At 36.7% G+C, this 57,671-nt stretch carries 48 protein-coding genes and 1 pseudogene (2 of these 49 cut by a window edge); 22 read left to right on the top strand and 27 right to left on the bottom strand.

Annotated features, from left to right (window positions below; genetic code table 11):
- The 5 genes from ACQY2P_RS04160 to ACQY2P_RS04140 form a co-directional block, all read left to right on the top strand.
- Positions 1 to 19,372 carry the 3' portion of a fibronectin type III domain-containing protein gene (locus tag ACQY2P_RS04160; protein WP_428327133.1) on the top strand. Its footprint begins 10,787 nt before the window's first position, so only the last 19,372 of its 30,159 coding nucleotides appear in the window; its start codon lies beyond the left edge, outside the window; it ends in the stop codon at positions 19,370 to 19,372.
- Positions 19,373 to 19,566: 194 nt separating this feature from the next.
- Complete coding sequence (ilvB, locus tag ACQY2P_RS04155) at positions 19,567 to 21,267, top strand: biosynthetic-type acetolactate synthase large subunit (RefSeq protein WP_428327132.1); 1,701 nt, start codon at positions 19,567 to 19,569, stop codon at positions 21,265 to 21,267.
- 8 nt (positions 21,268 to 21,275) lie between these two features.
- Positions 21,276 to 21,761 carry an acetolactate synthase small subunit gene (gene ilvN / locus ACQY2P_RS04150; RefSeq protein WP_428327131.1) on the top strand — a complete coding sequence of 162 codons (486 nt, stop codon included), beginning with the start codon at positions 21,276 to 21,278 and terminating at the stop codon, positions 21,759 to 21,761.
- A complete protein-coding gene (locus ACQY2P_RS04145) occupies positions 21,758 to 23,272 on the top strand; it encodes a 2-isopropylmalate synthase (RefSeq protein WP_428327268.1) in 1,515 nt (504 codons plus the stop codon). Before ilvN ends, ACQY2P_RS04145 begins: the two co-directional genes overlap by 4 nt.
- 26 nt (positions 23,273 to 23,298) lie before the next feature.
- The gene (locus ACQY2P_RS04140) at positions 23,299 to 24,312 is read left to right on the top strand and encodes an isocitrate/isopropylmalate dehydrogenase family protein (RefSeq protein ID WP_428327130.1); all 1,014 of its coding nucleotides are present in this window, start codon (positions 23,299 to 23,301) and stop codon (positions 24,310 to 24,312) included.
- Here ACQY2P_RS04140 and ACQY2P_RS04135 read toward each other — a convergent pair.
- Positions 24,309 to 24,584: pseudogene (locus ACQY2P_RS04135) on the bottom strand (hypothetical protein). The gene ACQY2P_RS04140 and the pseudogene ACQY2P_RS04135 sit on opposite strands and share 4 nt — an antisense overlap.
- Positions 24,585 to 24,744: 160 nt before the next feature.
- Here ACQY2P_RS04135 and ACQY2P_RS04130 point away from each other — a divergent pair.
- Complete coding sequence (locus tag ACQY2P_RS04130; protein WP_428323931.1) at positions 24,745 to 24,876, top strand: hypothetical protein; 132 nt, start codon at positions 24,745 to 24,747, stop codon at positions 24,874 to 24,876.
- A gap of 1 nt (position 24,877) precedes the next feature.
- Here ACQY2P_RS04130 and ACQY2P_RS04125 read toward each other — a convergent pair whose 3' ends face one another.
- From ACQY2P_RS04125 to ACQY2P_RS04115, 3 genes are read right to left on the bottom strand one after another with little or no spacing between them, the layout of a single operon-like run.
- Positions 24,878 to 25,123, bottom strand: coding sequence for a hypothetical protein (locus ACQY2P_RS04125; RefSeq protein ID WP_012215450.1), 246 nt, complete (start codon positions 25,121 to 25,123; stop codon positions 24,878 to 24,880).
- Positions 25,124 to 25,161: 38 nt separating this feature from the next.
- Positions 25,162 to 26,448: an aspartate--tRNA(Asn) ligase gene (gene aspS / locus ACQY2P_RS04120; protein WP_428327129.1), complete on the bottom strand. Its 1,287-nt coding sequence runs from the start codon at positions 26,446 to 26,448 to the stop codon at positions 25,162 to 25,164.
- Positions 26,448 to 26,966: a transcription elongation factor NusA gene (locus ACQY2P_RS04115; protein WP_428327128.1), complete on the bottom strand. Its 519-nt coding sequence runs from the start codon at positions 26,964 to 26,966 to the stop codon at positions 26,448 to 26,450. The genes aspS and ACQY2P_RS04115 overlap by 1 nt, the downstream gene beginning before the upstream one ends.
- A gap of 82 nt (positions 26,967 to 27,048) precedes the next feature.
- Here ACQY2P_RS04115 and ACQY2P_RS04110 point away from each other — a divergent pair, with 82 nt between their 5' ends.
- Together ACQY2P_RS04110 and ACQY2P_RS04105 are read left to right on the top strand one after the other, a co-directional pair.
- A complete protein-coding gene (locus ACQY2P_RS04110) occupies positions 27,049 to 27,984 on the top strand; it encodes an ABC transporter ATP-binding protein (protein ID WP_428327127.1) in 936 nt (311 codons plus the stop codon).
- 69 nt (positions 27,985 to 28,053) lie between these two features.
- Entirely contained in the window at positions 28,054 to 28,608 is a 555-nt protein-coding gene (locus tag ACQY2P_RS04105) for a hypothetical protein (protein ID WP_428327126.1), read from the top strand.
- A gap of 3 nt (positions 28,609 to 28,611) precedes the next feature.
- On the opposite strand, the gene ACQY2P_RS04100 is transcribed toward ACQY2P_RS04105, so the two are convergent.
- The 4 genes from ACQY2P_RS04100 to ACQY2P_RS04085 form a co-directional block, all read right to left on the bottom strand.
- On the bottom strand, positions 28,612 to 29,814 hold the full coding sequence (locus tag ACQY2P_RS04100) for a hypothetical protein (RefSeq protein ID WP_428327125.1): 1,203 nt from the start codon (positions 29,812 to 29,814) through the stop codon (positions 28,612 to 28,614).
- A gap of 130 nt (positions 29,815 to 29,944) precedes the next feature.
- Complete coding sequence (locus ACQY2P_RS04095; RefSeq protein WP_428327124.1) at positions 29,945 to 30,784, bottom strand: hypothetical protein; 840 nt, start codon at positions 30,782 to 30,784, stop codon at positions 29,945 to 29,947.
- Positions 30,785 to 30,885: 101 nt separating this feature from the next.
- Positions 30,886 to 31,179, bottom strand: a complete 294-nt coding sequence (locus ACQY2P_RS04090; protein WP_428327123.1) for a hypothetical protein — start codon at positions 31,177 to 31,179, stop codon at positions 30,886 to 30,888.
- A gap of 130 nt (positions 31,180 to 31,309) precedes the next feature.
- Entirely contained in the window at positions 31,310 to 31,684 is a 375-nt protein-coding gene (locus ACQY2P_RS04085; protein WP_428327122.1) for a DUF6659 family protein, read from the bottom strand.
- Positions 31,685 to 31,774: 90 nt separating this feature from the next.
- On the opposite strand from ACQY2P_RS04085, the gene ACQY2P_RS04080 reads away from it, so the two are divergent.
- A complete protein-coding gene (locus tag ACQY2P_RS04080; protein WP_428327121.1) occupies positions 31,775 to 32,407 on the top strand; it encodes a VTT domain-containing protein in 633 nt (210 codons plus the stop codon).
- Here the strand turns inward: ACQY2P_RS04080 and ACQY2P_RS04075 are convergent.
- Genes ACQY2P_RS04075 through ACQY2P_RS04060 form a run of 4 tightly spaced genes read right to left on the bottom strand, consistent with a single transcriptional unit; the run spans position 32,404 to position 35,135 of the window.
- Positions 32,404 to 32,961: a DNA-3-methyladenine glycosylase gene (locus tag ACQY2P_RS04075; RefSeq protein WP_428327120.1), complete on the bottom strand. Its 558-nt coding sequence runs from the start codon at positions 32,959 to 32,961 to the stop codon at positions 32,404 to 32,406. The genes ACQY2P_RS04080 and ACQY2P_RS04075 overlap by 4 nt on opposite strands.
- Entirely contained in the window at positions 32,945 to 33,535 is a 591-nt protein-coding gene (locus ACQY2P_RS04070; RefSeq protein WP_428327119.1) for a uracil-DNA glycosylase, read from the bottom strand. The genes ACQY2P_RS04075 and ACQY2P_RS04070 overlap by 17 nt, the downstream gene beginning before the upstream one ends.
- Positions 33,536 to 34,957: a TldD/PmbA family protein gene (locus ACQY2P_RS04065; protein WP_428327118.1), complete on the bottom strand. Its 1,422-nt coding sequence runs from the start codon at positions 34,955 to 34,957 to the stop codon at positions 33,536 to 33,538.
- 40 nt (positions 34,958 to 34,997) lie between these two features.
- A complete protein-coding gene (locus tag ACQY2P_RS04060; RefSeq protein ID WP_428327117.1) occupies positions 34,998 to 35,135 on the bottom strand; it encodes a hypothetical protein in 138 nt (45 codons plus the stop codon).
- Positions 35,136 to 35,346: 211 nt separating this feature from the next.
- Between ACQY2P_RS04060 and ACQY2P_RS04055 the strand changes: the two genes are divergently transcribed.
- On the top strand, positions 35,347 to 37,164 hold the full coding sequence (locus ACQY2P_RS04055; RefSeq protein ID WP_428327116.1) for a PINc/VapC family ATPase: 1,818 nt from the start codon (positions 35,347 to 35,349) through the stop codon (positions 37,162 to 37,164).
- On the opposite strand, the gene ACQY2P_RS04050 is transcribed toward ACQY2P_RS04055, so the two are convergent.
- Positions 37,151 to 37,615: a metal-dependent transcriptional regulator gene (locus tag ACQY2P_RS04050; protein ID WP_428327115.1), complete on the bottom strand. Its 465-nt coding sequence runs from the start codon at positions 37,613 to 37,615 to the stop codon at positions 37,151 to 37,153. The genes ACQY2P_RS04055 and ACQY2P_RS04050 overlap by 14 nt on opposite strands.
- 136 nt (positions 37,616 to 37,751) lie before the next feature.
- On the opposite strand from ACQY2P_RS04050, the gene ACQY2P_RS04045 reads away from it, so the two are divergent.
- Positions 37,752 to 38,108 (top strand): hypothetical protein, encoded by a 357-nt coding sequence (locus ACQY2P_RS04045; protein ID WP_428327114.1) that lies wholly within the window; start codon positions 37,752 to 37,754, stop codon positions 38,106 to 38,108.
- 9 nt (positions 38,109 to 38,117) lie between these two features.
- Here ACQY2P_RS04045 and ACQY2P_RS04040 read toward each other — a convergent pair whose 3' ends face one another.
- Positions 38,118 to 38,861 carry a hypothetical protein gene (locus tag ACQY2P_RS04040; protein WP_428327113.1) on the bottom strand — a complete coding sequence of 248 codons (744 nt, stop codon included), beginning with the start codon at positions 38,859 to 38,861 and terminating at the stop codon, positions 38,118 to 38,120.
- Between the two features lie 82 nt (positions 38,862 to 38,943).
- On the opposite strand from ACQY2P_RS04040, the gene ACQY2P_RS04035 reads away from it, so the two are divergent.
- The 4 genes from ACQY2P_RS04035 (at position 38,944) to ACQY2P_RS04020 (ending at position 43,884) form a co-directional block, all read left to right on the top strand.
- On the top strand, positions 38,944 to 39,435 hold the full coding sequence (locus ACQY2P_RS04035) for a DUF192 domain-containing protein (protein ID WP_428327112.1): 492 nt from the start codon (positions 38,944 to 38,946) through the stop codon (positions 39,433 to 39,435).
- 40 nt (positions 39,436 to 39,475) lie between these two features.
- Positions 39,476 to 40,108, top strand: a complete 633-nt coding sequence (locus ACQY2P_RS04030; protein ID WP_428327111.1) for a hypothetical protein — start codon at positions 39,476 to 39,478, stop codon at positions 40,106 to 40,108.
- Positions 40,109 to 40,143: 35 nt separating this feature from the next.
- Positions 40,144 to 40,917, top strand: a complete 774-nt coding sequence (locus ACQY2P_RS04025; protein ID WP_428327110.1) for a sulfite exporter TauE/SafE family protein — start codon at positions 40,144 to 40,146, stop codon at positions 40,915 to 40,917.
- A gap of 213 nt (positions 40,918 to 41,130) precedes the next feature.
- Complete coding sequence (locus tag ACQY2P_RS04020) at positions 41,131 to 43,884, top strand: fibronectin type III domain-containing protein (protein WP_428327109.1); 2,754 nt, start codon at positions 41,131 to 41,133, stop codon at positions 43,882 to 43,884.
- A 3-nt stretch (positions 43,885 to 43,887) separates the two neighbouring features.
- Here ACQY2P_RS04020 and ACQY2P_RS04015 read toward each other — a convergent pair whose 3' ends face one another.
- The 4 genes from ACQY2P_RS04015 to ACQY2P_RS04000 form a co-directional block, all read right to left on the bottom strand.
- The gene (locus tag ACQY2P_RS04015; protein ID WP_428327108.1) at positions 43,888 to 45,480 is read right to left on the bottom strand and encodes a PAS domain S-box protein; all 1,593 of its coding nucleotides are present in this window, start codon (positions 45,478 to 45,480) and stop codon (positions 43,888 to 43,890) included.
- Between the two features lie 4 nt (positions 45,481 to 45,484).
- Positions 45,485 to 45,862, bottom strand: a complete 378-nt coding sequence (locus ACQY2P_RS04010; RefSeq protein ID WP_428327107.1) for a response regulator — start codon at positions 45,860 to 45,862, stop codon at positions 45,485 to 45,487.
- 77 nt (positions 45,863 to 45,939) lie between these two features.
- On the bottom strand, positions 45,940 to 46,389 hold the full coding sequence (locus tag ACQY2P_RS04005; protein ID WP_428327106.1) for a hypothetical protein: 450 nt from the start codon (positions 46,387 to 46,389) through the stop codon (positions 45,940 to 45,942).
- 2 nt (positions 46,390 to 46,391) lie between these two features.
- Positions 46,392 to 48,158, bottom strand: a complete 1,767-nt coding sequence (locus ACQY2P_RS04000) for an SDR family NAD(P)-dependent oxidoreductase (RefSeq protein WP_428327105.1) — start codon at positions 48,156 to 48,158, stop codon at positions 46,392 to 46,394.
- Positions 48,159 to 48,253: 95 nt separating this feature from the next.
- Here ACQY2P_RS04000 and ACQY2P_RS03995 point away from each other — a divergent pair, with 95 nt between their 5' ends.
- A complete protein-coding gene (locus ACQY2P_RS03995) occupies positions 48,254 to 48,490 on the top strand; it encodes a hypothetical protein (protein ID WP_428327104.1) in 237 nt (78 codons plus the stop codon).
- Between the two features lie 2 nt (positions 48,491 to 48,492).
- Entirely contained in the window at positions 48,493 to 48,870 is a 378-nt protein-coding gene (locus ACQY2P_RS03990; RefSeq protein ID WP_428327103.1) for a hypothetical protein, read from the top strand.
- Here ACQY2P_RS03990 and endA read toward each other — a convergent pair.
- The 5 genes from endA to fbp all read right to left on the bottom strand — a co-directional run bounded on the left by endA (position 48,867) and on the right by fbp (position 53,629).
- Positions 48,867 to 49,403, bottom strand: a complete 537-nt coding sequence (endA, locus tag ACQY2P_RS03985) for a tRNA-intron lyase (RefSeq protein ID WP_428327102.1) — start codon at positions 49,401 to 49,403, stop codon at positions 48,867 to 48,869. The genes ACQY2P_RS03990 and endA overlap by 4 nt on opposite strands.
- A 90-nt stretch (positions 49,404 to 49,493) precedes the next feature.
- A complete protein-coding gene (locus ACQY2P_RS03980) occupies positions 49,494 to 50,147 on the bottom strand; it encodes a DUF47 domain-containing protein (RefSeq protein ID WP_141978176.1) in 654 nt (217 codons plus the stop codon).
- A 66-nt stretch (positions 50,148 to 50,213) separates the two neighbouring features.
- Positions 50,214 to 51,980: an ATP-dependent DNA ligase gene (locus ACQY2P_RS03975; RefSeq protein WP_428327101.1), complete on the bottom strand. Its 1,767-nt coding sequence runs from the start codon at positions 51,978 to 51,980 to the stop codon at positions 50,214 to 50,216.
- A gap of 36 nt (positions 51,981 to 52,016) precedes the next feature.
- On the bottom strand, positions 52,017 to 52,424 hold the full coding sequence (locus ACQY2P_RS03970) for a hypothetical protein (protein ID WP_428327100.1): 408 nt from the start codon (positions 52,422 to 52,424) through the stop codon (positions 52,017 to 52,019).
- Between the two features lie 68 nt (positions 52,425 to 52,492).
- Positions 52,493 to 53,629 carry a fructose-1,6-bisphosphate aldolase/phosphatase gene (gene fbp, locus ACQY2P_RS03965; protein ID WP_428327099.1) on the bottom strand — a complete coding sequence of 379 codons (1,137 nt, stop codon included), beginning with the start codon at positions 53,627 to 53,629 and terminating at the stop codon, positions 52,493 to 52,495.
- Positions 53,630 to 53,759: 130 nt separating this feature from the next.
- Between fbp and tuf the strand changes: the two genes are divergently transcribed.
- The 3 genes from tuf to ACQY2P_RS03950 are packed head-to-tail and all read left to right on the top strand — an operon-like array spanning position 53,760 to position 55,604.
- Positions 53,760 to 55,058 (top strand): translation elongation factor EF-1 subunit alpha, encoded by a 1,299-nt coding sequence (tuf, locus tag ACQY2P_RS03960; RefSeq protein ID WP_428327098.1) that lies wholly within the window; start codon positions 53,760 to 53,762, stop codon positions 55,056 to 55,058.
- Between the two features lie 11 nt (positions 55,059 to 55,069).
- The gene (gene rpsJ, locus ACQY2P_RS03955; protein ID WP_008299200.1) at positions 55,070 to 55,378 is read left to right on the top strand and encodes a 30S ribosomal protein S10; all 309 of its coding nucleotides are present in this window, start codon (positions 55,070 to 55,072) and stop codon (positions 55,376 to 55,378) included.
- A gap of 22 nt (positions 55,379 to 55,400) precedes the next feature.
- Positions 55,401 to 55,604 carry an RNA polymerase Rbp10 gene (locus ACQY2P_RS03950; RefSeq protein ID WP_012215415.1) on the top strand — a complete coding sequence of 68 codons (204 nt, stop codon included), beginning with the start codon at positions 55,401 to 55,403 and terminating at the stop codon, positions 55,602 to 55,604.
- Here the strand turns inward: ACQY2P_RS03950 and ACQY2P_RS03945 are convergent, their stop codons facing one another.
- The 3 genes from ACQY2P_RS03945 to ACQY2P_RS03935 form a co-directional block, all read right to left on the bottom strand.
- Positions 55,605 to 55,802 (bottom strand): C2H2-type zinc finger protein, encoded by a 198-nt coding sequence (locus tag ACQY2P_RS03945; protein WP_428327097.1) that lies wholly within the window; start codon positions 55,800 to 55,802, stop codon positions 55,605 to 55,607.
- A 3-nt stretch (positions 55,803 to 55,805) separates the two neighbouring features.
- A complete protein-coding gene (locus ACQY2P_RS03940; RefSeq protein ID WP_428327096.1) occupies positions 55,806 to 56,216 on the bottom strand; it encodes a hypothetical protein in 411 nt (136 codons plus the stop codon).
- Positions 56,217 to 56,280: 64 nt separating this feature from the next.
- Positions 56,281 to 56,403 carry a hypothetical protein gene (locus ACQY2P_RS03935; RefSeq protein WP_255430769.1) on the bottom strand — a complete coding sequence of 41 codons (123 nt, stop codon included), beginning with the start codon at positions 56,401 to 56,403 and terminating at the stop codon, positions 56,281 to 56,283.
- Positions 56,404 to 56,477: 74 nt separating this feature from the next.
- On the opposite strand from ACQY2P_RS03935, the gene ACQY2P_RS03930 reads away from it, so the two are divergent.
- On the top strand, positions 56,478 to 56,987 hold the full coding sequence (locus ACQY2P_RS03930; protein WP_428327095.1) for a TIGR00725 family protein: 510 nt from the start codon (positions 56,478 to 56,480) through the stop codon (positions 56,985 to 56,987).
- A 31-nt stretch (positions 56,988 to 57,018) separates the two neighbouring features.
- Entirely contained in the window at positions 57,019 to 57,270 is a 252-nt protein-coding gene (locus tag ACQY2P_RS03925) for a hypothetical protein (protein ID WP_428327094.1), read from the top strand.
- 1 nt (position 57,271) lies between these two features.
- Here ACQY2P_RS03925 and ACQY2P_RS03920 read toward each other — a convergent pair whose 3' ends face one another.
- Positions 57,272 to 57,671 carry the final stretch of a 3-hydroxyacyl-CoA dehydrogenase NAD-binding domain-containing protein gene (locus ACQY2P_RS03920; RefSeq protein WP_428327093.1) on the bottom strand. 740 nt of this gene lie beyond the right edge of the window, so only the last 400 of its 1,140 coding nucleotides appear in the window; the start codon falls outside the window, past its right edge; its stop codon occupies positions 57,272 to 57,274.

The following is a 57,671-nucleotide window of genomic DNA, read 5'->3' as shown; positions in this document are numbered from 1 at the left end:
TGGTGCTATTGACTTTTACACCGTAACAGTTCTTGATGCACAAGGAAACGAAGTTCAAGAAATTGAAGTTGACGGTTCAACAACTGATGCACTAATCTCTAATTTGACAAACGGTGTACAATACACCTTTGAAGTAACTGCAACTAACATTAATGAACTAGAAAGCAATGCTGCAACTGCAACTGCTACTCCATTAGGAGCACCATTACAAGTAACTGGCCTTGAAGCAACACCTGGTGACAGACAAGTATCATTATCCTGGAATGAGGCAGATGATAACGGCAGTGGAGAGATTGATTATTACACTATAACATATGTTGATGATGAAGGTGCAACTCAAACAGTAGAGGTTGATGCCCCAGCAGACAGCACAACAATTTCTAATTTAACGAGTGGTACAGAATACGAATTTACAATAACTGCAACTAACATTAATGAACTAACCAGTCCTTCATCTGCTCCTGCAACTGCAACACCATTTGGTCCACCAAACGCAGTAACTGGCCTTGAAGCAACACCTGGTGACAAACAAGTAGACCTATCATGGACCGAACCAGTTCCTAATGCTGGTGGTGCAATTGATTATTACACAATTATTGTTACTGATCCAAACGGAAATGTAGTACAAACAATTGAAGTTGATGCTCCAGCAACTTCTGCAAACATTGACGGATTAAACAACGGTGTAGAGTACACCTTTGAAATAACTGCAACTAATGTTAACAATGTAATTGGTGCTGCTGCAACAATAACTGCTATTCCTGCAACCGTTCCACTACCTCCAGTTCTTGACACTGCAACACGTGGTGATCAATCTGTTGCACTTGAATGGACCCCACAATTTGATCAAGGTAACGCAATTACTCAATACACTGTAGAATATTCTAGCAACAACTTCCAAACTACTGGAACTGTAATAATCGGTGATGATGAAGCACTAGCAACAACTACAACTGTTACTGAATTAACAAACGGACTAACATACCAATTCAGAGTTATTGCACACAATGACTTTGGACCTAGTGATCCATCTAACATAAAATCTGCAAAACCCGCAACATTCCCTAATGCTCCAACATTAGACACTGCAACACGTGGTGATCAATCTGTTGCACTTGATTGGACTCCTGCATTTGATGGCGGTGAACCAATTACATCTTATCGTGTAGAATGGTCTTCTGATCAAAACTTTGCAACCATCTTGGGTGACATAACAATTTCTGGTAACCCACCTGCTGAATCTTACACAGTTACTGGTTTGACAAACGGTGATACTTACTACTTTAGAGTAATCTCAACCAACGTAATTGATGACAGTATTCCATCTAACGTATTATTCCAAACCCCAGCTACTACTCCAAGTGAGCCACTAAATCCTGCTGCTGAACCTGGACCTAACCAAGTTACAGTATCTTGGGAAGCACCTGCTAATGACGGTGGAGCTGCAATTGAATATTACATAGTTCGTTACAGCGTTGATGGTGAAACCTGGACTGAAGTCCAAACTGCAGATGAGACCGTATTCTCTATTGTAATTGATGAATTAGTTAACGGCACTCCATATCTATTTGAAATATTTGCACACAACGATGTTGGAGATGGTGACATCTCTGATAGAGTAACTGCAACACCTGCAACATCCCCATCTGCCCCACAGAATCTAGTTGCAACGCCTCAAACTGGTCAAGTTCTCCTAGTATGGGAGAAGCCATCAAGTGACGGAGGTGCCGCAATAGAGTCTTACACAGTAAAGTGGACACCTGGTGAGGCATTTGATCCAAACAACTTTGAATCTGTAACAATTACTAGCGTTGATGGTGTAGCTCCACCTGTAACTACTACAACTATTACTGATTTGACAAATGGTCAAACATACACATTTGTTGTAACTGCTACAAACTCTGCAGATGAAGGTCCTGCATCAAACCCTGCAACTACAACACCTGCAACTCCACCTGATGCACCAGTACTTGTCTCTGCAACAAGTGATGATGATCAAGCAAGTACAATTGTGTGGAACCAACCATTTGACGGCGGTTCTTCAATTATTGATTATCTCGTAGAGTACACTGCAACTGGTTCATTTGACCCACCAAATGTTCAATCTGTTACTATTTCTGCTCCACAAAACGATGATCCTGTAAGTACTACTATTGATGACTTGGAAAATGGTATAGAATACTCATTTAGAGTAACTGCAAGAAACATTGTTGCCTCTGGTGATGCATCAAATGTTCTAACTGGAATACCTTCAACTAATCCAGAACCTCCAAGAGATCTTGAAGTAACTAATAGCGGTAGTCAATTTGTCTCACTTTCATGGTTGGCCCCAACAGATGATGGTGGAGATGACCTTGTAAGATACACTGTAGAATATTCTGATGATAACTTTGCAACTATTTCTACACAGGAAATTACCCCTGTTGATGGAGTATTGGCAACCACTACAACAATATCTGAATTAGACAATGGTACTGAATACAAGTTTAGAGTAATTGCTCATAACGAAGATGATGGTGACAATGATGATACTGATGATTCAAGTATTCCATCAAACACAGTAACTGCAACACCATCTACCGTACCTGATGCCCCAACACTACTTCAAGTAACTGACAGTGGAAATGGATTTGTCTCACTTTCATGGACTGAACCTGGCTTTAACGGTGGCTCTCCATTAGAAACCTATGTTGTTGAATATACTGATGACACAAACGGAGAATTTGGTGAAAATCCATCATCTGTAATTATTGGTGATGATGAAACACTAGATACTCAAGCAGAGATTACTGGACTTGACAATGGCGTTGTATACACATTCCGTGTAAAGGCAACTAATGTTAATGGTTCAAGTGGTCCATCAAATGAGGTAACTGAGACTCCAGCTACAACACCTAGTGCACCAACATCACTTCAAGTAACTGGACGTGGTGATGAAAGCGTTTCACTTTCATGGACTCCTGCATTTAACGGCGGTGCTGACTTGACACAATACACTGTTGAATACACATCTACTGGAATCTTTGATGCAGAAGACACCGAATCTGAAGTTTTCGATACTGACCCATTGCCAACCACTGCAACAATTGATGGTCTAACTAATGGTGTTACTTACACATTCAGAGTATTTGCAACAAACAGTGAAGGAGACAGCCCAGTATCTAATACTGATGAAGGCAAACCAGCTACTGTTCCAACAAAACCATTACAACTTAACGCACAATTTGGCAATCAACAAGTTTCACTAGACTGGCAATTACCAGCAGATGATGGTGGCGAGGATATCATTGATTATATCATTGAATTCCGTTCTGTACCTCCATCTGATCCACCTGAGCAAGGATGGCAAGTATTTGATGAAGGTGTTGGCGGTGTTAACACTAACCTATCTGTAGTTGTAACTGGTCTTTCAAACGGACAACTATACCAATTTAGAGTATCTGCTGAAAACGCAGTAGATGTTGGTCCTCCATCCAATGTAGCAACTGCTAGACCTGCAACTACATCTGATGCACCAACTGACCTAGAGGCAGAAGCAATATCTGACACTGAAATTGATCTTGAATGGACTGCACCAGAACTTACAGGTGGTGCTGAAATTATTGGATACCAAATTGAAAGACAAGCAGAAGGCGAATCTGACTTTACAATAATTGTAGCAGACACTGGTTCTACTGACACTACATACCCTGACACTGGTTTGGATAGAGGAACATCATACACATACAGAGTCTCTGCCATTACAGAGGCAGGCGTTGGTGATGCATCATCTACTGCTGAAGCCACAACATTTGATGTACCTGGTAAGACAGAAATTACTAACTTAACTCCTGGAAATGCTCAAGTCGAAGTAGAATGGTCTGAGCCAACAACTGGTGGCACTCCAATTACTGGTTATAGAATTGAATATACTACCAATGAAACTGATGCAAACAATGGCATTTTCACATCATCTGTTGATGTTGCTGCATCCCCCCTATCTGCAACAATTAGCAACTTGAACAATGGTGATACTTACTACTTTAGAGTAACAGCTACTAACAGTGTAGACTTTGGTGAGCCATCTGATGTTGACTCTGCAATCCCAGCTAGAGCACCTGATGCACCAACTGATCTAACTGCAATACTTGGAGATGAACAAGTTACAATTGGATTTACTCCTCCAGTAGAGGATGGTGGCTCTGATATTATTGATTACTATATTGAATACAGTCTTGATAATGGACAAAACTGGTTTGAGTTTGATGATCAAGCAATCTCAACTACTCCTGAGATTACCGTTACTGGCCTTAACAATGGACAAGAATATCTATTCCGTGCAGTTGCAGTAAACGGAGTTGGTCCTGGTGATGAATCAGTTCCAATTGCAGAAACTCCTGCTGCACTATCTAACAATCCAACTGATCTAGTTGCAACTCGTGGTAATGCACAAGTATCATTGACATGGGCAGCACCAGCTGTTACTGGTGGTGTACCAGTTACATCATACATTGTTGAATACACTGATGATGAAAATGGAAACTTTGGTGCAAACCCACCATCACAAACTGTAACAAGTGAAACATTACCTGTACCAACTGAGACCATAATTGATGGACTTGAAAATGGTATAACATACACATTCCGCGTAAAAGCTGTAAACACTGCAGGAACCAGTGGCCCATCAAATACCGATGAAGCTAAACCAGCTACTGTTCCAGACGCACCAACATTTAATGAACCACAACCTTCTGCTGGCACTGTAGGATTGTCATGGACTCCAGGTAATACTGGTGGCGAACCAATACTACAATACAGAATTGACTATACCTCTGGTGATACATTTGTAGACGGTGAATTCCTCTCAGAATTTGTTAGCCATCCAACAACTTCAGTTGATATTGAAGACTTGGAAAATGGTGTAGAATACCAGTTTAGAATATCTGCAAGTAACATTATTGACTTTGGTGAAACATCTGATCCAATAACTGCAACACCTGTTGCAGCCCCAAGCCAAGTTACTGGTCTTAGTGGACAACGTGGTAACGGCGAAGTTTCACTATCATGGTCTGAACCATTTGATGGCGGTGTAACAATTGATAGATACGTAATAGAATACTCCAAAGATGGATTCCAAACTACTCTTACTCAGACTGTTTCTGGTCTTCCACCAGTAACCAATGCAGTAATTGATGAATTAGATAACGGTGTAAGCTATGAATTTAGAGTATTTGCACACAATGCAATTGATGATGGACCTGTATCTGACACAATATCAATAACTCCTGCAACTGTTCCAAACCCACCAACTAACTTGATTCCAACGTTTGGCAGTACTCAAGTATCTCTTGCATGGACAGCACCAACTGAAGATGGCGGTTCAGACATTGATGACTATGTTGTAGAATTCAAACTAAAGAGTGACACTGACTGGCAAATATTTGATGACGGTTTAAGTGAAGTTCCAGGAGCTACAGTAACTGGTCTTACAAATGGATTAGTATACGAATTTAGAGTAAAGGCACACAACGATGTTGGTAACAGTGACCCATCTGAAGTTAAAGAAGCAACACCTGCTGCTCCACCTGCTGCCCCAGAAATACTAACTGCTGTTGGTAGTGATAGAACAGTTACAGTAACCTGGAACCTTGCAGCTACAAACGGTGCACCAGTTACAGAATACGAACTTGATTACTCTATTGATGGATTTACAAATGACTTTAACACAATTACAGTTGCAACACAAGAAACCGGCCCAATCTCTGAAGCAGTAACTGGTCTTGAAAACGCTAATACATATTCATTTAAAGTTAGAGCAAACAGCATTGCAGGATTTGGATCATACTCCAACACACTTGATGCTGTTCCATTTACAACACCTAATGCCCCAACTGATCTTGAAGCAACTCGTGGTAACGGTGAAGTCTCACTAGAATGGAATGCTCCAGAATTTAACGGCGGTTCTCTAATTACCTCTTATGTAGTTGAGTTCTCATCTGACAACTTTGCTACTGATCCAGAATCACAAACTGTTACTCCAACTGATGATCCAATAACTGCTGTTATTGACGACTTGGATAATGGTACATTGTACTCATTTAGAGTAAAGGCAGTTAATGCTGCAGGTCCAGGTGCTTTATCTACTTCTGTAGATGCTACTCCTGCAACTGTACCTGGTGCACCAACACTTGATACTGTAACTCCAGGAGATGAATCTGTATTACTTGCATGGACCCCATCTGAAAATACCGGTGGTGACGCACTAGTAGATTATGTGATTCAATTCCGTGAATTAGATGCAAACAATGACGCAGAATCTAACTGGACAACATTTGATGAAGGTTCTGGTGGCGTTAATGTTTTGACTAGCCTTACTGTTGATGGTCTTACAAATGGTATAACTTACGAATTTAGAGTATTTGCAAAGAATACTGTAGAAGGCCAAAGCCTTCCATCTAACGTTCTTTCTGCAGAACCCTCTACAGCACCTAGTGCACCTAGAGAACTCAGAGTAACTGACATTGGTGATGAATTTGTATCCCTCTCATGGTTAGCACCAGCAGATGATGGTGGAGATGCCATTGTAGCATACACTGTAGAATATTCTTCTAACGGCTTTACAACTACATCTACACAAGAAATTACTCCTGTTAATGGTGTCTTGGCAACTACTACAACTATATCTGAATTAGATAATGGCACTGAATACCAGTTTAGAGTAATTGCTCATAACGAAGATGATGATCCAGGAATTCCAGACACAAGTGATCCATCTGACCCAGCAACTGGAACACCTGGAACCGTACCTGGTATTCCAACTGAACTAGTTGCAACAACACTATCTGGTACTGAGATTCAATTAGACTGGGAAGCCCCATCTGATGACGGAGGACGTGCAGTATCTGGTTATCTAATTGAGAGAATAGGTGCTGATGGCTCATTTGCAGAAGTAACTACAACAACCATACCTGTACCTGAATCTCCAACTGACAGTGACACTACATTTACTGACACTGGACTATCTCTAGGAACCACATACACATACAGAGTATCTGCAGTTAACGTACTTGGAACTGGTGACCCATCAGAACCCGATGATGCTACTACATTTGATTATCCATTAGCTCCTGTACTTGATGAAGCAATTCGTGGCAATGAACTTGTAACCCTCAAATGGTCTGCACCATCTGATGATGGCGGAACTCCATTAGAAAATTACATTGCTCAATTTAGATTACTAGGTGCTAGTGATTGGACTACATTTGATGATAATATTCCATTAACCCCAACTGAAATTGATGTAGATTCTGGTTTGACTAATGGACAGACTTATCAATTTAACATTATTGCTGAAAACTCTGTTGGTGAAAGTGAAATCTCTAATGTATTACAAGCAAAGCCTGCAACTACTCCAAGTAAACCACAACAAGTTGGAGCAGAATTTGGTAATGCACAAGTATCATTGACATGGTTAGAACCGGCAATCTCTGGCGGTGAGGACATCTTTGATTATATCATAGAGTTTAGACTAGCATCCCAAAACCCAGAAGCTGAATGGCAAGTATTTGATGAAGGTCTAGGTGGTGTTAACACCAATCTATTTGCAACAGTAACTGGTCTTGCAAACGGACAGACTTACGAGTTTAGAATCTCTGCTGAAAACGCAGTAGATGTTGGTGAGACATCTGATGTTGCTACTGCAACACCTGGTACTACTTCAAATGCCCCAACAGAACTTTCAGCAACTGCAATCTCTGGTACTGAAATTAATCTTTCATGGATTGCCCCACAAAATACCGGTGGATTTTCAATTACTGGTTACTTGATAGAAAGACATGATGGTGATGGTAACTTTGCTGATGTTACAACTACATCCGTATCTGTTCCACCAGCAGCTACTGACACTACATATCCTGACACTGGACTAGATCTAGGAACCACATACACATACAGAGTATCTGCAGTTACTCAACTTGGACCGGGAACTGCATCTGGTACTGATAGTGATACAACATTTAATGTTCCAGATAAACCAGAAATTACCTCTGCTCAACGTGGTAATGGACAAGTAGACCTATCATGGACTGAACCTGCAAACAATGGTGCTGCAATAATCTCATACTTGATACAGTACTCTGATAATAACACATTTGATAACACTACTCCATCTGTAACTTTGCTAGCAGCAGATCTTACTGAACTATCTGAAACCATTGATGAACTTGACAATGGTACTGAATACTCATTTAGAGTTACAGCAATCAACTCTGTTGGTTCAAGTGAACCCTCTGATATTGCTACTGCAACTCCAGCCACATTCCCAGATGCCCCAACAATTACCTCTGCAACATTTGGTGATGGACAGGTTACATTAACTTGGATTGGACCATTAGAAAATGGCGGATCTGAAATCCTTGATTACACTATTACAATAACTTCATCACTTGACACTGATAGCATTGTTGTCCCATCATCTCCATTAACCAAATTAATTGATGGACTTGACAATGGTGTATCATACACCTTTACTGTTTCTGCTAGAAACGATGTTGCCTCTGGTCCTGATTCAGAACCTGAAACTGTAATACCTGCAGCAAAACCTGATGTTCCAACAGAACTTTCAGCAACTGCAATCTCTGGTACTGAAATTAATCTTTCATGGATTGCACCTGCAAACACTGGTGGACTAGGAATCACTGGTTACTTGATAGAAAGACATGATGGTGATGGTAACTTTGCTGATGTTACAACTACATCCGTATCTGTTCCACCAGCAGCCGCTGACACTACATATCCTGACACTGGACTAGATCTAGGAACCACATACACATACAGAGTATCTGCAATAACTGGTGCTGGTACTGGTTCTTCATCACAACCAGCAAGTGATACTACCTTTAACGTACCAGAAAAACCAACAATTACTGAAGTTAACATAGGTAATACTCAAATCCAAATTGTTTGGACTGCACCCACAGATGATGGTGGTTCTCCAGTAACCTCTTACACTGTAGAATACAAACTAGCTACTGCAAATTCATGGCAACTATCACCAGTACCTCCAGCTGAGGGAGACCTTGATGTAACAGTAATTGGACTTGAAAACGGTAAAGAATATGAGTTTAGAGTAATCGCAGTATCTACTGTTGGCTCTAGTTTGCCTTCTGATGTTGCAACAGGAATTCCTGCAACCACACCTAGTGCCCCACTAACTGTAGTTGCTACTAGAGGTGACCAAGAAGTTTCACTAACATGGGCTCTTCCAGCAGATGATGGCGGTTCCCCAATCAGTGACTATCTAATTGAATATGCCGCACTTGAATTGACCCCTCCATTAGGCTTTACTCTATTTGAAGAACAAACAGAAAGCACTGACCTATTTGCAACAGTAACTGGTCTTACAAACGGAGTTCTATACACATTCAGAATACAAGCAGTAAATGACATTAATGCTGGTGATTACTCTGAAATCACTACAGATGCTCAAGCAGTTCCAGCAGGAGATCCATCTACTCCAGTAATTAGCACTGTAATTGCTGATGATGAACTAGTCAATATCACATGGCTTGCATCTGATGCAAACGGTGGAAATGACTTGGTGTACCGTATTGAAACATCTACTGATGGATTTGCCACCTTAATTGAAGATCCTGCTCCAACTACCTCTAATCTTGTATACAATGCAGGTAGCTTGCAAAACGGTCAAGAATACTCCTTTAGAATTACAGCTATTACTGATGCAGGCTCCAGTGACCCATCTGCTCCAGTAGCTGCAACACCATTTGCATTACCAGACGCTCCAGTACTTGCTGGAAGTCGTGGAAACACCGAAGTCTCACTTACATGGACCCAAGGTGATACTGGTGGATTCTCAATTGACGAATTCGTAATTGAATACACTGCTAGTGAATTCCCATCAGATACTCCAGTTGCTGCAGATGTGACCTCTGTCACATCAGTTACAGTATCTGCTAGTGCTGTTAGTCACACAATTGAGGGATTATCAAATGGTGTAGAATATGACTTTAGAATATTTGCAAAAACAAGCATTGGCTTTAGTGACTCATCTAATGAAGTTACAATAACTCCAGCTACAACACCTGGTGCCCCAACTCCGCTTAACGCACAATTTGGTAACCAACTTGTAACTTTGACATTTGCAATCCCAACTGACAATGGTGGTGATTCAGTAGATGACTTTGTAATAAAATACAGATTACAAAATGCTTCTGAAGACACTGCATTTACAACATTTGATGATGGAGTTGGTACTACAACTACTGTTGTAGTTGATGGTTTGACAAATGGTGAAGTATATGACTTTGAAGTAACTGCAGTAAACGATGTCGGTGAAAGTGATGCTGCAACTGCATCTGCAAAACCTGCCACTACCCCTAGCGCACCTGAAGCACTTCAGTTAGACTTCTCTAACCAATTAGTTTCCCTTGAATGGGCAATCCCAACTGACAACGGTGGTGATGATGTAGATGATTACATTGTCGAATACAGTCTTGATACTGATGAGTGGATATTGTTCCCAGATCAAGTTGATCCTGCAACTACAACTGCTGTCACTGTAACTGATTTAATTAACGGATTCCAATACTACTTTAGAATATCTGCTATCAACGTAGCAGGAATTGGTGAGCCATCTGAATTCAGAGCAACAACTCCAGCTACTTTGCCTTCTGCACCACGCGATTTGGCAGCAACCAGAGGTGATACAACAGTACATCTAACTTGGAATGCTCCAGAAGACCTGGGCGGTGCTCCACTATCTGTTTACATGGTAGAATACTTACCACCAGGACAATCTACCTGGATAAAGTTTGGTGATGACTTGCCAGCAACTCAGACAACAGTAACTGTTGACGGTCTAACTAATGGTGATCAATACCAATTCAGAGTATCTGCAAAGAACACTGCTATTACTGACTTTGGACCTACAACTGATACAGTATCTGCAACACCTGCAACTACTCCAAGTGCACCTAGAAACTTAGTAGTCACAGCTGGCGATAACCAAGCAACACTATCTTGGGATGTTCCTGAATCCACTGGTGGTGATGCAATTACTGATTACAAAGTAGAAATCAGAGTATCTGGTCAGGATTGGAGTGTATTTGATGATGGCGTCAGTACTACAACTCAGGGAATCTTAATTCCAAATCTTACAAACGGTATTACATATGAGTTCCGTGTAACTGCAATAAACTCTGTAAACCCAGGACCTGCATCTGATGTAATTCCTGCAACACCTGCAACTGTTCCAGAACCTCCAAAGAAACTGAAAGTAATCCCTGGTGATACGAGCCTTGATGTTACTTGGACAGAATCCTCAAGTGATGGCGGTTCTGAAATCACATCTTATGTTGTACAGTATAGCACATCTGGAGTCTTTGATAATACCACCCCATCTGTAACAGTAACTGACCTTACAAACCTCATGGTTACTATAACTGGTCTTGACAATGACGTAGAATATCACATTCAAGTAACTGCAATTAACGGTGTTGGTTCTAGTGAACCTGCTGGACCTGTAATTGGAGTTCCATCACTTGGTTCCTCTTCTCCTGTAGGTCTATTTGTTGATGCAATATCTGACACCGAAGTCTTTGTCTCTTGGAGTCCTCCACAAGAACTAGGTGAAAGAACCCTTGATGGATTTGTACTTGAAAGACTAGATGCTAGCGGCAATGTACTTGAAACATTTACAATAAATGATCCAACAAAACTAGACTTTACTGATACTGGATTACTTCCTGGTACTGATTACAAGTACAGAGTATCTGCATTACTAACATTGAATGATGACACTGTACAAAGTGAACCATCAAATGAAGCATCAGTAACTACTTTGGATGTCCCAGGTATTGCTCTTAACCTAACTGCAACTCCAGGAAATTCCCTTGTTTCATTAACTTGGGCTGCACCTGATGATAACGGTTCACCAATTATCGAATACAGAATTCAGTACAGCAAAGATGGAACCTTTGATGAGACAACCCCTGAAGTGTCTGTAGTTGGCACACAATCTAGCCCACCTCAAACATCAGCTGATGTAACTGGACTCGAAAACGCACAACAGTACACTTTCCGTGTTATCACAGTAAGTCTCATTGGAGATGGCTTGCCATCTGTTACAGTAACTGCTACCCCATACACCGTACCTGATGCCCCACCATCACTAACTGTACAACGTGGACCTGGAGAGGCAAAATTGACATGGACGATACCTGATGATAATGGACAACCAATCACACAATTCGTTATAGAATATACTAGCAGCACATTTGACACTGCAAATACCCAGACACAAATTGTCTCTGGTGGCCAAACAACAGATGAAACTGTGTTTAATTTGTCTATAGGCCAATCATTTGAATTCAGAGTACGTGCTGAAAACTCTGCAGGACAAGGACCTCCATCTGATTCAGCATTTGCAACTCCAGCTACTGCACCTCAACCACCAATCAATCTATCTGCAACCCGTGGTGATCCAGATGTTTTAGTTGTATGGTTTGAACCATCCGATGATGGTGGCTCTGAAATCTCCCACTATGTATTGGAATACACTTCAAGTCCATTCCCACTTCTACCTGGTGAAGCTGACTTTACAAGTAAGACCAATATCATCAACGAGTCTACATCCATTGAATTATCTGACCTTGAAAACGGACTGTACTATCAATTCAGAGTACGTGCAATCTCACCTGTTGGTTCTAGTGTCCCAAGTGATCCTGTATGTTTAGTAAATGGCAGTGGTACTATAACAGGCCAATGTATCCCAATGTTTGATAGACCTGTATTCAATGACCGTATAGTCGGAATACCATTTGATGGAGAAGCCGAATTGAAATGGAATACTCCTGCATCAGATAATGGTTCTCCAGTTACTCATTACCAAGTACAACAACAAACAGTATCTGGTACATCCGTATCTCTACAAACAATACCTGCTAGCCAAATCATATACGGTTTCGATGACTTGACAATGGATGATTTAGATATGTTAGAAGACATTGATTTCGATGAATTTGACTTCATTGATTTCGGTGACTTTACACCAGAGGAAATCCAAAAATTGCAAGGTATCACCAGTCTAACTATCACTGGACTTACAAATGATGAAAAATACGTGTTTGAGGTCGCACCAGTAAATGATGCTGGTCCTGCAACTTCCACAAACACTGTAGTAGTTGTTCCACACAGTGAAGAAGAAGGCGACCAGTTTGAAACAACATTTGTCGAAAACCCAGACATTCCAGATGAAGCAACAATCCAAAACCAAATTGATCTTGGATTACAAGACGGAAACTTTATTCCACCATCTTCCAGCTTGGTAGATGCTGACAACTTTGACTTCTTTGATGAGACATTTAACCAGAATCAGGTCTTTAACACTAATGTAACTGACACTGAACTTGAGAAACCAAGAGATCTTGCTGACAAATTTGGACTTACTAAATACCAGATTCCATCTGAACTACAAGCAGGTCAAGTATGGGCTGTTCCTGGTGCTATCATAGAAGTTGCAGGTGATGAAACCTTTGAAGAAATTGTATTGCCAGATCCACCTGGCATTCCAACAAACCTATCTGGTGTTGGTACTGATGGACAGATTGCCCTTACATGGGATGCATCTACAGGAACTGTAGATTGGTACTTGCTAGAAGTTTCCCTTGATGATGGAACTGAATGGTTGTTAATCGAAGAAAAGAATGATAACATTCCATCATTTACTAAAGATGGTATTGTAAATGGTAAAGACTACTTGGTTCGTGTATCTGCTGTAAACGCTGGCGGCTCAAGTGATCCAACTTCACCAATAACTGTACGTGCATTCACCACACCTGGTATTCCATCTGATGTTGCCACCCAATTTGGTGACAGTCAAGTAGCCTTATCATGGATGGCTCCAATAAATGACGGAGGAGACACAATCATTGATTATATTATTGAATATTCTTCTGATGCAGGTGCTAATTGGAATACCTTTGATGATGGAACAAGTGCTGAACTTGTTGCAACTGTAACTGGTCTTACAAACGGACAAACTTACGAGTTTAGAGTCTCTGCAGTTAATGCCGCAGGTACAGGTTCTTCATCAAACCCAGTAAGTGATATTCCAGCAACCCAGTCAACCCAACCTACTGGTCTTTCTGCAATTCCTGCATTAGACTCTGTTGCAATATCTTGGACTGCACCTGAAAACATTGGAGGAGCAACTGAAATATCCGGATATATGATTGAGAGAAGCATCTCCTCTGGATTCTTTAACGTATTAGTAGATGACACTGGAAGCGCTTTGACTACATTTGTAGATACTTCGCTATTCTCAGGAACTGATTACTCTTATAGAATAGCTGCAATTACTTTGCTACCTAGCGGTGAAACTGTCGTTGGAGAATTCTCAGGTAAAGCATCAACAACTACACTAGATCTACCTGATGAACCTACATCATTACAGATATTTGCTGACAGGGGAGAACTCACTCTATCCTGGTTTGACCCAGAAGATACATCTGGATTGCCTGTTCTAGGATACCAAATTGACCGACGTTCTACTGGTTCAGAATTTACAACCATTGTAGACAATACTGGTACCACTGAGACTTTCTACACTGACACGGGCCTTGATGACAACACTTCCTATACCTACCGTGTCTTTACAATCACTTCTGCTGGTATCAGTGATCCATCTCAAGTTGAACGTGGAACAACATTTGGTCTACCAAGTTCACCACTTGACCTTGAAACAGAAGCAAAGAAGTCCACAGTCCGTATTTCATGGACTGCACCAACTAATGATGGAGGAAGTGAAATTACTGATTATAACATAGAATACAAACTAGAGACAGATCCTAGTTGGTCATTATTTGATGATGGCGAATCTATCAAAACAGATGCAAAGGTTACCTCTCTTACAAACAATGTGGTTTACCAATTCAGAATATCTGCTGTCAATGAGTTTGGAGCAGGTTTGACATCTGAAATAGTTACGGCAAAACCATCTGTTGCAGGTGCAACAGCAGCATACAACATTGAAGAGATACCTTCTGGCCAGGATGTATTTTTGCCACATAACTCTCAAGACACATTAGAAAACGGTGGTAAGTTATCTGGCCTCAAGATTACGCCAAAGAATAAACTCAGCGAACTTGCCATGACTTCTTCTTTCACAAAAGATGCACCAACTGGAGTAACACAAAGTGCTGACATGTATCTTAAATTCGAATTAGACTTTATTGAGGATACAGAAGCAGATGCTACTGTACCCGGAAAGGTTGACTCTGTTGTTGCAACCCCAAGTGCAGGTAAGATAGGATTGTCATGGAGTGCACCTCAAAGTGATGGAGGTACAGACATTTCTGGATACAAGGTCGAACAAAGTACAGACAACAGCACATGGACCGTACTGGAAAGTGACACCAAATGTACATGTACTGAATTTACTGTTAATGGTCTAGAAAATGGACAAATATACTATCACCGTATCTCTGCAATCAACCTAAAGGGAACAGGCACTGCATCTGATGCTGCAAGTGCAACTCCTCTTGATGTTCCAGGCCCACCACGAAATCTACAAACCACTCCTGGAAATGGTCAGGTCACACTAGCATGGGATGTCCCATCTACTGATAGTGGAAACACTGTAGATAACGGCGGTTCTGCAATAACTGGTTATGTAATACATTATGCAATTGATACTAATTTCTGGAAGACCTTTGGTGAGGATCCAGTCACTGAACGTACTGCAACAGTAACTGGTCTTACAAACGGTCAAAACTACAAATTCAGAGTATTTGCCGTAAACGAAGTTGGATTCCTAAACCCATCACCAGTTTCCAGTGAAATACCATTAACTGTAGCTGACAGGCCATGGGGATTGACTGCAACTGCTGTGTCTCAAAACCAAATCAACGTAACTTGGGAGACTCCATTAAGTGATGGCGGTTCCCCAATCACAGGTTACAAGATTCAAAGACTAATTGGTGAGCCTACAACAAACTCTGTATGGAGTGATCATCCAACTGCAACAAACGTAGGTCTTGTTAACACTTGGTCTGATACTCAGCTTATTCCTGGAACCACTTATTCTTACAGAGTGATTCCACTTACTGATGCTGCACCTAGCGGAAATACAAGTAGTGCATCTGGTGCTATATTTGCTGACACTTTGTCTGTACCAGGAGCTCCTAGAAACGTGAGCATAACAGCAGAAGGCAAGAAGCTTCTTCTTGACTGGAATGCTCCTACAAACGATGGTGGTGTACAAATTACAAACTATTTGATACAGTGGAGTGATAATGGAGGAAGCAAATGGAATACTTTGGTACGTGAAACCAGTCCAGTAACTTCAGCTACCGTATCTGGAAATAATGTAGTTCTTGGTACAGAATACCAAGTAAGAATCTATGCTGAAAATTCAATTGGCCCAGGTCCTGCATCTTCAATCCTATCTGTTACTCCAACTACAATTTCTACTGCTCCACGTTCACTTTCAGCAGCACCCGGAGACGGACAAGTTGTACTAACTTGGTCTGCACCAATCTCTAACGGAGGTTCTGCAATTACTGATTACATTGTAAAATACAGTGAAGATGGAAGCCAGTTTGTAACATTTGCAGATGGTACAAGTACTAGTACCACTGCTACTGTAACTGGTCTTACAAATGGCGTTTCATATCAATTCAGAGTAATTGCAGTAAATGATGTTGGTAACAGTCCTGCATCCTCTGGTAAATCTGTTGTAGCTGGAGCTGATGATACATCTGAGGAAATAGATTCCTTTGAAACTATCCAACTAACAATCTTGTTTGGACCTGTAGATGGTTCTGTACACCCAACAGTTCCTGAAAACTCTGCAACTGCTGCAACTCCATCTACTGCTGATGATATCATTGCACCTGACATTCAAGTATACTTTATTGATGATAACAATGAAACACACTTTGATGGAATCACTGTAGAGAGACACCCATCAGGTGACACACTTACAGAATCTGCATACCTTGTAACATTAGAGCACTTCTCAACTTATGGTGTAAACACAGTTAACTCCAAGTTTGCAGTCGGCTCTGCTGGTCTTGCAACTGCTGGAGCTGGAGCTGGTGGCAATGCTGCATCACCTCCAATAATCACTGGTTTATCATTATACTCATTTGGTTCTCCAAGTCTTGACAATGAAGGAAAGATAGTCTATCAGAAGACTGGAAACTATATTGCACTTCCAGAATATAGCCAAGAACCTGTTACTACAACACTTGAGACTGGAAAGCCTTCACAGATTGCTGCAAGAATATTCAACGCCGGCGGTCCTGACGCAGTACACCATGCAGGCCTCTATCTTAACTTGTTTGATACTGCATATGAGACTGAAGACAGTGATACCTACATCCACTGGAACAAAGATCATGAAGGCAAGGAAGACATTATCGTCGTTGATCCTCATGGATTTATGAGCGATGTTGATGTCTCTACACAAATTGAAGATGATTTGTTGTGGGTATTGTTTGATGTAACTTTCGAGAAGGCACTTGAATCATCAAATGTCAACATCAATGCATGGAACGATCATAGATCTATTGATGAGAGAATAGGTTATAATGCATTAGAAGTAGTTGATCCTTCTCAAACAATAATTAGTATAGAAGAAGCAAGTCAACAAACAATTGCTACTGAATCATCATTCTACTTGGTAGAGTCCACTGCACAAGATTGTGAGGAATACTGCTATTTGCCATACTCTGTTGCAATTGATAATAACGAAATAACATGGACAAACATTGATCCAGTAGTTAGAACAATTATTGGTGGTGATCCTGTTGCAGGATTTGATGGTAGCTTCAAGAGTGTCTTTATCTTTGAGGGCAGCTCTTACTCTACAGTAATTGAAGACTCTGGATATTACACAACATATGATCTATTAGAAGAAGATTATGCTGGTACAATGTTAGTGCAAGTATCAGGAGATCCTATCACTGATGTTAGATTGTTTGAGAGACCTACAATGCCAACTCACCATACTGCAAGACAAGTCATCTCTGCAAATGCTGATGGTATGCTTGGTGCAGATGTAACTACAAACGGTTTCATTAAACTATTTGGAGTTGTTGAAGGTGTAGATACACGTCACTCTGTGTTGATAGATATTGCCAAACCTGATGGAAGCACTGAAAACATAAAGACATCTACAAACAATGCTGGAGACTTTGCTATGATTTACGACTCTAGCGCACTAACTGATGGTAACTATGTGATTTCATTTGGAACAACTAATGAAAATATAGCCTCTATATTCCTCAGAGCAGATGCTGGTAAATTCATACCAATGTTTACTTCCCAAGAGACCGTTGTAGAAAGCTCTGAAACATTTGCAAAGACACTTGATCCAGAATTGATATTGGGTAATACTGACCGATTGAAATTCGATGGCACATTGCGTATTGATGGAACGATTGATACTCGCTATCCTACTTTGAAATTATCAGTTGAGTTCCCAGATGAAACTGTCAAAGAATTCGAAGTGAATGTTAACTCCAAGGGAGCATATTCACTTCCATTACAACAAGGTTCATGGCCATCTGGTACATACACAGTCACAGTATCTGATGAAAGGACCGAATATGCAACTGAAACATTTGAATTGTTTGATGAAGAATATGTAATGACATTTGAGGAAAAATCTCAAGAGATAGCAAAAGAAAAGTATCTCATCGCTGATGTAACAACACAAGTCATACAACTTGACTCAGACTATCTTGAGACAATCAATGAGTTCTCAGAAGAAAGTGAATCCGGTACATTGATAGTTACCAGACCTGATCTTTCAAAATCATCTAGCATGCTTGAAATTTCTGGAACCGTTAATTTGCCTGGAATTCAAGGAGAATTGATTGTACTCAAATTGACACTACCTAACGGAGATGTAGATGAATTAAGAACAACTGTTACATCAAGCAATGACTTCCAGACCGTACTTAACGAAGTATGGGTTCCAGGAGAATACCACCTTGAGGCATCCTTCGAGAACACTGAAATCGTAGACTTGATCTTTGCAATAGGATTACAGTCCTCAACTAGCTTGTTATCTGCACTTGATTGTCCAACTGATGTATGTGCATCCGTTTCATCTGATACTATTGATGATAGTACATCTGCTCCAATCTTGGTTAAGATTGAAGGAATATTTGAAAACATAGATTCTGATGAAACATTTGATGTTGTGATTGTTAGACCTGACAACACAACTGTTGACCTCTCTGCCACTCTTGCTGGAGTAGATAATCTCTCACAAGTATTCCACGCCGAAGAGTGGATGGAGGGAATTTACACTGTAACAGTCAGTTATGATGGCAAGCAGATATCTGCAACATCATTTAGAAAATAATCTTCGCTGACAGTCTTTAGATAAATAACGCACATTTGTGCCTAAGACTAGTCAGCTAATTTTATAAACAAATTACTTTTCTTAGTTATCATGTCTGACCCAGTAGCTGCTTCTTCTATCATACTACTGGAGGTTCTGTACTAAACAAAAAGATCTTTTTGTTTTAACACATTAAAATTATGGAGAGAAATTTGATGAGTAATATGGAAAATATGATTGGTGCAAAGGCCTTGATGACTGCAATGGAAAAAGAAGGCGTCAAGGAAGTATTTGGTTTACCGGGAGGTGCAAATCTTCCAATGTATGATGAGTTTGCTAGATGTGATATTAGACATATTTTGGCAAGACATGAACAATCTGCAGCTCATATGGCAGATGGATTTGGTAGAGTGAGCAGAAAACCTGGAGTTTGTTTTGCAACATCTGGTCCTGGAGCAACCAATATTCTAACTGGTATTGCAACAGCACAAGCTGATTCTTCACCAATGGTTGCAGTGACCGGACAAGTCCCTACCCCTATGATTGGAAAAGATGCATTTCAAGAAAGTGACATTATTGGAATGGCAAATCCTGTTGTAAAATATGCATTTCAACCAAGAACTCCTGGTGAGATTCCTGAAGTTGTAAAGAAGGGATTTTTCATTGCAGAAACTGGAAGACCTGGACCTGTATTAATTGACATTCCAAAAGATGTACAACAAGATGAAGCCGAAATGGTTTTTCCTGATGAATTTAAAATTCAAGGTTATCATCCTTGGGCTGATCCTGATATTGTTGCAGTTGAAAAAGCAATTGATATGTTACTTCATTCACAAAAACCTGTAATCTTAGCTGGTGGTGGAACAATCATTTCCTCAGCATTTGCAGAATTACAAGCTGTCGCTGAAGCATTGATGCTTCCTGTAGTGACTACCTTCAAAGGAAAAGGCGCATTTCCTGAAAATCATCCTTTGTCTTTAGGTCCTATTGGAATGCATGGTCATGCAGAAGCAAACAAAATCATGTCTGAGGCTGATTGTGTTTTGGCAATTGGTACAAGATTCTCTGATAGATCTGTTGGAACTTTTGAAGAGTTTGAAAGAGGATTAAAAATTATTCATATGGATGTGGATCCTGCTGAAATTGGCAAAAATCAAACTGCACAACTTGCTGTAGTTGGTGATGTGCAGATGAATCTTAGAATTATGGTAAAGTTACTTTTGCAAAAAGCAATTAAAAAGACTGACGAAACTCCGTGGATAAAACATGTCAAAGAGACCAAAGCATACTGGCAAGAAAATCTTAAACTTCATCCAGGTGAAATGGGTGCAGCAAAAATTTTACGTAAATTAAGAGAAATATTGCCAAAAGAATCAATCATTACAACTGAAGTAGGACAACATCAAATGTGGGCATCATTATTTTATGATGTAATTCAACCTGGAACTTTCTTTAGTTCTACTGGACTTGGCACAATGGGTTGGGGATTCCCAGCTGCAATTGGTGCCAAAGTCGCAAAACCTGATGTCCCTGTTGTGGATATTGCAGGTGATGGCAGTTTTGCAATGACTGAAAACTCTCTTGCAACTGCAGTACTAGAAGATATTCCAGTAATTGTATTTGTAATGAACAACTTTACATTGGGAATGGTAGCTCAATGGCAAAGAACATTCTATAACCGAAGGATGATTGGTGTGGACCAAGGAAAATGGTGTCCTGATTATGTTAAATTAGCAGAATCTTATGGAGCTCAAGGAATTAGAGCACAGTCCATGGATGAACTTGATAAAGCAATCAAAGATGCGTTGAGCAGTGATGTTGCAACAGTAATTGATATTCCAATTGATCCTGAAGAAGACGTATTGCCATTTGTAGCTCCTGGAACTTCGCTTAAGGATATGATCTTACCATCATAGTGATTAACATGTGGGCAATTCTTTCTCTCTTAGTTGAAAACAAACCTGGAATTTTATTCAAGGTAACACACCTATTTCGTGCAAGAGACTTCAATATTGATAGTATCTCTGTAGGTGTAACTGACAATCCTGAATATTCAAAAATAACAATTACCACCATTGAGGATGAAAAACGTGTAGAGCAAATCGTAAAGCAACTCGATAAAATGATTGATACTGTTAAAGTAGAGCATTTAGATGAGCACAAAACTGTCTATAGAGAACTTAGTATTTTTAAGATTAAACTAAGTAATGCTAATGATAGTATGGAGATAAACAAATTGGCAAACGCATACGGCGGTAAAATACATGATGTTAAAAAAGACTCTATCATGGTAGAATTAACTGCAACTCCTGATCAAATCAAAGCATTTGAAGAGTTAGCAAAACCCTTTGGAATACTTGATGTTGCAAGAACCGGCGTTGCAGCTTTACAAAGGAGTGGTTCATCCTGAATGTTAGAATATTTGATACAACCTTAAGAGATGGAGAACAAACAATTGGTGTATCTTTATCTCCAGAACAAAAATTAGCAATTGCAAAAAAACTTGATGAATTAGGAGTTGATGCAATAGAAGCTGGATTTCCAGTAATTTCTGATGGTGAATTAAAAGCAGTAAAGATGATAACTTCTGAAGGATTGTCTTGTGAGATTGCAGGATTGACTAGGACAATCAAAAAAGATATCGATGCTGCAGTTGATGCTGGATTAAATTATGTCCATACATTCATTGCAACTTCTGATATTCATTTAGAACATAAACTCCAAATGACAAGAGAGCAAGCACTTGAAAAAGCAATTGAAGCAGTAGAGTATGGTAAGTCTCGCGGTCTTCAAGTAGAATTTTCTGCTGAAGATGCTTCAAGAACTGATAGGGAATTTTTGAAAAAAGTGTTTGGCGAAGTTGCAAAGGCAGGTGCTGATAGAGTAAATATTCCTGACACTGTTGGCTATTCTACTCCTGAATACATGGCACAAATTACAAAGGATACAATTGAAGCTACAAAACTTCCAGTCAGTGTTCATTGTCATAATGATTTTGGATTAGCTGTTGCAAACTCTTTGGCTGGAATTCATGTAGGAGCTGCATGTGCTCATGTTACAATTAATGGAATTGGTGAACGTGCAGGTAATGCCTCTTTGGAAGAACTTTCAATGGCACTCAAATGTTTGCCACATGAACAAAAGTATGAGACTAACATCAAATCTGAATTAATTTATGATGCATCTAGATTTATCTCCAAAACTGTAGGCATAATTGTTCAACCAAACAAGGCAATTGTTGGTGCAAACGCATTTGGTCATGAATCAGGCATTCACACTCATGGTGTGTTAAATAATCCTCTTACCTATGAGCCAATTAGTCCTGAACTTGTTGGTAGAAAGAGATGGCTACAAGTTGGAAAACATGCCGGTGTACATGGAATGAATGCAATGTTGGCTGAATATGGTGTAAAACCAAATGAAGAACAATCAAAACAAATCTTAGACAAAGTCAAAGTAATTGGTGATCAAGGAAAGCAACTCACTGATGTAGAATTACTTTCTATTGCTAGTGAAGTGATGGGTGATAAAGATCTTAAAAGAATTGTACAATTAACTGGATTTTCAGTATCTACTGGAATTGGAACTATGCCATATGCATTTGTAAAATTAAATGTAGATGGAGAAGATCATGTTGGAACTGATTATGGTGTTGGTCCAGTTGATGCTGCACTTAATGCAATTCAAAAAGTCACTGGAAAACTTTCTGAAATTAGAATCAAAGATTATGGATTAGCATCTATCTCTGGAGGTTCTGGTGCATTGTGTGAAGTTACAGTAAAGGTTGAGGATGCATTAGGAAACAAGGTTTCTTCAAAATCTGTAGGTGAGGATATTGTTACTACTTCAGTCAAAGCAGTTATTGATGCAGTTAACCGAATAATGCTCAAAAAATTACTTCAAGAAAAACAGATAAGTTAATCTCAAAACTCTGATAAAGTGATTCTATGTATAAAATCTCATTAATTACTGGTGATGGAATTGGACCTGAATTATCAGAATCTGCAATTTCTGTACTTGAAACAATTAACGATAAACTTGATTTGAAATTTGATATTACAAAATTATCTGCTGGTGATAAAGCATTAGAGAAAACAGGAAAAGCACTTCCTGATGAAACAGTTGATGCAATAAAACAATCTGATGCCTGTATGAAGGCCCCTGTTGGAGAAAGTGCTGCTGATGTGATTGTTGTTTTAAGAAGAATGCTTGATTTGTATGCAAACATCAGACCTGCAAAATCCTATCCCCACATGCCTGCATTACGTGATGATATTGACATGGTGATAGTTCGTGAAAACACTGAGGATCTTTACACTGGAAAGGAATTTAGTTTAGGTGACTCTGCAGTGGCTTTGAGAATAATTTCTGAAAATGCATCAAAGAGAATTGCAAAATATGCATTTGAAGCTTCAAAACAAAGAAATTCAAAGAAAAAAGTGACTTGTGTTCATAAATCAAATGTTATGAGGGTTACTGATGGTTTGTTTGCAAAAGCATGTACTGAAGTGTCAAAAGATTACCCTGATATCAAATTTGAACAAATGTATGTTGATGCATGTGCAATGAACTTAATCCGTCAACCTCAAGAATTTGATGTTGTAGTAACTACAAATCTATTTGGAGATATCTTATCTGATGAATCATCTCAAGTTGTTGGTGGTTTAGGAATGGCTCCTGCTGCAAACATTGGTGACAACTTTGCATTGTTTGAACCAGTTCACGGAGCTGCATTTGATATTGCAGGACAAAATATTGCAAATCCATCGTCATTCTTGCTTTCAATTAAAATGATGCTTGACTGGCTTGGAACAAAATACAGTGATTCAAAATGTTTTGAAGTTGGACAAAAATTAGAATCAACAATATTTGATTTAGTAAAAACTGGAGTCAAAACAAAAGATATTGGTGGAGATAAAACTACTTCTGAATTTACAAAACAAATCACTGATAGTCTCTAATCTTTTCTCTTCTTCACATCTGATTTTGGTGGGTTTAGTGACCAAAAGAACATGGCTAAACATACTGGAATCAAAATTAAAACTGCGGCAACAACTGAGATTACATAGAATCATCCTTCCAATCCAGGCATAAATGGCCCTGGAAAAACTGCATAAAACCACAAAATTCCAATAAACACAAAAACAAGTTTGTTTTTTCTAATCAGTTGTTTTGCATTTAATTTTCTTTTATGGATATAGCATTCCTTGCAACGTGTTCTATCATCTACTATGCATGATGTACAGCAATTCTTCTCACAAAAGTAGCAAACTCTGTCTCCAAAATTTGATCCACAAAAATCACATTTGTACACTAGGATAGATCCATTTCTTTGGATTTATCTTTTTTTCAAATTCCCAATTTTTATTAATCGCATTTTTGATGAATCAATCATGGCAAAATGCTGTATCTGTAAACTTGTTGAAGGTACGCTAAAAATTAAAGAAGGTAATCCAAAGTACAAAGGAAAGCCTATCTGTAAAGAATGTCAGGGTTACCGCAAACTATTGTTAGAAACAAAATAACTTATTCTGATTTTGGTTTATTTTTTTCTGCCCATTCTTCATACATTTTGATTAACTCATCCACATCTTTTCCATCTTCAGAATAAGTTACAATTACTCCAAAGTTTCCTTTCTTGTCATGACCTCTGGCAAAATACCCCCAAAAAGAGTCTGGCAGTTTTTGAAAACTAGTTGAATCATGTGACACCCCAATCAAATTATTCCCAATGACCTCAACTACTTTTTTTGCATCTTCTTGTTCTATCATAAATTGATGTAATTTTATTACAATAAAAATCTGAATAACTATGGACTTAATCTGTCTGGATCTCTTGGATACAAAACCACTTCACGGACATTATCGATTCCAATTAATGTAGTCATCAACCTGTCTAATCCCATTCCCCATCCTGAATGTGGCGGCATTCCCCAATCAAATGCCTTAAGATGGTCCGTAAATTGTGCAGGATCCAAGTCTTGTTCTTTTAGCCTTGCCTTTAACATCTCTGGATTATGAAGTCTAGTTCCACCTGAGGATAACTCTAGGTATCCAAACTGCAAGTCAAATGAGCGTGATAGTTCTGGGTTTTCATCTTTTTCTCTAATGTAAAATGGTTTTAGTTTCATAGGCCAGTCTGTCAAAAAGAAAAATCCTGGATGATTGTCTCCTATGATTCTGAGGTGAGAGTCTAACAAGTCGTCTCCAAATTCTACTTTTTCTCCTGCACTCTTTAGTTCATCAATACATTGATTGTATGTAATTCTCTCAAATGGTGATTTTGGAACTTCTATTGTATGTCCGATAACTTCTTGTTCTTTTTTACAATTCTCTGATGTGTATTTGTATACTTCCATAACTAGTGATTCTAAAACATCCATGACGTCATTGTAATCCATGAATGCTGCTTCAATGTCTATACTAGTAAATTCACTAAGGTGTCTTCCAGTGTGGGAGTTTTCTGCTCGATAAAAGTTTGAAATTTCAAACACTCTTTCTAATCCTATTGTCATTTGTTCTTTGTATAATTGTGGACTTTGTGCCAAGTATGCTTTCTTTCCAAAATACTCTAATGAAAAGAGATTTGCCCCACCTTCACTTGCACTGCCAATAATTTTTGGTGTGGTAATCTCTATGAATTTTTTTCCTGCTAATGTCTTTCTTAATGATTGTAACACATAATGTCTTAATTTGAAAATGGATGCTGTTTTCTGATTTCTCATGTCTAATGCACGATGATTTAATCTTGTGTCGATGTTGCTTTCTACTCTTCCAATAGGATCAACTGGTAATGGGTGAATTGCTTTTCCTAACACTTCAATTTCATCTGCTTTAATTTCAAATGCAAAATCTCTTGCCTTTGTTTCTTGAACTATTCCTTTTACACTTACAACACTTTGACGATTAATCTCTCCGAGATTATCATTTAGTTCCCCTTTTACAATAACTTGAGATATTCCTGATACATCACGTAATGTAATAAATGACATTTTCCCCAATTTTCTTAAATCCTCAATCCATCCTCCCAAAACAACTTGCTTTCCAATTAACTCTGATGTGAGTTCTGAAATATCGTGAGTTTTTACAAAGACCATTATTTTCTACCTTTATCCTCAAATTCTATCTCAATGTCAAGGTTTCGGGCATTTTTTACAATCTTAACTACCTTTTCTGTGTCTATTGGAAATCTAGGCGTCCATTTGCCTGAAACTACCGCTTTTGTCTTTTGAACCCCGCCTGGGGCCCAAACTGAGTTAATTGAAAGAATCTTGGTTGGAAAGAACAGATCCTCTATGAATTTCTTGTCTGTCTCATCTGCCTCAACTAGCCAAATCTTGCCTTTGAATTGATCTTGGAGGAGTCTGTATAGCGTTCTGCTTTGCCTAATTATCATGATATCGTTTTTTGCCAAGGATAGGACAAAATTTCCTTGAAATTCTTTGCAAGAATATAGTGTAAAGTTTTCAATCTTGTTATTTGATTTTGCAATTTTAGCTAAGATTGTTGATGCTTCAACATCTGCTTTTGTTATCTCTCCTGATTCAACTTTGTTTTCGCATTGTGGACAAAGTATTGAATTTTTTGCATCAAAGCCACATATTGGAAGTTTCATTTGAATCGCTTTTTACATTCTGACAGAGTTGTTTATATCCCTTAGTACAAAACAAAAATTCTAGTTTGGATATGAGAAATACATGGCATTTCTAACTGTTGATGGATTAACATCACGATATGATTCATCAAGAGGCCCAGTTTATGCAGTAGATGATGTTGATTTTGCATTAGAAGATGGTGAATCAATAGGGATTGCCGGTGAGAGTGCATGTGGAAAGAGTACTTTGGGATTATCCATTATTCGAATGCTTGTTGGGGGAAAATCCCAAGGAGAGATCACCTTTGATGGTACTTCTATCTTAGATGTTGATGAGGAAACATTTGATAAAACATTTCGGTGGAAAAAAATATCTATGGTATTTCAGGGGGCAATGAATTCTCTTGATCCAGTTTTTACCATCAATGACCAGTTCCTTGAAATTCTAAAACAACATAATTTTGATGGTGATTCAAAACAAGTAATCTCTGATGCAATGAACTCTGTAAATCTTGATACAAATGTACTCCAAAAATATCCTCATGAGCTCAGTGGTGGAATGAAACAAAGAGCTGTAATTGCTATGGCTTTGTTGTTAAAACCAAAGTTTGTGATTGCTGATGAACCTACCACTGCACTTGATGTCTTGATTCAAGCCCAAATCATCAATCTCTTAAAATCTCTAAAAAAATCAGGTATGTCATTTATGCTAATTACGCACGATTTGGCTGTACTGTCTGAGATTGCCGACAAAATTGGTATCATGTATGGTGGACAGATTATAGAATTTGGCTCTTCTAAAGAAATCTACAAAAACCCAAAACATCCCTACACTCAGGGACTTTTAGAGTCAATTCCTACACTAAAAGGAAACAAACCAAAATACATCAAAGGAATTCCACCAAGCTTGCTTGATGCACCAACACAATGTAGATTTATTGACCGGTGTCCTTTGGCAGTTGAAAAATGTAAGCAACTTCCACCGAAATTTAAAACTGAAACTGGCTATGTGCAATGTTGGCTTTATGAAGACAAATAATTTCCCGTATTGATTTGGTATTTTGAGTAACAAAACGATATTCTTGAATACTACTTTGGGTTGTAAATTATGTTGGTAGAGGTATCCTTTGAAGCAGTAGGTTCTATAGCTACAGCAGCTGCTACTATTGTACTTGTGGTTTTGTTGTATAGAACAGTTAAACAATTTGAAGCTACTGTGGAAGTAAGCAGAATACAAACAGAATATCGCTTTCGTCCTTGGATAGGCCACCTTGGTGCTATTAAAAAAATGGATGATTCAATTAATGGCGATTGCCAATTTTCAATATCTGTTAGAAATTTCGGAGAACTCCCAGCTTCTGGAGTTACTGCAAAATTTGCATTGTTTTCAAAACTGCCTTCAAAAGATGAATTGAAAACAACTGATATGACAACATTTTCTCTGGGGCCTATGCTTCCAAGTATGGATAAACAATATTGGTTTTTTATCCCAAGTGATAAATGGAAAAAAGCAGCGGACGGACAAGAAAAAATCTTTACAGCATTATATTTTGATTATGCTGCATCTGGAAAGAAAAGCGGCTATGGATTAATTAGTGAATATAATTCTGATTCAAAGAATTTCATTCATAGAGAAATGTGGATTGATGATTCTAAATTATAGATCTTACCATTCTATTCGATATGTCTTTCCTTTTGGAATGTCTTCCATAGTCCATTTTATGATTTCATGAGCGCCTTCTGTGTTTATCTTTGGCACTATTTTTGATGATGTTTTGGCTTCGGTTTCTTGGTTAATTTCTAACAATTCTGGTCGTTTGATTCCATTTCCAGTTGGATATCTAAATGACATGTTAAATTTCTGACAATCAATTAAAAATGCATTCTCAAAATATCTTTCAGGTTCTTCTACTTCGTATTGTAATGTGTATTTTTTACCCGTATCTTCTTTTGTAATTGGCTCGCTAAATTCTGTTGTAAATTCTTTGACATCTGGTTTGTCTACGTTAATGCTTGTAATTGGACATTCTCTGTCTTTTTCATCATACACGTTAATGTTCATATCATTAATGTCTGGAATATCCACATCTGTTGCAATTCCATGTAGCACTGTCTTGATTGGGTCGTTTGATGTGTTTACAATTTCATATGTTCTTTTGTGTTGAACTATCATCTTTTCTGGATCAACAACTGACAATATCAGGTCAATTGATGGATACAGTGTTGTTTTTTGTAGTCGAAGTATCTCTTCTCCATATTTGCTGCGCATGGATGCCCCCTTTTCTGGATGTTTCTTATTTCCAAATCCATCTCCATATGCAGAATAAAGAAGCATTGTCATCCCATGTTTTAGTACTACGTCATGAACTGGTTTGATTACATCCCTATATTCGTCTGATAAAGAACGTAAATCTTCAGCTAGCGTTGGAGATAATAAAATATGTCCGTCATCTCCAAAATCCATAACCCTTCTTGCATAGATGATGCCTGGACCCCAAGTATTTCTTTGACCCAACAAGTCATTTACAATAAAACAATTCCCACTATGCAATCCAATTCTTACTCGTATGGTTTCACTTGGAATTTTTGCTTTGTTGTATGCTGCTAGTTTTTCATGTAATTCTATTGCTAATAGTAATGGTAATTCTGGTCCTTGTAGAAAACCAATACAACAACCATCTCCAGTAGGTAACAATAACAGCGATTCAATAGGAACGGATTGGAATGATTTGCATTCTGACATGCATTTGTTTAATGTCTCAATTTTTTTTATCTGAGTCTTGGTGGACATTGACGTATCTGACAAACCAACAATGTCTACAAAGAAGAAATTGGCATGGATTAATTTTAGTGATGCTGTAAAATCCATATTACTTACAACATAATCAAGCAAATAACATTTTTGATTCTGAATACAATATTATGATAATTACTTCTGAATATGATATTGAGGTATAGTCATTTGATCCTAAGTAGATATTCTCATACTTGATTGGTCATCATGGTTTTGGTATTAGGTTTTGATATGATTGTTTTAATTCACTCATCATACATGTGTCGTAAGGTGCTTGTTCATCGTCTTTGCAATTTTGATCCATAGTCATGAATACTTGTGCTCTACATCCTTGGGCAATAGATTCATCATCATTATTTTCTGTCATACAATAAGCAAAAATTCTGTCATTAATCAACTTCATACACTCTTCACCTGTGGGGTGAAGTCCAATCTCTATACTGGTTACACCATCACATGATTCTGGTAAATCTGAAGAATATGTAATGGGTTCATTATTTTCAGATAATTCTTTTTGGTTGTCTAAAATCTCCTGTTCTCCTTCTGTTTCAATCAAGTAAAATTCCAAGAACCCTGCTGCAAACAGCAAACCTATGACTATGGCAATTTCTATGGCAGTTGGCTTTAGTAATGATTTAAGATCCTTCTTTTTGATAATTCCTACAATTAAGATGAAGCTTCTTGATATGCCTAGGGAATAAGCCACAATTTCCATGAATCCGTAGGGAGAATAATATAGAATAGAAAGTGCTGGTTTTTCTAAAATCATTGGCATTTGAACTGCTATATTTGCAACTGCAAATCCTGTTGACCATGCTGAAAATAATCCCCATCCTAGACCAATCCCTGGAATGAACATTGGAAGTGATATTGTTGTATTGTGAACAAACAATCCTATTGCATCAATGTTTCCTGTTACTGCTTCAAATTCTTTCATAAATGCTGCAGCTTCCTCTCCTGTCGGTTCTGACATTGAACCGATTTGAAATATCAGAGAATACATTCCCATAAAAACAAAAAACCAAATTATTCTTTTCTTATACACGAGAGTCGTTATGTGAATGGATATTTGAGGTTGTCTATGTACTCCGATTTACTTGAATGAAGTTTATTTTTTGATTTATGAAAAATATTGTTTGTAGAAATCTATTCTGATTTTAGGTACTTTTCGTCTATTTTTTTTAAATACACCTCTTGAATCTGCGCGATTTCTCTTTGTGTGGTGTTTCTGCAAATCATCTTGGCATACTGAATCAAATCTGGATTGTTTTGTGTTTTTTCAAATTCTTCAATTTTTTTAAAAGACTCTCTTTCAAATTCCATAACATCTCTGAGTTCTTTACTTATTTCCTCAACTTTCATACTCTTGTAATCTTTGGAATTTGCTTTTCTAAAACTAATCTCATCAATTAATTTTTGAATCTCGTCTGGCTCATCCATGTTGTTTGGTGATCCTAGTTATAGAAAAAAGTTAATCTTGATTTTCTTTTTTATGCTCTAAAACATGTTTCAAGCCATCTGTCATACTAAGTGAGTCTAAATCAATTTCACAATACGGGCATTTCAATTTCTAAGAGTATTTTTTTACAATTGGTAAGCAGGAATCAATGATTCTAAGCATCTCTGATCTGATTACTTTTTTATCAATTGAAATCCAAACCCTTTCTTTTTTAATTGCAAATGATATAGTTTGAACTTTTTTTCTCTCCTCCCACACAAACTCAATTTCACCTAGATTTTTATCGAAAAATCCTTCCAAATCTGTCTTTATTGCAATATGTGAGAACTGATACTGGGTATTTTTTTCATTCAATAATGGCACCAAGTCTGATCTTCTTTTGTATGCCAGTAATTCCCCGCTTTCGCCTATTACCCCTACAAATCTGATATATGGGCTAATTGTTGCTATTATATCACAAATCTCTCTGTATTCTTTTTCTTCCATTTATTGGAGTTCATAAAAGATGATATTTTAATGATTGTTGCATGTCCTGATCTCGTTTTAATTAAATAATACGTGAAAACAGTTTGAACAGTGGATTTTGTTGACCTTTTTCCATTTGCACCTGAAGTAGGATACCTCAGTTTAGCACTTGTTAATTTTTTTGGTTCGCTTGTTCCCTTTGTCCCTTTACCTGGATTCTTGTTGTTAGCTACAATGTCTGTAGGTGATCAGTTTGATCTGCATGTATTGGCAATTTTGTCTGCAGTTACTGCAACTGTTGCAAAACAGATCATATTCTATGTGAGCTATGGTGGAAGAAAAATTATCAACGAAAAAACTAGGAAAAGAATGAGGCCTTTTGAAAGATTGGTAAAAAGATATGGTGCAGGTGCAGCATTCTTTGCAGCTGCAACTCCAATACCTGATGATTTAGTTTATGTTCCATTAGGACTTGCAAAATATAATCCAAAACGATTCTTTATTGCAACTCTTACTGGAAAATTTGTTCTCAGTTATACTATTGTCTTTGTTTCTCACTATCTTGGATTATCTTTAGTTGAACCATTCCTTGAAAACATTGATGATGCTACCCCCGTTTACATTGGAATTATTATTTTTGGAGCTATGATGACTTCGGTTGTGGTTTTACTTTTAAGATTAGATTGGCAAAGAATTCTTGGTAAATTTGCTCCATGGACTTTGGATGAAAACAACAAAGATTAGACGTTTATCTTAAAATTCCATAGCTTGTCTGTTGCTTCTTTAATTCCTATTCTGGGTGATGAAACAATTTTTTTTGCCTTTATTCCTTCTGTGATGTATAATTTTGAATTTTTAGTCAAATCTACACCATAATGCTCTTTGGTGATTTGTAATGCTTGAGTTAGTTTTGCAGGCCCGTTTGTAAGATTTTTCAAATCACTCTTGTTTCGGTTTTCCTGCATTTTTTTTAATCCTTTTTCTGGTTCAATTGCACGAATCAAAACTGCTCCTGCTGCAACCTTTGGGTTTCTAGCTACTACGTTAAAACAGTAATACATCCCATATGTGAAATACACATAAGCCATTCCTACATCTCCAAACATTGCCTTGTTTCTGTCTGTGATTTTTCTATGTGCATGACTTGCTGGATCATCTTTGTGTCTGTAAGCTTCAGTCTCTGTGATTATTCCTGAAATTTCACTTTTTCCTATTTTTCTAATAATTTTTTTACCTAACAAATTTTTTGCAACAGTTACTGTATCTTGAAGATAAAATCTTCTAGGAAGTGTATTCAATATCTATTGAAACTGTATTGTTATTTTTTAATTCTCTGATTAAATCAAAGAGTTTTACAATATCTTCATTTAATGTAGAGATTAATTCCTGATTGTATATTGTTGCAGCAGGATGAATTGTCAAAAAATACAATTGACTATCTTTTCTTACTAGTTTTCCTCTAAATTTTGTAATCTCAGAGCCTCCTAAAACTGAGTTAAATGCTGTATTTCCTAAAACGCAAATAATTTTTGGTTTAATTATTGAAATTTCTTTTTTTAGATATTCTTTACAAGTGTCTCTTTCATTCGTATTTGGCACCCTGTTGTTTGGAGGTCTGCATTTTACAACATTGGTAATGTATACTTCCCCTCTGGAAATTCCTGCACCTTCAAGTGCTGCAGAAAGCTTTTTTCCTGCCACACCTACAAATGGCTCTCCATTCTTGTCTTCGTTTCTTCCAGGTGCTTCACCAACAAATATCACATCTGATTGGAAATTGCCTTTTCCTGGAACAGAATTTGTTCTGGTTTTACACAAATCACATTTTGTACACTCAATTACGTTTTGTTTTACTGTCTCTAACTTGTTCATCTAATTCACACTCTTTACTGTTGCAACTCCCCTAATTGAAGGCCCTCCATTGCCCATGATCATTGATTGCATTGGGTCACCTTTTCCACAATTTGTAATTGGTCTTACTGCAAAATCGTTCCCACATGCATCAATTGATTGGAAAAATTCTGGTGCTGTTCCCATAACAATAACGTCTCTTAACAAATCTGTCACTTCCCCATTTTCAATTTTTTGTGCATATTGGCAAGATATGCTCCAGTTGTATCTCTTCATATCAATTGATGGAATCTTCATGTTTGAAACCAAATATCCATTCTTTACTTCTTTTATCATTTCATCTACATTCCAATCTCCATTCCCAATACATGTACATGCCATTCTAATCAATGGCATGAATCGATAGTTAGTAGCTCTCATGTTTCCAGTAGGTTCTTTATTGAAAATTTTTCCTGTTTCTCTATTTTGCATATGATTATTCAACACTCCTTCTTCTACCAGAGCAGTCTTTTTTGTTTGAACTCCTTCATCATCAAAATAATACCATCCTAAACTTTCTTCAATTGTAGGATCATCAAAGACATTTAATTTCTCAGAACCAATTTTTTCCCCAATTTTTCCTTTCCACCATGCTCCACCTGCCCATGCCATCTCTTTTCCTAAAACCCTGTCTGCCTCTGATGGATGACCCAATATTTCATGAGTAAGCAATGAAACAAAATCTGGATTCATAACTACTGTGGCTTTTTCTTCTTTTGCAGGTTTTGCTGATAATAATTTTGATGCTTTTTTTGCAATCTCTTGTGCACTGTTTTGAGCTTTATCTCCTTTGGTGATTTGCTCCATTCCGCCTCTTCCACCTTCAGTAATGTTTACTGATTGAGTTAATCCTGATTCATGTGCAGTAGCAATCATATCAATCACTACATCTGAAAAATTTTGTAAAATTTTTGAACCTTCACTGTTTGAAAAATATTTCGAATTATTTGTGTACCATGGATTTGTCACTGACTTTATGATTTTTGGAGTATTTGAAATGATTTTGTCACAACTCATACCTACCTTGATTAATTCATCTAAGTTTGGTTTTTCTACTACTTTGTAGTCTATCTTTTTTTCTACACTAGTATTTGGATAAAGAGAAAATAATTCTTTTTTGTCTTTTGCATAATGGACTGAATTTTTGATGGCCTCATCAATTGCTCTTTTTACCTGTTCTTTTGATTTTGGATTTGTAATTGAACTAAAACTCCATGTTCCGTCTTTTACTAGTCTTATTCCTATTCCTGAATCATTAATAGTTCGAACATATTCTGTTTCCCCATTTTCAATTAACACTGATACTCTTTCTTGCTCTTCAGATCTTACATCACAATATTGTGTCTTTGAATCATTTGCATATTTTATGGCATAATCTGCTAATTCTACTAATTGGGTGTCCATACGCTATGAAACTTGGTGGTATTCCTAAGTCTTCTGGTATCTAACTGCTAGATATTGCAGGCATGGTGAAATAATACTCGTCTTCAAACTCATAGTCTGTCTTTCCTACTCTTCGCAAGAATTCAAAGTACTGGGTACAATTTTTGTAAAACTCTTTGTTCTTTTCGTACATATCCATATTGTATTTTATTAAATTAGCATTTTTTGAGAAGAGTGAGTGATTTTAGTTCTTGGAGCTTATTTTCTTTAAGCAGGTCTGATTTCTCTTTGATAATATGATGACATTTCTTTCTGTAATTCAAAAGCCATCTTGATTATATCCTCTCAAAACCAATTGATGAGATTTCAGGAAACGATAATTAGTGTACGCCTCATTAATAATTCGTATTATGTCAAAAATTGTAGCTGATACTAGTGTTGTAATTAACGGTCAATTGATATCTCAAATAGAAAATGGATCTGTTAAAAACTCTCAAATTATCATTCCTCAAGCAGTTTTAGATGAATTACAATCACAAGCGTCAAATAAAAAAGAACAAGGATTCGTGGGATTAGAAAAAATTCGTAAATTAAAAGATCTTTCTGGTAGTTTTGGTTTAGAAGTAATTCTGAAAGGCTCACACCTATCTTCAGATGAAATCAAACTTGCTGGGGGCGGAAGAATTGATGCGTTAATTGCTGATATGGCAAAACAAAATGATGCCATCCTTTACACATCTGATCATGTGCAGCATTTAGTTGCTCAAGCAGAAGGGATTCAAACTGTATTTCTAAAAACAGAAATTAAAAAAGAAACTTTAGAATTTCTAAAGTTTTTTGATGTTGAAACAATGAGTGTGCATCTAAAAGAAAATCAACCCCCTCTTGCAAAAAGAGGAAAACCGGGTGCCTTTTTACTTACAAAAATCAACGACGATGTCCTGACCCGAGATTATCTTGAGATGATTTCTTCCCAAATTCTAGATATTGCAAATGCAAATGATTCTGGTACTATTGAGATATCTAAAACTGGAGCTTCAGTAGTACAGCATGAAGATTACAGAATTGCAATTACTCATCCACCATTCTCAGAATCTTTTGAGATAACAATCGTTCATCCAATAATACAACTATCTCTTGAAGATTACAGTATATCTGAAAAACTAATGGAACGATTCTCTGATAGAGCAGAAGGAATTGTAATTTCAGGTGCTCCTGGTTCTGGAAAAAGCACATTGGCATCAGGACTCGCAAATTTTTATCATGCTCAGGGCAAGATTGTCAAAACATTCGAATCTCCACGTGATTTGCAAGTTGATCCTGGTATTACTCAATACAGTAAACTTGATGGTAGTTTTGATAACACTGCTGATATCTTACTTTTAGTTCGTCCCGATTATACTGTCTTTGATGAAGTAAGAAGACGTGAAGACTTTAGGACATTTGCTGATTTGAGATTGACTGGAGTTGGAATGGTGGGCGTGGTCCATGCAAATTCTCCTTTAGATGCAATTCAAAGATTCATTGGAAAAATTGAACTCGGGATAATTCCAAACGTTTTGGATACTGTAGTGTTTGTCAAAGACGGACAAATCGAAAAAGTCTATGATCTGGAACTAAAGGTAAAGGTGCCTTCTGGAATGACCGAATCTGATCTTGCTAGGCCTGTTATTGAAATTAGAAATTTTGCTGATAACACATTGGAGCATGAAATCTATACGTTTGGAGAAGAAAATGTGATAGTTCCCGTAGGAAAAAAAACCAAAATGGGAATAGAAAAGCTGGCTGAAGACAAAATTCGTGAAACTTTCAAAAAATATGATCCTAGGGCTCAAGTTGAAATTCTATCTGATAACAGAGTTAAGGTGATGGTTGATGAACAATATATTCCATCTATTATTGGTCGGGGTGGTTCTAACATTAATGAAATTGAAAAATTACTAAAAATACACGTTGATGTGGTCCAAAAAGACTCTGAGCATTATAGTGTAGATTCAAATGACTTGCCTTTTACTTTTTCAGAATCAAAAACAGCTTTGATTCTTACTGTTAGCAAAGAATACACTGCAATGCATGCTGACATTTATGTTCATGATGAATACATTACCTCAACTAGAATTGGTAAAAAGGGACAAATCAAAATCCCAAAACGCTCTGATGTCGCAAGAAATTTGATGAAACTTGCATCATCACAAAATGATATTCAACTATTTCTCAAAGATTTTTAAAATTCTCAATAATCTTTGGGTTTGCTTTTAGAAATGTGATGAATTTTCTTAACTGCTTGATTGTTTTTGGATTTAGATGGTGTTCTATTCCTTCTGTGTCTTGATTTGCAGTATCATACCCAATCCCTAGAATCTCAAAAAACTCTAACAAGATTCCGTGTTTCTGTCTTATCCCATCAGCTATTTCTATTCCTTTTTTTGTTAGATTGATTCCGTGATATTTTTCATATTCTAGATACCCTCCCTCATCTAATCTCTGTAACATTTTGGTGACACTAGGTGCACTTACATTCATGTATCTTGAAATATCTAAAGTAGTCGCATATCCTTTCAGTGCTACTAATTCTGAAATAATCTCCAAATAGTCCTCCATTCTGGTACTGGAGCGAGCCTTTTCTGATTGGTGGGCTGCTTTGATGGAATCTAATCTCTTGGAATTTTTGCCTTTCATGTAATCTTTGTATCTAAATTTTATCTACTATAATTGAGTGTCTTTTTCAGAGATTTTTGGTTACTCTTTGTTGACTCAGAAGTAACCGTTGTTGATCTTTGAATCTTAACTATTTTTTCCTATATTCAATATAGGAATGGCAGACCCTCTAAAGGAACGACTAGAAAAACTCAGAAAAATCTCTGAATCTGCAAAACGAAGGGCAAGTTTGTACTCTGATGTTGCAAAAATGGATGATACGCATACTGCTCGTTCACTAGGTGCACTTCAAAAGGCCCCTGCCCCTGGAAAAAAACTCCAAAAAATAGGCTTTTTGATGTTATGGATACCTGAACCAACAGGTGTTACATGTGCAGTTGGCGGCCCCATGATAGTTGCAGGCAGATACTTGGAAAAGAAATACAACAGTGCCACAATTCACGATATCGGTCACCAAACAAAAAACACATTTTCATCAATTAGTGATTTTAAAACATCTGTGATGAATCACTAGATTGTATTTTTAGATAAAAATATCTTTTTCTGAATTAACTAATGGTTTTTTGGGTACATCAAATATCTCAAATGAATCCAAATACTTCAAATGTTTTGAAATTGATTTTTCATCTAATGTGATTAGTATTCTATCATTGTGTTGAATCTCATATTGTGAAATGTCTGATGGGAATTTCTTTCCATTAACATAAACTTGAACTGTTTTCTTCCCTTCTGCACAAAACTCATTGATATCTTTAGAAAAATCATATTCTACAAAAATACAATCTTGCGTTACATTCAACCCTATTGACACAAAAAGCATTTCCAACGGTACTCCTGTTGCATGTTTGTGAATCAAATATGGATTATGATCCTCAAAATGAATGTACTTGCTTGATAGTTGAAATTGTGGAAGTCCAAAATTTAGTTGTTCTCCATCCAACACAACAAGCATTGCAGCATGTGCATGATCACTTCCATATTTTCCAACATTGTATTGATTTGCCAATATTTGTTCAGGACTCATGTTTAATGTATTTTGGACAATTTGAGAGTCAATTTCATTTTGATTCATAAAATAATACGAAAGGAATCCTGCTGACACAATTGCAAAAGCTATGACTCCTATTGCAAGACTTTTACTTTTAGATTTTGGTGTGGTATCTTGTGGTAAAATTGGTTGTTGATGTTCAAAATTACTTTCTTCATAACGACCAGGTAAACTGTAATCTGAATCAATATCCTTTGGAAGTGTTTTGTCTTCAGACAATTACATTGATTTCTGATTGTTTGTATAAATGTCCTCGACTCAAATAATTAACGTATTTTAAAAGGCCTGAACAAATTGAAATGTGACTACTAGGGCTCAGGCACTAATTCCAATCTCAATTGCCGCTGTCATTATAGGCGTTGTAGGCTTGATGTCCATTCCTCAAGATAGTAAATTAGAATCAGTTGAATTTCCTAGAGGTACAATCAAGGTTGATGATGTCCCGCTTGAGGTACAAATAGCAGACACTGAGCCTCGAAGAGTACGTGGCTTGATGTTCCAAGATCAATTACCCTATGACCAAGGAATGATCTTTGTCTTTAGCGAACCTGGACTTTATTCTCTGTGGATGCTTAACATGCAATTCCCACTTGATATGATATGGTTTGACGAAAATGGCAAAGTTGTACATATTGAACAAGACGTTCCTCCGTGCAAAGCTGCTCTAGAGATTGCCACATGTCAAAGTGTGGTTCCTGAAAATAATGCCATCTATATTCTTGAAGTAACTGCTGGATTCATTGAACAAAACAATATCACAAAAGATTCAATTCTAACTATTATCTCAATTTAGAATTGCAAAACCTTATTTTTGAACAATCGATTTGTTGTTTGTGAATAAATTAATTATGATTCCAATCGTTCTTGGTATTGCAGCCGTTGCTTCATATACTATGTTAATTCCTGAAGATTCTTCAGAACCATTTACTGCCCCCATCTATGATTCTGGTTTTACTTATTACGATATTGAAACAATTCAAACATCTCTAAAAGAACATGATGTTTTTGTTTCATCTCCTACAGCTGTAACTGATCATACCATTAGCCAGTACTGTACATTTTTTGAAAAAGGACTTTCAAAAAATGTTGAATACTGTACAACTACTGCTGTTTTAGATTCTGATGGAAATACTATTGGAAATATCAACATTGGTGGAAGTGCCGCATCTCCAATTCTAGCGATTGCTAATATTGAAACTGATACATTGGAATCTGATAAAGAAATAACATATGCGATATTTGAGACTGTAATCAAAACGCTTGTTTGTGATTGTTGGGAAGAAGAATCTGCTGATTTTGAATCTATTCCTGAATGGCTAGATGCTGTACATGCCTTCTATTATGACTCTGATGAGCGTAACATAAAATCAAAAATTGATAATTTGGCTGACACTGAAATTCTCTTGGAGATTACCTCAAAAGATGATTCTGTATTACGGACATTAATTATTACAAAACACGTCTAATTATATACAACAAAATTCTTTGATTGGCGATTACGATGATTGATCAATTATGGCTTATTCCTTTAGGATTTGCAGCAGGAGTGTTGGGTTCTATGATTGGATTAGGTGGTGGTGTTATTGTAGTTCCAGTTTTAACTTTCCTTGGGTTTTCTCCAACTGCTGCTGCAAGCAATAGTCTTTTTGCAGCTCTTAGCAATGCTGTTGCATCTACTATATCTTATTCTAAACAAAAACGAATTGAATATTCTTTAGGATTAAAACTTGGATTGCTATCTATTCCTGGAACTGTATTGGGCGCAATTGTTTCTAGTGATGTAGGTTCTGATATTTTTAAGATATTGTTTGGATTTGTGTTGATTGCATCAGCTGCTTATATTTTCTTGAGAAAAAAAATTGAAACAAAAGAAAAAAAAGTTTCTTTACAAATGATGATTTTTGCAATCGGTGCTAGTTTCTTTGCAGGAATCATATCTTCTTTCTTTGGAATAGGTGGAGGAATTGTGTTTGTTCCATTAATGGTAGTTGGAATGGGTATGGCAATGAAAAAAGCTGCGCCCACCTCTCAAATGATATTGTTATTTGCTTCATCATCCGGAGTAATTGCTCACAGCTTATTGGGACATCCTGATTTTATTCAAGCTGGATTTCTTGCAATTGGTTCTTTTATTGGGGGATTAGTTGGAGCAAGGTTGTCTATTGATATCAAAGAAAGATATCTCCAGATCTTGGTTTCCGTAGTTATTTTGATTGCTGCAGGAAAATTATTCTTTGATTCTTTAACTGGAAACTCAACATCGCTGGGTTTTTAGGCTCAAAATTCCCTTTTGTGCTTTTATACAAATTTTGTAATGTATATTGTTCGTCAGGTCTTATGATCTGAGGGCGGGGGAGACTAGTCGGCTCTCCTGTATTTTACTTACAAAAACTGTTTTCTGAACAAAAAGTGGGTTAATCTAATTGATCAAAAGAACGATGATTTTTTTCTTTTAATTTATTAAAAATACGTGCAAACTCTCATCAAATTGGAAAAAAATCTTGTTTTAAGCGTAATTTTGATTGGGATTGTTGCAATAGTTCCAACTGCGTATGCTGATGTAGAGTTTTCATCCAAGTTTGGAACTCTTGGTTCTGATGATGATGAATTGGATACCCCCACTGATGTTGTAGTGAAAAGTAATGGACGAGAAATTTATGTTGTAGATAACAACAATGACCGAATAAACGTATTTGATGATGACGGTGATGCTGATTTTATGTATGGTACTTTTTGTAACGTGGCACAAATTCAGGACTGTAACGATAATGCTGATGGTGCAGAAGAAGACGGAGATGGGCAGTTTAACTCTCCCCTCTACATTGCAATGGATGCATTAGGAAAATTCTTTGTTGTTGATTCTGAAAACGAACGAATCCAAGTCTTTGATGATGATGGAGAATTCGAGTTCAAGTTTGGCTCATCTGATAGTGGTGATGATGAATACCTTGGTGGTGCACAAGGTGTAGTGATTCAAGATTCTTCCAGAAAAATATTTGTCTCAAACACCGAAAACGATTCTATCTCTGTTTTTGGTTCCACAGGAAATTTTCTATTTGATTTTGAGTCTTTTAATGGAAATGATGATTTTACAAACCCTAGTGAAATGATTATTGATAATTCTAATGAACTATTGTATGTTTTAGATTCTGGAAATGATAGGATAGTTGTTTTTGAGATTGTTGATGGAACTACATGTCCTAGTGATACAATAGAATCAGTAGATGGAATATGCTATGTCAAAGAGTTTGGTTCTTCTGGAGATGATGAAGGTGAGTTTGATGACCCATCTGGCTTGGCATTTGATTCTGAAAATGATTTGTTATATGTTTCAGATTCAGACAATGATAGAATTCAAATTTTTGAGATTGTTGATGGTACTACCTGCCCTAGTGGCACTGAAGAGATTGTAGATGGTGTGTGTTTTGTAGATGAATTTGGTTCTACAGGAACTGCTGATGGTCAATTTGATTCTCCTCTTGGAATTGCCTTGGATACTTCAAATGATTTGCTATACGTTGCAGATTCTAAAAATGACCGAATTCAAGTCTTTGAACTATCTTCTGAACCTGCTGTACAAACTCCTGGGAAACCCGCAAATCCTGATGCCTCTCCTGTATCTCCAACATCAATTATTCTCACCTGGGATGAGCCTGAACAATCTGAAACCATTCCAAAAGTTACTGGATACAAGATTGAATACAAAACAGGTTCTGAAAGCTATGTAACAATTACTCCTGACACTTCTAGTACTGTAACTTCATTTGTACATAATGGATTATCTGAAGGTGAAACTTACAGTTACCGTGTTTATTCTATTAATTCTGTAGGTACTAGTATTGCATCATCAATTACTTCAGTAAAACCTGAAGCTACAACTACCCCCGTGGCATTAACTGCAACTGCAATTGCTCCTAGTCAAATAAAACTTTCATGGATGCCTCCATCTGAAACATTTCAACAAACAATTAGTGGATACACTGTAAAACGTGAAATCACTCCTAATGTGTATGATGATGTCGGAAGTACTAATGGGAAGACTTTGACATATGTTGTTTCTAATTTGGCAACTGACAAAACTTACACATATGCAGTTTCTGCAAACATTGGATTTGGACAAACAGGAGAATCCAACTCTGCATCTGCAACACCTAGAACTGATTCTACTGATACAACTGAGGACCCATTGGTTTCAACATTGGTAGAAATGACTATTCCTTCACCTCCCATAAAACTATCTGCATCAACTAACTCTCCTACTTCGATAAATCTTACATGGAGTATACCTGTTGATGATGGTAATTCCAAAATCACTGGATACAAAATTGAATCCAAAAAAGACAATGGCTCTTTTGGTACCATAGTTGAAGAAACACAAGATTCTTCAACGACATACCTTCATTCAGGACTTGCAGAAGGCTCAAAATATTCCTATAGAGTTTCTGCAATTAATTCTATAGGCACTAGTGACCCTTCAAATGAATCATCCGCAACTGCAAAGATTACTGGGCTTGAAATCAGTCCTCTTGGCAAATTGACAATTAATGAAGAACAATTATTGTCATTTACAGTGAAACTAACTGATAACACCATCAAAGATCCTGTATTTAGTTTAAAGAATGCTCCATCTGGTGCAAAAATAATTTCAAACACTGGTGCATTTGCATGGACTCCTTCATCTTCTGATGGTGGTAAGACATACGATATTGTAGTTGAAGTTAGGAAAAATGGATTATTTGATTCTCAGACATTAGAAGTCAAAGTAAATGACTCATCCGTTTCAGATCCTGTATCTGAAACTCCATCTGAACCTGTAGATACTGAACCTGTAAAGACAGACCCTACTGAATTAGGATTGGCTTCCTTTGTTGACGAATCTGCAGATCCTCAAAGTTATGTTGACCGATACAATGATGAGCCAAGCTACAAGAAATGGTTTGATGACAATTATTCAGAGTATGATTCAATTTACCAAGCAGTTGGAATGGAAGAACCTCCAGAAACTCCTGCTGACTTTGTAGATGACACAATGGATCCATACTACTATGTTGCACGTTACAACATTGATCAAAAATTCCAGAAATGGTTTGATGACAATTACTCCGAATACTCTTCAATAGAACACGCAGTTGATTTTCATGATACCGGAAAACCACAAAAAGTATATGGTTTCTGTGGTACTGGCACTAAACTAATTGATGGTGTCTGTACTGTTGTCAAAACTGTGGAGCCTACACCTTAATTCTCATACCCAGTCTTTTGAATTTTTTTCCATTAGATCTTGTATGTCAATTTGAATTGCTAAAAATCCAGTAATCTCATTTTCAGAGTCCTCATCTGGAATTATAATCTTTTTTTCCCAAAAATACGAACCATCTTTTGCTTTATTTTTTAAATTTCCTGTCCAGACTTTTCCTGATAGAATGGTTTTCCACATTTCGCGATAAAACCTTTCATCATGATATCCTGATCTTAGAATTTTTTGATTTTGTCCAATTAACTCTTCTTTAGCATATTTTGTCATTATGCAGAATTTTTCATTAACATATGTCAAGTTTCCATTAATGTCAAATTTTGATATTGCAGTAGATTGGTCTATTTGATTGTAAAATTTCTTGGCATCTGCAAGATTTTTTTTCATTGCCTGTTCATAATCTTTTAACGTGTGTTGTGATTGGTTTAACGATTTTGTCATCAAGTTAAACGCATTAGCTAACTGTGAAATCTCATTATTCCCTTTTGTGTTGGTTAATGTTACTGTTTCTCCTTTTTTCACTTTGAGAATTTTTTCAGTTAACATCTCTATTGGTTTTGACATGTGTCTAGAAATTATTATGGTTGTAATGATTGTCCCAACCAAAAAAGGAATCATGATTAGTTGTACATCTGTTCGTAACTGTTCAACTGACAAAAACAACTCATTTTCTGTAGTTACTGATAGCAATACCCAGAATCTTGATGTGTCGTTTTTATCAAAAAATATTTTGTCCCATATTCGATATTCTTTCTCCTGTTCGTCATAGTGGAATTTGCTATCCATTTTTTCCACATTCTCCTCCAACTCTGGCTGTTCTGTAAAATAGTTGATTTGTGTGCCTAATTCCTTACCAAAAGTCTTTGATTTATCTGGATGATAAATGAAGTACCCGTCATTGTCTATGATTATCGTTTTTCCACTAGCACTTTGACTGAGTTCATACAAAAAACTCTGCATGTCATAAGTGATTTTTAAAAATCCTAACTGTTCTCCATTACTGAGAAAAACTGGTGTAGTTATCTCTTGAACTGGTCTGTGAGGTGTCTCAATTTTATTATCTAATATGTTAAGTGATATACTTGATACTGTTACTTCATTATTTTGCAATTTTGTTACTTTTTGAAGTGTACCTTGTTCCATTGAGTGTCTTAGTTTTTGATTTTCTTCTACACTTATTCCCTGTGAATCTGAAATGATATGTACTAATTCATTTCCACTAAAATCAAAAATTTGAATTTGATGAATTTTTGGATTGTTTTGTATAATTTCTGTAAATTTTTCTTCTAATAACTCTGACCAAAATCCTTGATCAAATTGAAAGCTTCCTGAACTACTGTAATCTGTGAATTTGACAATTCCTTGAATCTCTGGCATTATTGATAGTAATTTTGTTTGTTCTATGTTTGAACGAATCACTTCTCTAACATCTGTTGATTTGAAGTCTACTTCAAATTGTTTTTCAGATAAAATATTTTCTACTTTATCGTTTTTGATACTTTCAAACACAACTCCTGCAAGAACAAGTACTATTGCAATATTTAATACACTAAGAATAATTGCATTTTTGTAAAAAAGCTTCATGTTTCTAATTGGTAGAAGGTTTGATTAGAAATGATGCAAGTATTGCATTTAGTTTTTCAATCGAAATTGGTTTTTCGATACATACTTTCACACCTTTCTTTACCATTCCTTGCACATCTTCTTCAGAAGGTAATAATCCTGTCAAGACAATGATGTTCTGCGATGAAATAATTCCTATCTTTTCTAACTCGTTGATGTAATCATATCCCGTAAATTCTGGCATATCTAAATCTAAAATTATTGCATCATAGTTGTTTGTTAGAGTCATTTGTAGTGCTTCTTTACCATCATTTGAGACCTCACATATGTGGTCGTGTAGTTCTAGTAAACTTGACATAACTTCTGTGAAAGTTTCATTATCATCAATATGTAAAATCTTCATACCTTACGATGTACTTAAGTTAAGAGTATTTAAACGAATATGGTGATTTGCATACGCTGCGTGTTTCAAAGATTGTTTTATCTTGGCGGTTCTTTCTTAATTCTGTAGATGTTTCTTTTAGAAAGTACTATTGTTTCTCCTTCATTATCCGTCCCTTCATAATCTACTACAATTTTTCCAAATTCATCATCCATGTCTTCTGTCTGTGATATTGTAAATTTTAATTTCAATACTTGATCAGTGTATAATGGTTTTAGAAATCGTGTGTTTCTATTCTTCCATTCTGGGTCTCCATCTGTTCCAAGAAAAATAATATGATTTCCATAAATTTGACTCAGTCTTGTAAATTCCCCTTCCATTCTTGATAATATTGCTCGCCCTGAAACAATTTGTTCTCCACTTTGTTTATCTTCCAAGAATGCGTTTCTTATTCTTGAAAAATTCAGATATTCTTCTAATTCTTTTTCTGAAATACTACATGTAGAATGAAATACATCTCCTACTCTAAACTCTGAAAATTTTTTCATTCCTATCTTGATTCATCAACACAGAAAGTTACTTCTGATGAAGAAGATGCATTTTCTGATACTAGGAAATTAAATGCGTCTGCAATTTTTTGGTTGTCTGGCTCTATGCCTGTTACGGAACCTGGGAAAACAGTGAACATTCTGATTTTTGATTTTAGAACATCACTTAATTCTTGATTAACTGTAGTTGTAAATGGTCTTAATGCTCCTCTGAACACTTCAACTTGTGCTCTTTGTGTTCCAGTAACTTTTCTTCCTACTGGTAAATCTGGACCAATTATCATGATAGAACCTGTTGTATCTTTGAAGAGTCTTGGATCTTTTCCTCCACCTGGGACAAATTGCTCTAATGCTCTTTGTGCAACAGTTGCTGGAGTTGAGATGAATTTTGCAACTAATTCTTCCCATCCTGCTCTGGTTAATTCAGTTAGATTTCCTACCTCTGGTAGTTTTCCTGTAACGTGAACGACTGCTAGAATTTCTCCGATGTTAGTCTTGGCAGTATTTAACCATCTTTCTACCTCTTCAGGATTTTTGATGTCAACAACATGAGAATGGAACTTTCCACTAATGGAGTCTTGAATTTCTTGAGGTGTTGATTGTGAAATGAAACATGCAACTTTGCCACCATTTTTCTCAACATGTCCTGCCAAAAATTCTATTCTTTCTGCATCTGCTTTGTCTGTTCCATCAATAGTAAAGACTATTGCTTTTCCTGTAAAGTCTGGTTGATGAACTCCTGGAGTTGTAGTTCCGATGTGTGGTTTTACTGGATAAAATACTCTGTCTCCTGGAATGACTTTACCATTGAGAATCTTTGCAATTTCATCATCACACAAGTTGAGAACTGATTCTGCAACTTGTGATTGTGACAGAAATTCTCTATTTGCAATCATATGTGATGTGTTGTTTTGAACTTTTTCTGCAATAGTTTGAATTTTTGTTAATAAATTTGTAAATATCTCTGTTAGTTTTGCAACATCTCTTCCGTTTGCTAATTTTTCTGCAGTCTTTGCAATTCCTTCTTTATCTACGCCATCTGCTTGTATGCATTCTAACAAATCATCTTTTGCTTCCTCGACTTCAACTGGTGTCAAGTCTTCAAAGCCACTTACTCTCATAAATTCTGCTGCTGCTTTTGGATATACTGTCTTGTAAATTCTATCTGAATGAACTGGACCTGGATTTGTTGCAATTGAAATTATTCCTTTGTCAGTTAACTCCCATGACATTGCTTCAGCTAATCTGTTCTTTGCACCCTGTGATGCAGTATATGGACTTCTGAATCTATAAGGTCTCTGCTCTAATGGTCTTTCTTCAGTAAAGAATGTTGAAATTGTAATTATTTTTCCGCCTTCTTTCATTACTTTTAGTGCCTGAACTGAGCCCCAAAATGTTCCAGTTAAATGAATTCCTATTGTACTTTTGAATTCATCTAATGGTGAGTTTGCAAAACATGTTACAGGACCTGATACTCCTGCATTGTTAATTATGTAATCTACATTTACTCCTTCGTTTTTTAGTGTGCTAAACATTTCATTCATTGCTGTTTCGTCTGCAACATCAACTCCTGCAAAAATTTTGACTGTTGCATTTACTCCTTGTGGGATTTTTCCTTCAAGTTCTGTTGCAGCCTCTTGTAGTGGTTCTTTTCTTCTACCAAGAATAATCACACTTGCACCATTTTCTACAAATTTTGTTGCAATGGCTTTTCCAATACCTGTTCCACTGCCTGTAACCAGTGCGACTTTGTCTTGGAATTTTAGCAAGATAAAATCTCAAATCCTTTGTAATATTTAATTGGATTGATCTCTAGAAAATTTTTCTTGATATCTTTATTTGTGGGTATGATTCATGATTTTTAATGCATGATACAGAGTCAGACACATTTGTCTATCAGACATGGCCTGAGAAATTTAGTAGTATGTTAAAGGAGATCGGTGTGGATTCTGAATCCAAAGAGATTGGAACCGATGATGTTGAACAAGGTGATTATTACAGTAGATATTTTGCTCATACAGCAAGAATGATAACAAATAGAGGATGTCTTGATGTCAAGAACTCTAACATTGACGTAATTCAAATTATTCAAAAGGGATAAAAATGCAAGATCCAAATCCACTACCTTGGGGTGCACTAGACCGATATCAGGCACACTTTATTGTAAGAAAAGAAACTGGTAGAGGCGTTAGTAATTTTGTTGCAAAAACACAACTTCAAACTAGAGGTCATTTTGCATCCAAAACCGTTGAAAGTGTAAGTTGGAATGGCCCTGGCTCTCTTGCCGAAAAATTAAATCAAGATTCTGAACTAAATGAGATGATTGCAAAACAGTCTGTTAAAGATGCAACAATCTATGTGGAACCAACAGAGAATGCAGTAAGAATTCGTAGTAAATGGGATAATCATTTAGCATTTGGAATTACAAAAGATCTTTTTGACATTTATGACCGTATAGCTGGTCACATAAAATCAATTTAGGCCTTCCACCAATCTAAAGCTAAAAAGTCTACATTATCTTTACCTTTAGGAATTGCCAAGATGAATTGTTTTTTTACTGAAGTTGCAAGTCTTCCTGCAAGTACAATTCCTGTTGATGTTATTGGTTCATTTCTATTGTATACCTGAATCAAAAATGGTGCATGGTCTATTCCTGGACCTTTCTCATAAACTGCAAAGTCGCAACCAAATTTTATTCCTGGGTTGATAATGTATCCTTTGTCTCTGAAATTTTTGTAGACTAGATATTTTTTATCAAAATCATGATGTTCTTTTTTACAAATCCCTGTCATTTGTTCAACTGTAACTTTCTGTTTTGATTTTGAGATTGTAATTTTTTTATTTTCAAGCAGATACAATGATTCAATTAAATCTAAAACAAGAGGTGCATCAATTTCTTCAATTTTTGGTTTTGGTATGCCTATGGGCTTTCCATAGTATCCACTACTGAAAAGTTTACGAGAGTCTTCAATATTCCAAACAATTACTCTGTTTTCAATTAATTCACCTTTCATGATTTTTCAAAAACTTTAGTGTATATGAATTCATTAGATTTTAGATGTTTCTTAAAATAGAAAATAAAGTAAAAGTGAGTTGTGATTTGTTTATAGGCTCAATGCTAACAAAATGAAAGAATCTGATACTCTCTGGCATTTATCTGCCATCTCTTCGATTCCCTCAATCACGTCTTTCATTAACATTAATTCTTTGGTATTGGTGACTTCTGTTAGGAGTTTTATTGTTGCTTGTCTGTACTTGATGTCGATTTCTCTTTCAATTGTTTGTGTTTCTTGTGCTAATTCAATTGCATTAGCAGTGTTTGTGTTAAGACTTCGAATAATTTCATTTAGTTTGTAGACTTCATCTACAACCAATTCAATTAGTTTTGTTAAGTCTTTGTCTAACTTTGCACTTTTGAGTGTAGCTGGTTTTACATTTGAAAGTTTGAATGAAATTCCTGTAATGTAACCTGCGATCTCATCCATTGTATATGCTGTGTTTAGAAGATTTTCTCTGTTCATGATCAAACCTCCAACATCTGCAACTTCACGTGTAATTTTTCTTCTTAGGTTTTCTACTTCTTCTTCAATTGTAGAAATCTGTTCTAATGTGTTTTTGATTCCTGTCTTGTCTTTTTTCATCATTAGTTCAGGAAGTGTTGCTAGTTCTCTGGATGCATTTAGGATTCTATTGATTTCGTCTTGTAAAACTGCTATAGCCTTTCTTTTTGCTTGAACCTCAAGCTCTCCGCTATACATAACAAAATCTACCAAATCCAATGGTAATTTAAATCCTCTATGACTTTTGATATTTTTTGAGCATGATTACATGAGACTTTTGTCATGTGCTACTTTCTTCTGACCTTGGTATAGTGTGATCACTTCTTCATTTGTGGATGCATCCTCTGCCATCTTCTCGGCTCTTATCTTTCCTGTAAATTTTGGAAATCTTAATGCTAGTCCTGCATCTTTTCTGACTTTGTCTCTAGCTGCTTTGTGAATTGGACTAAGTGTAATTTCAGATGCAACCACTTCGATTACTAATTCTGGTTCAAACCAAACATCTGCTTCCATTTCACTATCAATACGTGGATTCTTCTTGATTGTTACTTTGGGATTTAGAATTTGATACAATTGATCCAGGTCTTCATCTGAAAAACCTGTTCCTACTTTACAAATACTTGTGAATGTATCTTCATCTTCTTCATATGTTGCTAAAAGTAGGGTTCCATAATTTCCTGTTCTTCTTCCTTTTCCAAAGAATCCTCCTATTACTACAAGATCCAAACTGTCTCCAAGTTCATTCTGATATTCTCTTTTGAGTTTGAGCCAATGACTTCCTCTCGAACCTGCTTGATATGGTCTATCTAACATCTTTAACATCAGTCCCTCACTTCCTGCGTTGATACTGTTTTCAAAAAAGTCTTCAATATCATTTTCATTTTTTACTATTGTCATTGGTATGTGCTTTACAAAATCATCTTCTTTTACCACTTTTTCCATCTTTTCTCTTCTTTCTTTATAGTCTAATTCCAAACAACTTTTTCCATTACAATACAAAATATCAAACAGATTAACTGTTATCGGATATTGTGTAACTGCTTTTTCTATTTTGTATTTTCTTCTTCTATGCATTAACTCTTGAAATGGTAAAAACTCCCCCGTGTTTTCATTGATTGCAACTGCTTCTGCTTCTAGTACTATGTTTTCAGCCTGAATGGCTTTTGGAATTTTTTCAATTATGTCTGGATAATAACTTGAAATATTTTCTAAACTTCTTGAAAACAAAACTACTTTGTCTCCTTCAATGTGTAGTTGTACCCTTTCTCCATCTAGTTTGTATTCTGCTGCAAATTCATTTCCCATTTTCTCAATTGCTTCTTGTTCACTCTTTACTCTGTCTGCAAGCATTGGTCTAATTGGATTAAACAAAATTATTTTGAATTTTTCAACTCCTTCTAATCTTTGAGTTGCTAAAACCTCTGCAACTTTTCCCAAATCACTAGAAACATTGTATGCATGCTCCAAAACTTTTCTGTTTTCTTTGTTACCTGAAAATGCTATTGCCAATGCATCCATTACTGTGTTTTCTGCAATTCCTAGTCGTAGCGTTCCTAGTAATATTTTTAGAATAAAACTTGCCTCTAATGGACTTGCATCATTAAGCAAACTGGAAATGTATTTCATTTTCATGTCCTGTGATCTGTTCCCTTCTAATTTTGCGATTTTGAACAGTGTTTCATAGACTCGTTCAACTGTAATGTCTTCTACAAGAAACGTTGTCTGAGTTTTTTGTTCTAATATTATAGTTGCAGCATGTCCTAGATCTCCTCCTTTTCTGTATTCTTCTTCGATTTTTTTAATTGGAATCCCTGATGACTTTGAGATTGCTCTCATTGCAAGTTTTTCTGCAACTCCTAACTCCACTCCTTCAAAATCTGGTCTAAGTTTTCCTTGTAATAGGTAGACTATCTTTGAAATTACTTCTTGTGGGGTTTTTTCAAACAGTTCTACCAAGTATTGTGTTAACTCTAGTCTTTTTCTAGTTGATTCCATTTTGTTAAATGAATCAGCTAAGATGGAAAACTCCATTCTATTTCCTTGTGTAATGTTGAATAAAAATTGAATCTAGATGTATCTGAAAATTGTTGGTTTGTCTGACTTTGGAAGATCTGATACGAGTGCAAAGTTGTATAGTGGATAAGATTTTTTGTACTGCTTCATAAAACTCCATGCAACATCATGTGTCTTGAATTCTGTTCTTAATCCATCAATCTGGCTCTTTTTTCCATATACGTCAAAGACTACCACTGAATACTGTTTTGGGCGATTGTGAGGTTTTGCTTTGAGCAACCATGCAAGTGCAAATACAAAAACTGCTCCTAATACAACATATTCTCCTGCAACTTTGAAAAAGTCTAAGATCACTCCTGGTATAGTTTGGCCAAATAATACTGCCATAAAATTTGAAAATGAGATTACTGCTATTGCTGTGAAAATGTAAGTCTTCCAATCAAAAATCTTTTGAAAATTCATTTCTGTCTGAATTTGGTAAGGTCTTTTTTGATTTAACTATTTCTTATGATTTGCAGATTTTGAAATGACTAGTCTGGATCTTCATAATTCTCTTTTCTGTCGCCACTGGATGTAGTTCCTTCCATTGGTTTCATCTTACTTTCAAGAACATCCATTCTTGCTCTATATCCTTCTGCATATTCTAGTTCTGATGGAACAAGTGTTGCTGGATGGATAAATCCTTGACTTCTAATTGCCATGGCTTTTTCTGTTGCTCTCTCTCTGATTAGATCCCAATCTGGGGTTGAGAATCCATCAAATGGTCCAGTAAACTTTCCATTGTGCATACTAAATACGAGTGCTTCAACTATTGGAATACAAAAGTTGATTGTAGCTGCAGAGTTTAGTTTTACAGGCATTAATGGCATGTTGTGGCTTCCTCTTGTATTTCCTGCAACAAAGTGTGGATTGTTAAAGACACTTCCTACCTCTTCAGTTGCAGGGAACTTCTTTTGTGTTCTGACAAGACAAATTGGATCGTCTTTTCCAACATATGTTCCTGCAATGTTGTGTAATCTATCAGTTGATGCTGCAAGAATTGGCTCTCCATCTTTTGTTGTAACTGAATCTACAACATATCTTCCTGGATACATTAATGCAGCTTCAATTGTTGGCTTGTCTTGCCATAATTCTAATTCTGCAATTTGAGCTTTTTCAACATCCATGATGTTGATTTTTACCCCCTCTGCAAGATTCTTGTTTACAATTAATCCTGTGTTACTTAGAGCATCTACAAACATTCTGTAGATTGGATAGTTGAATGCTCCTGGTTCTGTTTTATCAGCTGCAAATACTGTGAATGCTTCGTTTGGTCTTTCCTCGAACTCCATCTCTGCAACTCCTGGCCCCATTCCTTTTACGTTTCCAGAAAATGAATCTTTGAGCAAGTCTTGTCCTGCACCATACAATCCTTCGTCTTTTGCAACTTGAGTTCCTGCCATGAAAGCATCCCATGCTAATTTGTGAATTTGTTGATTGTCTACTCCATGTGTATGAGACATTACGATATGAGTGTCGTCTCCACAATATCCTATGTAATAATCGATAAGCAAATCTGCTGAATTTTTAACGGTATTTCTAATTGCGTCTAGTAATCCGTCACTAGGTTTTGTGTGCCCTCCGACACCGCCAACATCGGCTTTGATAACTGAAACTGTAATTTTCATATTTTACATTTTGATCCCCTTGATTTATGTGCTTTTAGCAAAACCATCTGATCTGAAATTAATTGAAAAATTTTAGATTTTTTTTCAAAAATTCATAACAGTAATAAATGCCCTCAGATACGCATTTTACATGGCAGATAAACCACACTTGAACCTGATTGTTACAGGACATATTGATAATGGAAAATCAACTACTATGGGTCATTTTTTGATGGATCTTGGAGTTGTAGATGAAAGAACTATTGCATCACATGCATCTGAATCCGAAAAGACCGGAAAAGGTGATACTTTCAAGTATGCATGGGTTATGGATAACATTAAGGATGAAAGAGAGAGAGGTATTACAATCGATCTTGCATTCCAAAAGTTTGAGTCTCCAAAGTACTTCTTTACTTTGATTGACGCTCCTGGTCACAGGGACTTTATTAAAAACATGATTACTGGCGCTTCTGAAGCAGATGCCGCCATTCTAGTACTATCCGCAAAAGAAGGTGAAACCGATACTGCAATTGCTGCAGGTGGTCAAGCAAGAGAACACGCATTCTTGCTTAAAACTTTAGGTGTAGGCCAACTAATTGTTGCAATCAACAAGATGGACGATAGTAACTATTCTGAAGAAGCCTTCAAAACAGCCAAAGAAAAAGGCGAAAAATTAGTTAAATCTGTAGGTTACAAACTAGAAAACGTACCATTCATTCCAGTTTCTGGATGGAAAGGCGACAACTTGGTTAAAAAATCTGAGAACATGCCTTGGTATTCTGGTAAAACACTACTTGAAGCATTTGATGACTTTACAGTATCTGAAAAACCAACTGGTAAACCACTACGTGTTCCAATTCAAGACGTTTACACCATTACTGGTGTAGGAACAGTACCTGTAGGTAGAGTTGAAACAGGAGTTATGAAAGCAGGAGACAAAATTGTTGTAATGCCTTCAGGCGCTCCTGGTGAAATCAAATCTATTGAAACTCACCACACAGAGATGCCATCTGCAGAAGCAGGTGATAACATTGGTTTCAACCTTAGAGGTGTTGAAAAGAAAGATATCAAAAGAGGAGATGTTCTCGGAAGTCCTGACGCTCCACCAAATGTTGCAAAAGAATTCAAAGCACAAATTATTGTAATTCATCACCCAACAGCAATCGCACCTGGTTATACTCCAGTTATGCACGCACACACTGCACAAGTTGCAGCAACAGTTACTGAGTTCTTGCAAAAGATCAACCCAGCATCTGGTGCCGTTGAGGAAGAAAATCCAAAATTCCTCAAAGTTGGTGACTCCGCAATTGTAAAAATTAGACCGGTAAGACCAACTTGTATTGAAACATTCCAAGATTTCCCTGAGATGGGTAGATTCGCCCTTAGAGATATGGGTGCAACTATCGCAGCAGGAATCGTTAAGGAAATTACCGAAGAGTACAAACCATAGGCGGATTTTTTATGACCCAAACCGCCCGTGTAAAACTCACATCAACCAGTCTACCAAAGTTAGACGGAGTATGTGGGGAAATCATGGGTATCGGTAAAAAAACTGGTGTTAAGGTAAAGGGTCCAACTCCACTTCCTGTAAAAAGACTACATGTCGCTACTAGAAAATCTCCATGTGGTAGTGGAACTGAAACCTATGAAAAATGGGAGATGAAAATGCATAGAAGAATTATCAACATCAATGCTGATGATAAAGCAATTAGACAATTAATGAGACTAAAGATACCTGATGACGTATACATTGAACTCTCATTAACATAATCTCTAAATTACAGAAATTTTGATGATAAACATGGCTGAAGAAAACTTTGATGAAGTAGAAGAAACACCTGTTGAAACATTTGATGTAAATTATTCTTGCCTCAGATGTGGAACAATGGTCTCAAACACTGAACTATCTAGACTACCTGAAATCAAATGTATTTGTGGATTCAGAGTATTTACCAAAGTAAGACCTCCAGTAGTTAAAACAGTTAAAGCAATTTAGTTATCTGTCTTTCTTGTAACTGTGTTCTCTTTGTAAATGCGTTCTCATATCTTCCATGTTTGAAAAATATTTGTCACATTCTTTGCAATCATATTGTAAATCTTTTCCATGAACAATCTGTTTGTGATTCATCAATTCTTCTTGTTTTGAAAACTTACTATTGCAAATATCGCATTTGATCTTTTTAAAAAAACCCAACTGTTATCCTAACTCTGCTTTTTTCTCATCCCAACATTTTCTGCATAACTGACCGTCAATCTTCCATTTTCCCTTTGGATTGTATCTGATTAGTCCCATCTTGCCGCCACATAGTGAACAGAAATTTTTCTTTTTTCCATGAGATTCTTCTTTTTTATCAAAACATGGTTTGCAAAGTAGTCCTTCCATATCCCATTGCCATCTTGGCTCCCACAAATCTGTAATTTTTTGAGTTTTACCACACTCTACACATGGTTGTCTTACTTTTCCTTCATAGTACTCTTTTTGTTTTTCAAAATGGCAATCTCCGCAAAGTGGACCTTTGACATTCCATTCTCTTTTCGGTTTATGTTTGTGAGCTAACTCCTTATTGCAAATAGTACAAAATGATGGTTTTTTACTAAATAATCCCATTTCAAATTTACCTCATACAGCTTATTCTATAAATGTAAACAAAATAAAAATAACAAAAAAGCGTTTATTCGCTTAGAATTTTTTCAAGAGCTTGGCTTGCATTGAGCATACCGTTTCTCTTAGCATATTCTTCGATCATTTTGTATTGTTTTTCAGTAAAACATACTGGCATTGAACGTCTTTCCATGAATAGCAACAGTATTTTTTACTAATATCCTTTTCTCTCGGAAGATATTTCAAGCCAATTTTCTATTCTGGAGTATGGTTAAGAAAAGACAGATCCTAGTAATTGGTCATAATACCAAGGGATGTTTGCCTGAACATGAAAAAATTGCTTATGAAGTTGGATCAGAGATTGCAAAATCTGACTCTGTGTTGATTTGTGGTGGATTGGGCGGTGTAATGACTGCTGCTGCTCATGGCGCAAAAGATGCAAATGGTTTGACTATTGGAATAATTCCTCAAAATGAACCCTCTGAAGCAAATGAGTATTGTGACATTGTAATTCCAACTGGCATGGGGCTGGCTCGTGATTTTCTCAATGCATTGTCTGCTGATGGTGTTGTAATTGTAGGTGGTGGTTCTGGAACTTTGTCTGAAACATGTGCTGCATACATGCACAAAAAACCCATGGTTGCAATAAAAAATTTGGATAGTTCAGTTGATCCATTTATTGATAGATATCTTGATCATCGAGAAAATGTCAAGATAGTTGGTGTTGATACTCCTCAAGAAGCAATCAAAAAAATCCTAGAATTAATCTCGGCATAATATTCTTTAATCAAAAGAGTGTACATTATACATGCCAATTCAGAATGATGAAGAATGCAAACAACTTATTGACAAATTAGACAAAGGGTTGCCTCCTCAAATGATTGATGAAATCATTTCTTATTTAGAGAAAACAAACAACTCTGAATTCACAATGACATTGGTAAAATATCTGAATAATCAAAATATCCAATCCCGAAACTCTGTTTGGGCACTAAGCAGCCAAATTTCAATGATTGGAGAAGATGTCAGTAAAATCAAAGAGCATTTGGGAATTAGTTGATTTACTGCATTGATACCAGTAATGGGTCTGGTTTGTAGAATTCTCCATGCTCTTCGGCAAGTTTGTTTAATTCATCTACGATATTTTTGATTCCTATTTCTTTTGCAGTCTCAAATAGAGGTTTTTTTAATCCTAGTCCTAATTGAGCTGCTTTTTCAATTTCTTCAATATCACTTGCTCCATTAGTTACAAGCCATGCTGCGTTGTTTAGAATATTTGCTACAAGTTGAATTGGATTGCATTTCTTTGCTAACTCTTCAGATAATGTTACTCTTTCATATTTGTCATCAGAATATTTGTAATAACCTTCCCCAGATTTTTGTCCTAGCTTTTTCTCATCAAACATTTTTTCAACTAGCGGATGTGGATTGATTACTTTTTTGTCTCTTAGATGCATCTCA

Origin of the sequence: Candidatus Nitrosopumilus sp., assembly GCF_965262695.1 — an archaeon.
Lineage (GTDB): Archaea > Thermoproteota > Nitrososphaeria > Nitrososphaerales > Nitrosopumilaceae > Nitrosopumilus.
Note: the sequence above shows the minus strand (reverse complement) of the source record. Positions and strands in the feature narration are given on the sequence as shown.

Bases quoted from the DNA above. Each gene is read 5' to 3' on its own strand.
- ilvN (WP_428327131.1), top strand. From the start codon at position 21,276: ATGTGGGCAATTCTTTCTCTCTTAGTTGAAAACAAACCTGGAATTTTA.
- ACQY2P_RS03925 (WP_428327094.1), top strand. From the start codon at position 57,019: ATGCCAATTCAGAATGATGAAGAATGCAAACAACTTATTGACAAATTA.
- ACQY2P_RS03930 (WP_428327095.1), top strand. From the start codon at position 56,478: ATGGTTAAGAAAAGACAGATCCTAGTAATTGGTCATAATACCAAGGGA.
- ACQY2P_RS04045 (WP_428327114.1), top strand. From the start codon at position 37,752: ATGGCAGACCCTCTAAAGGAACGACTAGAAAAACTCAGAAAAATCTCT.
- ACQY2P_RS04005 (WP_428327106.1), bottom strand. From the start codon at position 46,389: ATGAAAAAATTTTCAGAGTTTAGAGTAGGAGATGTATTTCATTCTACA.
- ACQY2P_RS03940 (WP_428327096.1), bottom strand. From the start codon at position 56,216: ATGGGATTATTTAGTAAAAAACCATCATTTTGTACTATTTGCAATAAG.
- ACQY2P_RS04090 (WP_428327123.1), bottom strand. From the start codon at position 31,179: ATGGATGAGCCAGACGAGATTCAAAAATTAATTGATGAGATTAGTTTT.
- ACQY2P_RS04085 (WP_428327122.1), bottom strand. From the start codon at position 31,684: ATGGAAGAAAAAGAATACAGAGAGATTTGTGATATAATAGCAACAATT.
- ilvB (WP_428327132.1), top strand. From the start codon at position 19,567: ATGAGTAATATGGAAAATATGATTGGTGCAAAGGCCTTGATGACTGCA.
- ACQY2P_RS04055 (WP_428327116.1), top strand. From the start codon at position 35,347: ATGTCAAAAATTGTAGCTGATACTAGTGTTGTAATTAACGGTCAATTG.
- fbp (WP_428327099.1), bottom strand. From the start codon at position 53,629: ATGAAAATTACAGTTTCAGTTATCAAAGCCGATGTTGGCGGTGTCGGA.
- ACQY2P_RS04010 (WP_428327107.1), bottom strand. From the start codon at position 45,862: ATGAAGATTTTACATATTGATGATAATGAAACTTTCACAGAAGTTATG.
- ACQY2P_RS04130 (WP_428323931.1), top strand. From the start codon at position 24,745: ATGGCAAAATGCTGTATCTGTAAACTTGTTGAAGGTACGCTAAAAATT.
- ACQY2P_RS03980 (WP_141978176.1), bottom strand. From the start codon at position 50,147: ATGTATAGCGGAGAGCTTGAGGTTCAAGCAAAAAGAAAGGCTATAGCA.
- ACQY2P_RS04015 (WP_428327108.1), bottom strand. From the start codon at position 45,480: ATGAAGCTTTTTTACAAAAATGCAATTATTCTTAGTGTATTAAATATT.
- rpsJ (WP_008299200.1), top strand. From the start codon at position 55,070: ATGACCCAAACCGCCCGTGTAAAACTCACATCAACCAGTCTACCAAAG.
- ACQY2P_RS04100 (WP_428327125.1), bottom strand. From the start codon at position 29,814: ATGGATTTTACAGCATCACTAAAATTAATCCATGCCAATTTCTTCTTT.
- ACQY2P_RS04050 (WP_428327115.1), bottom strand. From the start codon at position 37,615: ATGAAAGGCAAAAATTCCAAGAGATTAGATTCCATCAAAGCAGCCCAC.
- ACQY2P_RS04110 (WP_428327127.1), top strand. From the start codon at position 27,049: ATGGCATTTCTAACTGTTGATGGATTAACATCACGATATGATTCATCA.
- ACQY2P_RS04070 (WP_428327119.1), bottom strand. From the start codon at position 33,535: ATGAACAAGTTAGAGACAGTAAAACAAAACGTAATTGAGTGTACAAAA.
- ACQY2P_RS04125 (WP_012215450.1), bottom strand. From the start codon at position 25,123: ATGATAGAACAAGAAGATGCAAAAAAAGTAGTTGAGGTCATTGGGAAT.
- ACQY2P_RS03950 (WP_012215415.1), top strand. From the start codon at position 55,401: ATGATAAACATGGCTGAAGAAAACTTTGATGAAGTAGAAGAAACACCT.
- ACQY2P_RS04105 (WP_428327126.1), top strand. From the start codon at position 28,054: ATGTTGGTAGAGGTATCCTTTGAAGCAGTAGGTTCTATAGCTACAGCA.
- ACQY2P_RS03990 (WP_428327103.1), top strand. From the start codon at position 48,493: ATGCAAGATCCAAATCCACTACCTTGGGGTGCACTAGACCGATATCAG.
- endA (WP_428327102.1), bottom strand. From the start codon at position 49,403: ATGAAAGGTGAATTAATTGAAAACAGAGTAATTGTTTGGAATATTGAA.
- tuf (WP_428327098.1), top strand. From the start codon at position 53,760: ATGGCAGATAAACCACACTTGAACCTGATTGTTACAGGACATATTGAT.
- ACQY2P_RS04060 (WP_428327117.1), bottom strand. From the start codon at position 35,135: ATGGATATGTACGAAAAGAACAAAGAGTTTTACAAAAATTGTACCCAG.
- ACQY2P_RS04115 (WP_428327128.1), bottom strand. From the start codon at position 26,966: ATGAAACTTCCAATATGTGGCTTTGATGCAAAAAATTCAATACTTTGT.
- ACQY2P_RS04065 (WP_428327118.1), bottom strand. From the start codon at position 34,957: ATGGACACCCAATTAGTAGAATTAGCAGATTATGCCATAAAATATGCA.
- ACQY2P_RS04140 (WP_428327130.1), top strand. From the start codon at position 23,299: ATGTATAAAATCTCATTAATTACTGGTGATGGAATTGGACCTGAATTA.
- ACQY2P_RS04025 (WP_428327110.1), top strand. From the start codon at position 40,144: ATGATTGATCAATTATGGCTTATTCCTTTAGGATTTGCAGCAGGAGTG.
- aspS (WP_428327129.1), bottom strand. From the start codon at position 26,448: ATGGTCTTTGTAAAAACTCACGATATTTCAGAACTCACATCAGAGTTA.
- ACQY2P_RS03970 (WP_428327100.1), bottom strand. From the start codon at position 52,424: ATGAATTTTCAAAAGATTTTTGATTGGAAGACTTACATTTTCACAGCA.
- ACQY2P_RS03995 (WP_428327104.1), top strand. From the start codon at position 48,254: ATGCATGATACAGAGTCAGACACATTTGTCTATCAGACATGGCCTGAG.
- ACQY2P_RS03975 (WP_428327101.1), bottom strand. From the start codon at position 51,980: ATGGAGTTTTCCATCTTAGCTGATTCATTTAACAAAATGGAATCAACT.
- ACQY2P_RS03935 (WP_255430769.1), bottom strand. From the start codon at position 56,403: ATGGAAAGACGTTCAATGCCAGTATGTTTTACTGAAAAACAATACAAA.